Here is a 57,671-nt window from a genome sequence, read left to right as displayed (position 1 = left end):
GCCTAATATGTCTTATTCAATCAGCAAAAAAGACATTTTAGCTAATGCTAAAGAAAAAGATGAAAACTATATAATCGTTTCAAAGGTGGTGAAATAATGGATAGAAAATTTAAAAATCTAGGTAATTTTAACCAGGCTTTAAGTGAAGTATCAAACGACAAAAATAATGCTGTAAGTTTTGTTTACAAAACTCCAAACAAACTTACAAGTTTAAAAAATGAGCTTTTAAATGATGTAGTTATTACGATTAAAGATGTTTTTGCTACAGATAATGCTAAAACACGTGCTAGCTCACTGATTTTAGATAACTTTGAACCAAAATATAATGCTACTTGTGTGCAAAAATTATACGAAAGTGGTGCAATTGCAGTTGCGAAAGTCAACAATGATGAACTAGCTTTAGGTGGAACTGGAACTCATAGTGCTTATGGATTAGTTACTAACCCATTAGATAAAAATAGATATAGCGGTGGTTCTTCAAGTGGTTCAGTTGCTACTTTTACTAAAAATATTGGTTTAGCTTTAGCTAGCGATACAGGAGACTCAGTTAGATTACCTGGATGTTTTTGTGGAATTCCTGGTTTTAAACCTTCTTATGGAGCAATCAGTAGATACGGAATGTTTGCTTATTCATCTTCTTTAGATACAGTGGCTTACTTTGCTCACAATGTTAATGATTTAGTTTTAGCTTCTCAAGCTATGTTTGGCACTGATGAAAAAGATATGACATCAGTTGAAGTTAAAATCGATAATGTCCAAAAAACCAAGCCACATAAAATTATTGTTTTAGATGTTTTACATTTAGTTAAACCATATGTAAAAGAAGCTTTCTTAAAACTAACTGATAAATTAGTTGCTGAAGGTGTGCAAGTAGAATTTGTAAAACCAGATGAAAATGTTTTAAGGGCAATTAAACCAGTCTATCAAATTGTTAGTTTTTCTGAGGCTTCAGCTAATTTAGCTAACTTAAATGGAATAGCTTTTGGTAATAGACAAAATGGAGCTAGTTGAGAAGAATTAATGCTAAAAACCAGAAGTTTTGGATTTGGAAAAATGGTTCAAGAACGTTTATCACTTGGTAGTTACTTTTTATATTCAGAAAACCAAGCTGAATTATTTATTAAAGCTCAAAAAGCTCGTAGAGTAATTAAAAATTACTTAACTAACTTACACAAACAAGCAGATTTATTATTATTCCCAGCTTATGTAGGAATTGCTCCATTATTTAGTGATAAAAGTAAAAATGACTACATGGACTACATTTTAACAGGTTCAAATTTAGTAGGAAACCCATCTTTAACTTTACCTTTAGCTACATATGAAAATATGCCTTTTAGTATCGCTTTAGATTCAGAGCTTTATAGCGATGAAAAATTATTAGGTTATGGTGAATATTTTGAAGAAATTATTAGCCAATTAAAATAGGAGGATTATGAACAACTTTGAAACTATAATTGGAATTGAAATCCATTTAGAATTAAAAACTAAAACTAAAATGTTTTCACCTGCTCCTATTGATTTTAATGCTGAACCTAACACATGTGCTCACCAAATTGATTTAGGATACCCTGGCTGCTTACCACAAGTGAACAAACAAGCTGTTAAATTTGGTGTTGCTTTAGCTAAAGCCCTAAACATGCAAATTGATGATGAACTACACTTTGACCGTAAAAATTACTTCTATCCAGATTTACCAAAAGGCTACCAAATTACACAGTTTTACAGACCAATTGGACAAAACGGAACTATTGAAATCACTACACAAAATGGTGTAAAACAAATCGGAATTGAGCGTATTCATTTAGAAGAAGATACTGCTAGACAATATCATGCTGACAGTGGTACTAAGCTAGATTATAACCGTGCCGGTATTCCTCTAATTGAAATAGTAACTTATCCGGTTATTAAAAGCGCAGAAGAAGCTGCAGCTTATGTAGACGCGATTAGAAAAACTGCTTTATGTTTAGAAATTTCAGATGCTAAATTAGAACAAGGAAGTTTAAGAGCTGATATAAATATTTCACTAAGACCACTAGGTTACCAAGGTTTTGGTACTAAGGTTGAAATTAAAAATATGAACTCGCTTTCAAACATCAAAAGAGCAATTGAAAATGAAATTCAAATCCAAAGAGAAAAAATTCTAAAAGGTGAAGAAATTTTACAACAAACCAAGCGTTTTGATGATGTTACTAATTCAAACATAGTAATGAGAACTAAAACTGGTACAACAGATTATAAATACTTTCCAGAACCAAATATTCCGTTTATCAAACTTACTAAAGAATTTATTGATTCAGTTGAACTAAAGGAATTACCAGCTCAAAAATTAGCTAGATATCAAAGTCATAATATTCAAAATATTTATATTCAAAGTCTTTTAGATGATTTAGATTTAGCTAAGTATTTTGATTCAATTGAGTACGCTGATAAAGATAAACTTTCAAAAGTATTTTTTGCTGAAGTTGTTTCTTTAGCAAATGCTAGCGGTTTAAAAGCTTATGAATTAGGTATTAAACCAGATCATATTAAAGAAGCTATTGAACTATTAGACAGTGAAATAATTTCAGGTAAATCACTTAAAAAGCTAGTTCCTTTACTTGTTAAATTTGAAGGAAACATTGAAGAATTATTAGATAAACATAACTTAAAACAAATTACTGATCCAGCTTTAATAAAACAATTAGTAGATAAAATCATTAATGACAACCAAGCATTAATTAATGAATACCCAACTCGTCCTGATCGTGTAATTAAATTTATTTTAGGTGCAATTATGAAAGAAACTGGTGGTCAAGTAAATCCACAATTATCTAATGATATAACTGTTTCAACCTTAAAAGAGCGTTTTAACTAGAAAATAAGCCTATATGGCTTATTTTCTTTTAAAAAGAAAAATTGCGATTACGCAATTTAATCATAAATAGTTCGATCTGGATCTGCTTTACCAGTTCTTTTGAATTCTTCCAATAATTCAGCTCATTGCTGCTCATTTTCGCATTCAAGATATTGAATTAGTGTTGCATCACGAATAGGGTCATAAACAGGAGAAACATTAGCTTCAGGCGAAGTGTATTTTTTATATCACTCTTCAACAATTTTAAAATCATCAGCTACTTCATCTGGGTTTACATTAAAATTATATGTTTTAACTTTGTGTGTTCTAAAATCTAATGCAGCTGGATTTAAGTAATCTTCTTCATTTAAAAAGACAGCAACAATTGAATATTTATCATTTCCATTTAAATAAGCATAAGTTTGTGCTTGTTTACGATAACCTAAATCAACTCCGTCTCTTTCTCATAAGTCATATTTTTTAGCACCTGCCGTTTTAATTTCTAAAATACGACCATTTTCACGGTTTTCTTTTTCTACTTCTTCTTCAAGTTGGTAAATTTTACTTTCTAAGTCTAAATATTCTGGGTCATTTTGTGAACTTAGTTCATATAACTTAAGTTTTAGCTGGTGTAATTCATTCTTTTTCTCAAAGTATGAATTATTATTCATATACCCATCAGGAACACCTTGAAAAAACTTGTATTTATTTTTAAAGTAATCAAAACCTAAATCTTTTGATACATAGTTTTCAACAGTTATGTTTTTGTTAGATAAAGTTTTTCTCAATAAATCAAACACACGAGGTTCTAAAACATTACCAGCCTCGATATATTTACTAATCAAAACAGGTTGAGAAAGTCTTGTGATATGACAAAAAGCAGCGAATTCCGATTTAAAAGGATCACCTTTAAGCAATATGTTAGGAATGGTACTTCCACCTAATTTTTTATAAGTTTCAAACCTATTATTTGAATCTTGTAGTGCTTTAAATCATTCAGGAAGTAAAATTAATACTCTTTTTTCTTTGTCAATTATATAGTGAGTCTTATTGTAATATTTTCTTTTAGCCATTTTATTTTAATAAGTTTTTAATTACTGTTTGAGCAATAACATCAACATTTTGGAAGTTAGGATATCATTCTCTATCAATTAAAATATCTGCAGGCACTATATAATCAAAGCAAATGTTAACTAATTTATCAAAACTAGTTTCAGTAGAGTTATCATCAACACCTTTGATGAACTTTTCTGGATCTAGGAATTTTTCAATTCTTACTGAAGTTACTTTCACATCACCGTTATGAATTTTTTTCACTTTATCAGCAAGTATTTTTTGTCTAGATTTAAAGTAATCTAGCTCGTTTGGGAATCTTAAGTCATCAATGATGAATAAACTATCTTGATCTTTATTAGCTGAATCAATAATAATATTTTCAATTTTGTCAAACACTTTTGAACATCATAAATTATTATCGATATTTCTACCAACTTCACCCATAGCGATTCATAAAGGACGCACAACTTCTTTATTTTGACCATCTCATTTAATCTCTTCTAAAATTGGTTGAGTGATTTGTTTAATTGGCTCAGCAAAAGATAAAATATGCACATTATTGCTGTATTTTTTGCTTGTTTTTTCAACAATTTTATTACTTAAAAGACCTTTTCCGCTTCGTCTTTTTCCGTTAATTAATAAGATTATATGTTTATTCATTCTTTCTCCTTCTTAATGACTTTAATACCAATTTAAAATAAAAAATTGGCTCTCTTTATATACATTATAACAATAAAAAAATCAATTTAATAAATAATATTTGAACAATCATTTTATGCTAAAAAATGATTGTTTTTCTTTACACTAACTTTTGGAAAACAAATATTTCAAAAGGTTAACTTTTAAGCTTAAAACATTGGAAATATAGTGTTTTTGGTATTTTTAAAGCATTTATTATATTCCTATTTTTGTCCAGTTTTGATCTAAATTTTATTATCAATTTAATAATAATGTGTAAGGAGTTTAAAAAATGACAAAAACTAGGAAAATCATATTTGGAAGTTTGTTTGGTTTAGCTGGTATTTCAGCGACTACTGTGCCATTAATTTTTAAATATTCAGCTAACCAATCGCTCTTTAATTTCAATAAAACTAACAATAATTTTGAATCTTTTACTAATAAAACTAGTTTTAGTTTCGATAGCATCATTCAATCAATTAATGAAGCTAAAAATATTTTTAATGAAGGAAATAATAATTTAGTTGAAACTAAAAAAGAAACACAAAACATCCTAAACAACTTAAAAATTAACCAAATCAGTTTACTTAAGCAAAATGAAGAACTAACTGTAATTTCAAATGAAATTGAGAAAATAAGCATTGACCCAGTTTCGTATTTAAGCGAGTTAAGTTTAGCTGAACTTAATACCGAAACACTAGCGCAATACAAAGAAAAAATGACACTAAAACTTAATTACTTATTTGATTTATATCAAAACGCACACCATAATTTAGTTAAAGCTAATAGCGTTTTAGAAAACAAAACTCTTGATGGCTACATTGAAAAGTTAAAACTAATGTTAGTTAGTATTAAAAATTATCAAGAACAAAATTTAAATTTAGATTTAGATTCAGACCTAGCAGTAGAAACTTTAAGCAATAACATCAGCAACCTACAAACTGAGTTAGTTAACTTTAATAACATTGCTAATGTCATTAAATTAAGAACTTATAATGCAATTTTGTTTTACAAAAACTACAATAATATCTTTGCTCATAATTTGAGTCTAAAAATTGAATTTATTGAGCAATATCTTCAACAAGCTAATGTTATTGATAAAACATATAATCAGCTCATCGATGGCTTAAATCAAACTAATGAAAGATATAATCAAATAATTAGTAGTTCAATTATTGATAATAATGCTAAAATGCAGTTTATTAATTCTATGTTTAATCTTTATAATCAAAAATACCATTTAGTTTATAACCAAGTGTTAAAAGTATTAAATCATATGCTTAATTTACCCAATTTACCAGCTGCAACAAAAGCTATAATTAATGAAAAGCTTAATATTATTAACAATAACTCCAAAACCCAAGTTAATGCGCAATTAAGTTATAGGTTATTTAACCAAACTATTGAAAAAACCAGCGATTTAATCCTGATTATCTTAAGTTTTTATAATCAAGTTATTACTTCAAATATTGATTTAAATGCCAATCAAATACTTGCAATTAATAATATTAATGAATTAACAAACTTAAATGAGCAAATTGAGGTAGTTAATAGTAATTTAATTCAAACCCAAAACCAAATAGCTAGCATTAGAAATGAATTAGCTGAAATTAATAATCAATTAGAAACAACAAAAGCTGAAAGCAATTTAATTATTAATAAAACTAGTGAAGAGTTTTTAACTAACGAAATTAAAATTAGTTCTCTAGTTGCTAGAAAGCTGGAATTATCAGATAATTTGTCACATTTATTAATTGATGAAAAAAGGCATAAAAATGAAAAGATTACTTTAAACAAGCAGTTTAAGGAAAAAGAATCAAAATCAATTCAATCTTTTAAAGACAATCAAAACAAAAACTTTATTCTAAAATCACTATTTTGACAAATTAGTTATTTACTAATTAATTTTAATTACCAAAATAACTTAATTAGTTCCTATGAGGTTGAAATTGGTAAATTAGTTGGGTTAAATTTCAACAGCAATAATACTAGTATTTCAGATATTTCTCAAGATGTTGAAAAACTAGACTATAAAACTAAGTTAAATAATGAAATTATTAATCAGTTAAATCTACAAAAAGCTGAAAATGATAAACATAGAAAACTATTAGAAAACCAAATCTCTGGTTTTGAAGTAGAAAAAGAATATTTAAGGTCTAAAATTAGGTCGTTAAATCAAGAAATTGAAGCAGAAAATCAGTTAATAAAAGCTTATAATGCAAAAATTGATGAACTTAATACAAATATAGGAACACTAAATAATAGAATCGACCAATATAATAGCAAAATCAGAACTTTAGAAACAGATATACAAAATTATGAAGTTGAAATTGCAAATCTCAACAATCAAATTAGTGATTTAAATACTGATAAAAACAACTTGTTTGCAAAACTTAATAAAAGTTCTGAATTAAATAGTAATTTAAGGTTAGATAATGCAGCCTTAAAAGACAAAATTATTGATATAGAAAAGTTAAATATTACTCTTGTAGCACTTAATAAAAAATTTAACAACGACATTAATAATCTAAATAACGAAAATAGTAAACTACAAGCCACAATTGATGAAATGCACAAAAAACATCAAGATGAAATTAAAAAACTAAATGAAAAAGCAGAAAACTTATCAAAAGAAAAACAAGATTTAATAAATGATATAGAAACCAGTATAGCAGTACAATTAACATTTGGAAATATTATTCAAAATGCTCATAATATAATTCAAAAAGCATTGACACTTTTAGAAAGTATTAAAGAAATTTATTACTCAAATGATGAAAAAATTGTAGTTCCAACTAAAACTGAAAGCCTTTCAGGTGGTTATGGTATTAAAACTGTTAATGACTATGATGGTTTACTTCAAAACATTAATAAATATTACGATAAAAATAAAGCTTCAATTAATTCAATTAATGAGAACTTAAAAAATGAAGTTTATGCCAAAATTAAAGACACTATAACAGTTTTAAAATCATTTAAAATTGATGAAAATTTAAAGCGCAAAATAGATGAATTAAACAATAATATTCCGTAATTAAATTTCATTGAACAAAAACATCTAAATTCAACAATTAACACAAAAAGCAAGAAAAAACGCAACTAAAAATAGTATAATTTTGAATAATATTACACATTAATTATTAGGAGAAAAATTATGTATTCAAAGGTTAAAGGTACAAAGGACTACAACGTTGTTGATTATTTAGTTAAAGATTATGTTTTTAACATTTTTAATCAAACAATTTTAAAGTTCAACTACCGTTTAATTGAAACACCAATTATTGAAAACTCAAACTTATTTAAGCGTTCTGTAGGTGAAGGTAGCGACATTGTTAATAAAGAAATGTATGAATTCAAAGACAAAGGTGATCGTGAAATTTGCCTTCGTCCAGAAGGTACTGCTGGATTTGTTAGAGCATTAGTTGAAAACAAATGATACGCATCAGAAAATAAAAAATATGCATATGTTGGGCCATATTTTAGATACGAGCAACCTCAAAAAGGTCGCTATCGTCAATTTTGACAAGCTGGTGTTGAATTTATCGGTGATAAAAATTACTTAAAAGATGCTGAAGTTATTTATATGGCACAAGTTATCTTAAATCATTTAGAAGTTGAAACAGAATTAAAAATTAATTCAATTGGTGATTTAGAAACTAGAAAAAGATATGAAGAAGCTTTGGTTAATTACTTAAAACCATATAAATCACAATTATCATTAGTTTCACAAGAAAGATTAACAAACGGTCACGCTTTAAGAATTTTAGATGATAAGTTAGATTCAAAATTACCATTCATGGCTAATGCACCTAAAATAAGTGATTATTTATCTGATGCATCTAAAAAATATTTAGAACAATTAATTGGTAAATTAAATGATTATGGTGTTGAATATACACTTTCAAATGAACTAGTTAGAGGTCTTGATTACTATGATGAAGTTGTTTTTGAATTTGTTGCAACAGACAAAAATGCTGGTAGTCAGTCAACTTTAATTGGAGGTGGAAGATATTCAAACCTAATTGAACAAATTGGTGGACCGAAACTATCAAGTATCGGTTTTGGTTTTGGTGTTGATCGTATTATGACAATTATTTATGATAAATTTGTCAAAGAAAACAATCTGGATGATTATGTAAGTAGTTGTACTATTTATTTAGCAGCTAGCGAAAACGATGAAAACCTTGATTTTATGCATAATTTAGCTAATAATTATTTAAGAGTATTTTTTGACCAAGTAAAAAATGAATACGAGTTAATTAAATCTAAAAAAGTTTTTGAAAAAGCTCAAAAATACAATGCTTCAATTCTAATTTATGATGATAAAAATGTAAGCAATAAAATGCTAGTGGCAAAATCACTAGTAAATGGTGAAAAATGTACATTCACTAAAAACGAAGAAGGAATTATTGATTTAATTAGATTTATTGCAGATCAGGAAGTATCTGACATTAGCGTTGATCAAATTGAAGAACTATTAGAGGGAGAATTCGGTTATGAATAAGCAAATTTATAACAATGAATTAAGATTAAAAGACGTTGGAAAACAAGTAACTTTATACGGTTGAGTTGCTAATAAACGTCGTATGGGTGAAATTAGTTTTGTTGATTTAAGAGACAAAAAAGGGATTACACAATTAAAATTTGAAAGTGATGTTCACTTTACTAAGGAAAGTGTTTTAGAAGTAAAAGGTTTAGTTGTTGAAAGAAAAGATAAAAATCCAGCTATTGAAACTGGTGATATCGAAGTAGTAGTTCAAGAATATAAAGTTTTCTCTGAATCTAAAGACCAATTACCATTTCAAATTAGAGATGATATCGATACAAAAGAAGAAATTAGATTAACAAACAGATTTTTAGACCTACGTCGTCCTAAATTACAACATGATATTGCTCTAAGAAATAAATTTATTTTTGCTTTAAGAGAATTTTTACAAAGTGAAGATTTTACTGAAATCGAAACTCCTATTTTAAGTAAAGCAACACCAGAAGGTGCTAGAGACTTTATTGTTCCAACTAGAAATCGTGATAAGTTTTATGCACTACCTCAAAGTCCACAATTATTTAAGCAATTATTAATGGTTGGTGGTTTTGAAAGATATTATCAAATTGCTAGATGTTTTAGGGATGAAGATTCAAGAAAAGATAGACAACCAGAATTTACCCAGTTAGATATTGAAGTAAGTTTCATGGATGTGGCATTTTTACAAGATAAAATTGAGCAACTATTTAAATATGCAATGAAAAAAGTAATGGGTGTAGAAATTACTACTCCATTTAAGAGATTAAAATTCGATGAATGTATCAGAGACTATGGTACTGATAAACCAGATTTAAGATTTGATTTAAAAATTCAAGATATTAATGATTTTTGTAATGAAACTGACTTTAACATTATCAAATTAGCACCATCAAAAAGAATGTTGCATTTTACTGAAGAAATTACTAAAAAAGAATTCAAAACACTTGAAGAAATTGCCAAGAAAAATAAAGTTAAAGCATTATTTTACTTTGTTGTAAATAATAAGGAAATTGTTCACTCAAACTTTGCTGCAAAAACTCCAGAAGCTGTTACAAAATTATTAAAACAATTCAATAATGAAAGTGGTACATACTTAATTTGTGCTGATAAATACGAAAATGCCTCACAAGCTTTAGGGGCTTTACGTGTTGAATTAAATTCATGATATAAATGAGCTAGAGATGAATATAATTTCTCTTGAATCGTTGATTGACCAATGTTTGAGTATGACGAAGAATCAGACACTTGAGCTGCTGCTCATCACCCATTTACTCAATTTGACCATAAATTAGAAGATTTAGATAAATTGCCAAAAGACCAAATTAAAGCTAGAAGCTATGATTTAGTTCTAAATGGATTTGAACTTGGAAGTGGTTCAGCTAGAATTTCAAATAATGAAGAACAAAAGAAAATGTTTGATTTAATTGGTATGAGTAAAGAAACTCAAGATAATCGTTTTGGCTTTTTCTTAAAAGCTTTTGAATATGGTGTTCCACCACACTGTGGAATTGGTTTAGGAATTGACAGAATTATTATGATTTTAACTAATAACAAATCAATTCGTGATGTTATTGTATTCCCTAAAAATTCAAAAGGTGAAGATATGTTTACAAATGCACCAAGTAGCGTAGAACCACAACAATTAGATGAATTATTCTTGCAATTAAAAGATGAAGATTAATTATATAAAGCACCATACATTTATCTGTGTGGTGCTTTTTTGAATAAAAAAACGCCAAGTTTAATGGCGTTATGGGTTATATATTATTGTAATTTGATATAAACATGAAAACCACCTCATGAATATTTATTTGATGAATCATTAGGTGATGCCGAACTTCGTAAAGCACTAATGAAGTAACCACCAGGGTTAGCACCCACAAATCATAATTTATATAATGTAGGATTGTTTGTTCTTTGTAAAATTACACCAATACCGGTATCGCTTGGTATATTTAAATCGTTACTTCCTATACGACCTAGACCTTTTCCGAATATTCCTGTTTGTTGGTTATATATACCGTTCTGATTTGCGACACCTAAATTCATATCATCTATAAAACCATTTACAAAATATAGCTTACTATTTGAATTATTTAATGTGAAAAACAGCAATATGTTTGCAGTTGATGAATATGTAACATTTTTATCAGGTAATAAAATATCACTTTTGCCTTTAAGCAAGTTTATGTTAAAAACTAATGGTTTTGCAACGCTTGGTAAATATGTACCATTAATATTTTTAAGTATATTTTGATCATTATTTAATGAAACAAATCGAACTTCACCTGCAATCGGTACATTAGGATATCTACCATCTGTATTAAATCTATATTTTGATGAATAAATAGATGTACCAGCTTGAATTTTTTCTGATTCAGTAAGATTAGAGCTTTGAATTAAAGCTCCTAATTCATTGACATATTTATTTCATTCAACTCTATTTGAAGTAGCATTTGCATTTGAAATAATAGTTGACAATTTTTTCAAGAATTTTTCTTCATTTTCAGTTCTTGGTCCAGACACATTAAATGTATTATAGTTTCTAACACCTGGATTATTTTCCCTTACATAATTAGGGTTAGCTTTTCAAGCAGGTTTAGGCGGAGTTACCGGTTCAGGCTTAGGTTTAGGTTTTGGATCTGGTTTAGGTGGAGTAACAGTTCCTCCTGAACCTCCAGAACTACTTGACCCACCTGATCCACTTGAACTTCCTGAACCTCCAGAACTACTTGATCCACCTGATCCACTTGAACTTCCTGAACCTCCAGAACTACTTGACCCACTACCTGATGAACCACCAGAAGAAGGTTGAGTAGGTGTTTCAGGTGTAGGTGTAACTGGAGTTGTTGAAGTGTTATCAGTAGTTGAAGAACTACTTTCGCCATCAGTTGCAGGTGTTGTTGGTTCTTCAGGAGTCACGCTTGGATTTTCGTTTCCTTCAGTAGTATTTCCACTTGTTTCTTTATTGGTGTCAGGTTTAGGCTTTGGCTTTGGCTTAGGTTTCGGTTTATTTGTTGCTGTATCTGTACATGAAGCTGATATCACTGTTAATGTACTTAACGGCAAGATAGTCAAAGCAGGTAAAATTATTTTACCAAGTTTATTTTTAAATTTTATTATAACCTCGGCATCTAGTGAAATATAAATTCAAAAAAGATGCTTTTTAATTTATATATATGATAATTATAAACTTTTTTTGCACATAGCTAAAAAAAGTGAGCTTTTAAAATTGGTAAAAATTTCATACTTAATAGCTTATTTACCCTAAAAAATTAGAAAACAAAATACTAAATTAATGTTTGGTAAATAATTAATTTTGGAAGAAATCAAAGTTAAAACTGTAATTTAAATTTATAGTTTCTTGCCCATTTGGATTTTCAGGGCTTTGATTTAAGACTGTCAATTCTATTGTGTAATCAATATCACATTTTAATTTTTTAAGATTATCTGAGTATGTTGAAATATTGATGTTGTACATTTTATTGAATGTAATTTCTAATCTTTTGATAGTGTAAAAATTTCTATTTGATTTTTTTAAGAAATTAGTATTTTCATTTGTATTTAAATATTCCTGTAATGGTGAACCATTAAAAAATAGTTTAAATCTTGTATTAGGCGTATAACTATTTCTATCATCATTATATTCGATAGGTAACTGTCTAATTGGTGCTCAAGAACCTAAATTACCACCAGTTAAAATAAATGATAATTTTTGTCCAGTTATTTCTAGTGATTGTTTATTTTCGGCTTGGTTATAAATACTTTCAACTAGTTTGATAGTTCTATTATTTGAATCAGCATTTGCTAACATTAAAAATGAGTTTTTAAGTTTAGATTCACTGTCTTTAAGTTTTTCAAAATTACTTAATTTAATAGTTCTTTGATTAGATTATTGATCTAAATTTTGATTATTTTCAGATGCGACTTTTATAACTAAATATAAATTACCATTATAATCATCAGCATAAACGTTTTCTACTAAAATTTCACGGTTTTGGTTGTATACATTTCTAAAATTTTGATCTATTGAAACAATGTTTGCAAGATTATTAATTCTTTTTGAAGTAATAAATTCACTTCAGATTTGACTAGCATACATTTGTTTTGTCGCTTCTAAATATTCATTATTTATATTTAATTTATTTTGCAAGATAAAGTTATACATTTTATCTTGATTAATATGTAAACTAAAATTGGTTGATTTATGTCAGGTAATTGAGATATTTTGGCTGATTTTTCTACCATTTTCGTATCCGTTAACAACTAATGTACCATTAAAATTTAAGGTGTTATCTCTATTATTATTAATTGATAAGTTATTAATAATTAGTTTATTTTGTTTTACTAGTTCAAGAATATTAAATTCATAATAATCAGAATTTGAAAACTGTAATGTTTCAAAATACTTAAGCAGTTGTGATCCAGTTGAATTTAAATAGTCTTGGTTAGTTAGCCTATTTTCATAAATATAACTATCATTAAAGTTAAAACTTACCGATTCAAGTCTAGTATTTAGTCTTTTAAAGTTAGTAATATTTACTAGTTGATCAATAAAATCAACACCTTTATATGATCCAGATACTTTAAATGATAATTTACCTTCTAAATCATTTAGTTGATAAATTGAAATGTTTGTAATATTTCAAATATCATTACTTTTAGGCACTAACAATTTAGCGTTTTCACTAGCTAACTGGTTTGGATTAAATTGATATAAATTTGCTAAAGTTGCTAAATTATCAAGATTTAAGTTATTAATAGTCTCAGCTTTTGGTAAATGAATTCGTTCGTTTTCCTTAAACTCACTATAAGTTTTAGAAACATTTTCACTTCTTAAATTGTTTTCTGTATTTGATAAATTAAATACTAATACAACACTGCTTTTGTGTTGGGTTAATGAAACTAGATTAAACTTAATTGGTGGATTAACAGTATACTGATAGTTATTAATATTTAAAGCTTCAGAAACTGTAAGTTCCCTTTTGAAATTGATTTGTAATTTTTTGGCTAATTCATTTAGTTCATTTTGGGCAGCTTCTAAATTATTATTTTCATCATTTATGATGGGTTCATCATTGTTTTGATTGTTATTATTTGTATCAGATGAATTATTGTCAGCTTCACTCGGTTCTGAGGTTGTTTTAGGATTTTCTTTATCCATATCATCATCAATCTTTTGATTTTCTACATTAGTATCTTTGTCTTTGTTTGAAACATCTATTGTTTGATCTTTTGTATCTTCATTTGTTTTATTATCTAAAACACTAGCACAAGAAACTGGAACTGTAAGTGTTGAAATAATTGGAATAAAAGTTAGTTTTTTAATCATATTTACCTAAATATTGTTATTTAATATTTTGAAGTTTACATTAAAATTCATTTTTTATGCTCAATAATTTGATTTATGTATAAAAAATACTAAAACCTTGTATTTTCTAGGTTTTAGTATTATAAGTGCTTTAATCAAGTAAAGACATTTGTTTTGAATATTTTTTAACCTTTTTATTAACTTTGGTTTGAATACCACTGGTATTTCTTTCTCAAAAAACCCCTTGTGAATATCCTTGAATATTTTTATCATTTTCTGCTTTTTCTAACCTTACTTCACTTCAAACGCAGTAAAGTGGATTTTGCTCAATTCCGATAAATTTACGATTAAGTTTTTTAGCGACTACACTAGTAGTTCCTGAACCTAGGAATGGGTCTAAAACTACATCATTTTCATTTGAACTGGCTAAAATAATTTTTGCCACTAATTTTTCAGGCTTTTGAGTTGGATGAGCAGTGTTTTCTGGCATTGATCAGTATGGTATTGAAATATCATTTCATAAATTTGATGGATAAGTATGTCTAAAATTACCTTCTTCAGTTTGAATTCAGTCTTTTGGTTTTCCATCTATACGATATGGAGCGATAACTTTTTTACAAGTTTTAACGCTATTAACATTAAAATGATATTTTTGACCAACTGAAGCAAATCAAATATCTTCCATACCGTTTTTTCAATTATTCATTGAGCCACGACCTTTTTCTCTTTGCCAAGTAATACGATTTTGAATCACAAAAAATTCACTTAAAACTTTTGAAATAATAATACTACTTTGTCAATCACAACATACATAAATTGAAGCTTCATCTTTTAAGACTCTTCTAACTTTTTGCATTCAGTTTCTAGTGTATTCTTCATAACTTTCTTCTTTTTTCTTACTAAAAGTATTTCCGTGATAATTTTTAGTTAAGTTATACGGTGGATCTACAATAAGTAGATCTACACACTTATCTGGCAATTTATCTAAAACTAAAAATGTATCATCATTTATAGTTTTATTTAGAACCGAATCTAAAGTAGTGATATTTTGAGCTTTAATACATTTATCTAAGTATTTTTTACCTTCATTTATGTCTAAATCAATAGTTTTATTTTTAGCAGATTTCTTTTTTGTCATATTACCTCTAATGTAATAATAATTTTAGCAAAAAACAGCATTTTTAAGCATTAAATTACTAGTGTAAGTGTTAAAAAGTTTAATTTATTTGGTTTTTGATATAATCAATTCATGAGAATTAGATTTGATAAAACTGCACAAGAAAAGTTGGACAAATTTGAATATTATATTAAGCAATTTCCATATCATTTAAATGAATCTGATGTATTAGAAATAGGTTCAGGTACAGGTGATATGCTATTGCAATTAGCAAAAGAAAATCCAACTATTAAGTACATTGCTTTTGAAAAATTCCCAACTGTTGCAAAGCAAATTATGAAAAAAATAGTTGAAAATAATTTAACTAATTTATTCATAATTACAGGAGATGCAATTGATTTACCAACCTTATTTACTGGTAAAATCAATCAATTATGACTTACTTTTAGTGATCCATGACCTAAAAAGAGACATGAAAAAAGAAGATTAACTTACAAGACATTTTTAGACTTATATAAAGGTATTTTAGCTGAAAATGGACAGTTATGATTTAAGACAGATAATGATAAATTATATGAATACAGCCTTGAATCATTTGAAAATAACGGTTGAAACATTGTTGATCAAACTACTGATTTACATAATAGTAAATATCAAGCAAATAACAGGCTAACTAAATACGAGACCAAATTTAAAGAATTAGGTAAAAATATCAACTTCTTAATTGCAGAAGTTAAAAAGTAATTTTTATTGCTCAAAAAGCAATATTTTTTAAACTTTTTAGTTATTTTTCAGACATATAAAATTGTTTAAAAATAAAATATTGAATTTTTACTTTTATGATAAAATTAATAAGCAATAAATTAATAAAGATTTAATTGCAGAAAGAAGAAATTCGTTTCTCACCTGATGGTCAATAACCTTGGGTTTAGCTACAATTAAATGTATCACTAATTCTGATACCTTTTTTAGTAGGGAAGCGTAAAAAATCGAAAGATTTCATTTATTAAGGAGTTTATGCAACCAAATCACAATAAAAGGAAACCAACACCAGAGCACTACGTTAACGGTAATATCCCATACAAAAAGATATTTCTTGTAGGTCTTGATGGTGAAAAACTAGGTGTTAAGGACACTAGAGAAGCACTTGAATTAGCTAAAAATGCAGGGAAGGATTTAGTGCTAATTAGCATTAACCCTAAACCGATTGCTCGTATCTTAGATTATGGAAAATTTAAATATGACCGTAAGAAAAAAGATAAAGAGTTAAAAGAAAAACAAACCAATATTCAAAATAGAGAAGTTCGTTTAACACCGATGATTGGTGAAAATGACTTACTAACTAAATCTCGTAAGGCACGTGAGTTTTTACTTAAAGGAGACAGAATTAAAGTTTCACTTAAGTTAAGAGGTCGTGAAATTGGTAGACAAGATTTAGGAATTACCACACTTAATCATTTTTATGCTACTCTAGAAGATATCTCTGATAAATCTACTGAACCAAAACTAGTTAACGATCGTTTCTTAGACATGAATCTCCAACCTAATAAACAAAAAATCGCTAAATACTTAAAAGAAAAAAGTCAAGAGACTAAAGAAGGAGAATTAAATGCCAAAAATGAAGACTAAAAGTGCGTTAAAAAAACGTATTAAAGTTACTGGAACTGGTAAAATCATGAGAGAACAAGCATTCCGTTCTCACTTAGCGCAAAACAAAACTACTAAACAAAAACGTCAATCTCGTAAATCTGTTCAAATGTCAAGAAGTGACTTAAAAAGATTTAAAGCATTGATTTAATCTTGTTAATTATTTAGATTTCACAAGATAAAATAATAAATTTTAAGAAAGGAAACAAGATAAATGGCAAGAGTTAAAGGCGGAACAGTTACAAGAGCAAGACGTAAAAGATGAATTAAATTAGCAAAAGGATACTTTGGACACAAATCAATTGGGTACAAAGTTGCTAAACAACAAGTAGTTAAAGGTTGAACATACGCATTTAGAGACCGTAAACAAGTAAAAAGAAACTTTAGAAAATTATGAATCGCTCGTATTAACGCAGCTACAAGAGCTGAAGGTTTAAGCTATTCAAAATTTATTAATGGACTTAAAAAAGCTAATGTTTCAATCAATCGTAAAATGCTTTCAGAATTAGCAATTAACGAACCAAAAACATTTGCAATGTTAATTGAACTTGCAAAAAACGCTTAATAATTGCGTTTTCGTTAATTATTCACCAAATATTGGGCTTTCTTCTCCCAATATTTTTTTATGCACATTTGAAAACAAAAAACTAGAAGCGCTTATCTTCTAGTTTTTAGAGAAACTTTCAAAAATTTCCTCTAGTTCATTATTTGTAATATATTCTTGTTGTTCTTCGTCTTCATCAAAAATTAAATAATCATTTAAATGCCTTGAAACTATGATAGCGCCACCTTGGTTTTGATAACTATAAGTGATCCTTTTTTTATCTAAAAGATTACCTACCACAGTTTCCATTACTTTTCCACCTTTTCCGGTTACAAAGGTTATGTGATCTACTTTATGGTTTTGATAGTCAAACAAAGCATTTTCTACTATAATAGTAGCTTCTTCGGTTTGATAGCCGTGTAAATCGATTACTCTGTTCATTTTCTTACCTTAATACCAGCATTTTTCATTAGATTTAAGGCAAATTGATGGTAAGTTTTACTATCGTGATTTGGTGCATCGAAAGTAGCAGTTGCGTCTTCATAAACTATTAACTTTACATCTGCATTAATTTTTTGTAAAAAAGTTGAAAGAGATAAAGCTAGTTGTAAAACACAAATATCAGTACAACAACCAACCAATTCAATTTGATTGTATTTTAGTAGCAATTTGTGATCTAATTCTCAAAAAGCATTAGTTGTATTTTTCAATATTTTTTCAGTTGCATATGGTGCTAATTCTTCAACTACTTCAGCTTCTGGTGAATTTGTTAAACAGTGAACTGGATAATTTTTCATTTCTAAATCATTAACACTATGAGAATCACAAATGAAAATATTATTATCTGAGCTTTCAACAATATCTTTAATCACTGGAATAATTTTAGTTACATTATTACTTGCTAATGGACCAAATTTACTAAAACCATTAAGCATATCAACAACTAATACAAGTCTTTTTGTTTCCATTTAAGCTTCTTTTTGGCAGTTAGGACAATAACTAGTCCCACGACCATTCTCCTTAAAATCTAGTTTAACTTTTGCAACATTTACTTTATAGCAAGTTTGACAAATTAAACCACCTCTACCATAAACTTTTAGTTTATTTTGAAACTTACCATCAATCCCATTAACTGATGTGTAAGTATTTACGCTACTTCCACCTAACTCAATACTTTTATCCATAATTTGTTGTGCTGTAGTTAAAATTTCAGCTAACTTTTCCTTACTGATTTTAGAACATTTAGTCATAGGATAAACTTTACAAGCATGCAGTGTTTCATCCACATAAATATTTCCAATTCCTAACACTAGTGATTGATCGAGTAAAGCGCTTTTGATGCTAATGTTTTTTCTTTGTAATTTAGCATAAAGCTTATCTACATTAACAAAAGCAGGAAGTTCGGCTAAATTTTTAATTTCTGAAACACTTCTAGTATCGCTTGGATCTATAATTTCAAATCCACCAAACATTCTAGCATCATTGTAAGCCATTATGTAACCATTATCTAATGTAAAAAACACATAATTATGTGGTAAATTTGCTTGAGTTTCATCTCCTGCTTTATAAACATAAAACTTACCTGACATTCTTAAATGACATAACATTCTGTGGTTTTCAGAAAGATAGAAAATTATGAATTTACCTACATTTTCAATTTTTTCAATGGTTTTATTTTTTACAAATTCTTGAAATTCTTGGTAAGTAGCATTTTTGATAAATTTAGTATTTAAAAGAACAACATTGGTGATTTTAACACCTTCTACTAAGTTAGAAAGTGACTTTCTAACGACTGTAACTTCTGGATATTCAGGCATATAATAATTTTACCAAAATAGTTTTTTAGTATGGTTTTTAATTTAGTAAAATAAAATTATTATTCCAAATTATTAGAGGTAAAATGAGTAAGTTAGTTTTTAAATTTGATAATATTGAATACTTTTATACCAAAGACCAATTAGATGTTTTTAGTGACTTTAGTAAGTATACTATGTGTTATCACAATGATGGTGATTCATGTGGTAATTTAGATTCAGCGATATCAAAATATTGCAACCTAAAATATATAAACTCAATTAATACAGACAAAAACAACAATAATTTATGAAATTGAGATATTTGTACTGAATGGTTTAAGTTTAATTTCAAGGCTATTTATCTAGAAAACGATCAACAAAACAACAAAGAACTTGAAAACAATGATCCAAAAGAAATCAAATTTGTTTTTGATTTGATATCAACAGAAAAAAATGGCGACAAATTAATTATGGAGTATATAAGTGGTTGTTATAATAAAGAATTTAATGAGTTCATAAAATTTTTATTTGACGATTATTCATTTTATGTTGATACAAATAATAAAAATGATGAAAATATTGAATATATTAAAAATATTGCAAACAAAATAGATAAAAAAGTTAGAAAAATGATTATGAGTTTTTCTTATTTTGAGCTACTTAATAAAGTTAATACCGATTTAAATAATTTCAACTCAAAAATGGATCAGTTTTTGGAAACTGATGATTTAAAATTGCTAAATGATGAAAAATGAGTGGTTGAATTTAATACATTTGTACAAATGCAAAATACTACTAGCAAACTGTATACAATGGTTCAAAATTGTTATCAAATGCTTGGTCTAGATCAATTAAATTTATCAATACAAGCTAAAAATAAACACATTAGTAAAATAACTGATATTTATAAAGTTAAAAACGATTACAAAAATAGTATCAAATCAATTGCTGCTTTTGTTGTTGGGTCTTTATTTTCAATTGTTGGTATTTTACAATTTGTTTCATGAGTGCATGATAAATACTACGAAGCAACTGAAAATAGAATACTTTGAACAATAGCGTATTCTGGTATTAATACTTTATGAATTTTAATAACTGTTTCTATTTTCTTTGGAGTTGCTGCTAAATTTTTCATTGAAAAAAGATTAAAAAAAACAAGATTAAAAATACTTTCATCGATCAATAATTATGATGAATCTAACCAAAACTATGATGTTTTAGTCAGAAACTGAGAAACCTTTAAGGATAGACTAGAAAATTACAAAAAAGGTTGAATTAAGAAAAGTGATACCAAGATGGAATAAATTTGTAATTTCATTATTTGAAATAAACCCCATTTTCCTGAATTTAAAAAAGGAAGTGGGGGTTTCTTTTTTTAAAACTACAAATTGCAAGAAAAAAAATAAACATATTAGTTAAAACAAAGACTTTGAATTACATTTGTAAGTTCAACCGAAACCAAAGTTATTAAATCTAGGCATAAAAAAATAGCACGCTTGATTTACGTGCTGGGAAATGAGAACTATTTTTTCTCTTTGTGGTTTGTATGTGAATTACATTTTGAGCAGTGTTTTTTAAGCTCTACTTTTTCTGGATGGTTTTTTTTGTTTTTCTTAGAAATGTAATTTTCCATTTTGCATTCTGTACATGCTAATGTATAACCTTCTCTTGCCATTTGAGCTCCTTTATATATTGTTAACAATTCTATGTTATATTATACAATAAAATTTTTATTTCTATAATCGAAATAATTGAATTTATAGGCTTTTTGGTTTATATACTTAACTAGTTTTTGTTAAGTAATAAAGCTATTTCTTCCTTGTATGGAGGTTGGTCATCAATGTATGGTGTTTCTAAAATAATTGGGATATTATCAAAGTCTTTATCGTGGACAAATTTCTTTAGTGTTTCAGTTCCGATAAAACCAGCTCCGATATTAGCGTGACGATCTTTGTGTGAAGCAACATCATTTTTTGAATCGTTTAGGTGAATAACTTTTACGTGTTTAAGTAAATCAAAGTCTCTTAATTTTTGTTTAAATTGTTCATATTCTTGTAAATCAAAACCAGCATCTCATAAGTGGCAAGTATCTAAACAAACTGCGATTCTATCGCTATCAATTCATTTTAATAAGTATGTTATTTGTTCAAAATCAACACCTATTTCTGTACCTTTACCTGCCATAGTTTCAATACAAATTACTATATTTTCAGTTTCTTCAATTACTTTTTTTAATGAATCAACTAAAGTATCTAAAGCTTCTTGTTCAGTATGGGTTGTATACGCTCCAGGATGTAAAACTAAATATTTACATCCAATGTAGTTCATACGATTGATTTCTGCGATAAGAAAATCTACTCCAAAAGCTTGTTTATCTGGGTTAGCTAAATTAATAATATATGGAGCATGCACTACTATATCTTCTTTAGGTATTAAATGCATTCATTTTTGTTCGTATTCTTCTAGTTGATATTGATTAACATCAATTCTAGCTGTATTTTGTGGAGCACCTAAATAAATCATCATAGTATTAGCGCCGTTTTGTACTGAAACTTCAGCAGCTTCGGCTAAATACCCTGGTTTTTTAAATGGAACATGAGAACCTAATTTAATCATTTTTATCCTTTTTAGAATCATGATTATCATGAGACTTTGTTTTTTCTTTTGTTTCTTTTTCTTCGTCTTTATCTACTTTATGGGATTTATGAGATTTGTTTTGTTTTTCTTCTAAATCCTCATTACTATCATCTTTGCTAGATTTTTCAGCCTTTTCAGCCTTATCTTCTTTTGTTTCCTTTTTAGAAGCATCTTTTTCTTTTTCAGTTTCTGATTCTGTTTCAGACTGTGCTTTTTCAGCAGCCTCTTTAGCTTCTTGCATTTGCGCTTCTAAAAGTTCTTGAGCTAATTTGTCATCTTTTTTAGTTCTTTTAACTTTTTTAGCTTGTTCTTGCATTTCAGTTAAAAATGATCCAGCAATAACCCCTGATGGGATGGCGATAATTGCAATAGCTAAAAGGGCAATAAAGCTTACTATTACCCTTGAAATTGGAGCATGTGGTACAAAATCTCCATATCCAATTGTAGTTAAAGTAATAGTAGTAAAGTAAAAGGCTTCACCAAAGTCGTTTACATAACCGTTTGAAAGTGCGTTAAATGATGATGTATCAGTTTCGTTTAACACTTTAACTGCATTAGCTACATCATTTTGTCCAATGTCTAATAGCTTATTATTTCAGTCTTGAGAATCAGGCACTAGCTTTTTAAGCTCAATAAACGGTTTAAAAGCTGGTTGATCAGCGTAATTAGGACTAACGCTAGCTAACCATCCTTTTTCTAAATCTCTTAAATAATTTAGTTCTTGGTTTCAAATAATCATTGCAAATAGTAAGATTAAAACCACAATAATAAAGAAAACTGATGTAAGTAGTTTTCTTTGTTTTTCAAACACACCAGTAATAGCAGCAAACGGTTTAAATAAGGTAAGTACCATAAATAAACGCACAATTCTAGCTAATCCAAGTGATTCAAAAGTAATAAAGACACGCTGAGTTGATGAATTTACATCAGCGATAATGAATTTTAAGACATGCATTGACGCAAAAATACAAGCTAAAATCACAAGTCCAGTAAAGGAGAAAATATATTTGAGCATTGCCTTAAAAAGATTCATTTTCAGGTAATTATAATTATGCCTATAGGTAAAAGCATGTCCAGCATAATCGATAATGAAAATAAAAATGGTCATTAAAGTTGATCATTTAATAAAAGTTTCATAAATATTTCTAAAATATGCATCTGGCACAGTAAATAATGTACCAAACGAAATAAAACACGCAAAAGCAACTATAAAAGCATATGTGCCTCTAGCTATTTTTACGTGTCTTGATCATTTAGTTAATGAGTTTTCAATTTCTAAATTAGATCAAAAAATAATAGTTAGAAACTTCATCGTTGCTTTATGATATTTGGATTCTAATATGTATTTTAATACTTTCATAATTAAATTATATACAGCCTATTTAGTTTTTTGTATAAAAATAGTAGCAAAATTAGTAAAGTCGGAAAATAAAACTGCCGAAGCAGTTTTTTAGTTTGTTAAGAAATAATTTTTGGATCAATTACTTTAAATTGAGGTTTGTTATCGATTGAATCGATAGTTATCATTTTATAGATTTCGTATCCAATATATGCGTAATCGATAAAAATTTTGGCTTTATAATTACGGATAATATCATAAACACTTGTATATCCCATGTCGGTAACTCTTAAAGTAGTGTAGCCTAAGATAGAAAGTGAAATAAAGGCTTCATGACTTGAACATACTACGTTGGTAATGCCATTTCCTTTAGTGTATTTATAAAACTCAAAAATTTCTTTTTCTTTTTCAGCCTTACGTTTACTAAAAACGTATCTTTCAGTCTCAATGTTTAATTCACGGCAAGCTTTTTCAAAACCACTATAACGAGCATTAATTGTATCTTCAGATAATTTACGATCTTCTAAGAATAACATTTTGTTATTATTTAGGTTTAATACATCATAAAATCTTCTAGTTAAGTTGTAAAAAGCATTAACTTCATCGATTTGAATGCAATTTAAGCCTGTTACTTGATGTCCATAAACAATAACTTTAGTTTCTGTAATAGATTTTAAAAAGTCAAATAACTCTTTATTGTATTCTTGAATAAATACTACGATTGCACTTGGTTTTCAAGATAAAATATATCTAATGGTTTCACAGTAGCTTTCGTAATCTTCTTCGGTGTAGGTTTGAATAATTTTTCTTCCTTGTGTACTTGCTTGACCGATAATTCCACTAACTATTTGTGAATAAGTAGTGTGTGCTCAAACAGGTAAAATTACATAGATAAAATCATTTTTGCCTTTAATAGATCTTGCACCGTGATTTGGAATATAGCCAGAATCTTTAACTATTTCATTGATTATCTTTTTAGTTTTTCTACTTACATATCCATTTCTGTAAAAACGAGAAATAGTAGAAATAGAAACTCCAGCTGCCCTAGCTATATCTTTGTAAGTTAATTGTTTTTGTTTATATTTATGCATTGCGTTATAACTTCCGCCTGCATAATCATCATTCATATCTTTATGATCTTGATCAACATTGTTTTGATCTTCGCCTTCTAGCATTGGATCTAAGTCAGCTGCGCTAACTTCATCTAATTGTTCAAGATCGTAGTTCAAACTGTTTAATAAGCTCATATAAAAATTATAACAAATCTGCAAAAAAAAAAAAAAAAAAGCGACCAAAAACATCGACTAAAAATAGTACTATTTAGGCACTAAAATTAACTTAGTAGTTTTTACTCCAAAAGTATAAAAAAATAAAAAGTGTATTTTTACACTAAAAAACAGTTAAAAAAGTAATTTATTAGATTGCTACTATATAATAAGGGCTTTAGCTAGCTTATAAAATAAAATTCTTAAATTTTTCTAAAAATTTTTGTAATTTTGAAGAGATTTTTGCCTGTTTTCTACAATATCATAGTTTCCGAAAATGATATAAATAAGCAAAATTTAGAGTGTAAAAATTAATTTTTTGAAAAAAATTATTTAAGCAAATTAAAAATTTTTGATGTGATTTGGCTTAAATTTAACCAAAAAATTAACCACAAAAACCTAAAAGTATAAAAAACTCACATAATGTGAGTTTAAATCATTATGTGAAGGGAGGGTTATATCTCAAGCAGTGTTAGCTCATAGCTAACTCATTCTTGTTTTTCAACAAGCATCTTTATTATTATAATATAAAAGTTTTGTAATCCAAGTAAAAATTTATAAATATTTTATATGCACTTCAAAATCTAATTACAATTTTGCTATTTTCTTGTTTTATACAAAAAACCCCACTTCTGTTTTAAATTCCAGAAGGTGGGGTTTAGTTTATATAAATTGTTATTTAGAATTATTTTTTAGATCTTCTAACTTACTAATGTGATATTTAATGTATGTTATTAGTTGATCAAAACCACCAGGAGTTTCTTTTAGAAAATACTTAAATGGGTTATCTTGATAATTTGGATGGTTTTTCTTAAAACTACCAAATCCAGTTTTGCTTTCGATTTCATAACTAATAACAATGAAATTAATACTATCTTTTAGTTTAATGAGATCATTAATGCGATGTCTTTTATTATCGCTTATTTCATTTTTTTTGATTGTAAATAGAGCGCCTTCTTTAGTCTCTACAGTGATATATTTTTGACCTGTGCGAGTAACTTTACCGAAAGCTACATCTTTAGCTTTATACATATTTTAATTATATAAAAATATAGGTAAAAATTTACCTGATATAATTAAATATAGCTTTTTTACATTAAAATAAGAACTTTTAATACTATAAAACCAGTGTTTTCGTCTATAAAACACCTACTTTGAAGCTTTTATACTGAAAAAATCAGAATTTTCGGCATAAATTGTGTTGTTTTAGGCTTTATATATTATAATATTAAGGATAAATTATTCAGAATAAATTAATAGTTTAATTATTTTATGAGCATTTCACATTGGTGAAATTAATTTTTTATATATATAATATAATGTTTAATAAATCACTTTGGTTTATAAAACAAGGAGAAACATGAAACGTTTACAATGTGTATACCAACCACTTAAAAGCAAAAGTTATCCATGAATGCTAAAACACCCAAAAGTTAAAGATCCTCTTGGGCAATTTAAAACACGTAAAGACGCTATGTCTTGATTCTTAAACTTAGGATACGATGCTGCTGTTTGATTCCAAAACAACAAAAAAGTTTGAGGTGGTTTAGTAATCGGTGAGAAAAACCCAGAAACAGGTGAATTTGAATACGAACTTAACGTTGATAAATTCGATGGTGGTTTAAATTACGATGATACACTAAATGAATTAGCTATTAACCCAGAAGGTACAAGAAACAAAAAACAAGCTGAAAAAGATTTTGAACAAGTTGTTGATTTCAAAATTTTAAATGATCATACTACTTACTTCCCAACTGATGATGAATGAGTACGTGAAACACCAAAATCTAAAAAACAAGTAGAAATTGATACTCTACGTGCTAAATTAGAACAACTATCTGGTGAAATGAAATCTCAATCAGAAGAAGATAAACAAAAAATTGAAGAGTTAATAGCTCAACTAAATGACACAAACGCTGACAAAGAATCATTAGCTAAACAAATGGAACTATTATTAATAGCTCAACAAGAACTAAAAAGAAAACAAAAAGAACTAGAAGTAGTTAAAGAAGAAGTTCCTGTTGAAGTTGTTAAGGAAGTTGAAACAATCAAGGAAGTTGTAAAAGAAGTTCCAGTTGAAGTTATCAAAGAAGTAGAAACAATTAAAGAGGTTGTTAAAGAAGTTCCGGTTGAAGTAATTAGAGAAGTACCAATCGAAATTATTAAGGAAGTTGTAAGAGAAGTACCGGTTGAGGTTGTTAAGGAAGTAGTAAGAGAAGTTGAAACTTCTGTAGCTTCAAATGGTGTTGTTAAATATGCTTACATTGGTGAATTAAGTCATTTAAAACAAACTCAAGCTTTAGCTTTATACGCTAAAAAATTAGAATATGGTGTAAATTCATTACCTGAAGGACAAACATTTGTTTCAGTTGATGAATTTGAAGCTGTTCAAGCAACTTTAGGACACACATTAAGTAGAACTCAAATGTTAGATGAAACTCTTCCATTAGATTCAGAAGAAAGAAAATTACTAAAATTAATTAGCTACTCACTTTCAAAATCAGTTGCTACATTAGCAGAACGTGTATTAGGTTCAGAAGAATTAGCATCTACACCAGCTAACGCTGTTTATGTAAAAGACGAAACAGGTTCAAAAGTTAGATTATCTCAATTCGCTTCATATGTATTATTTAATGGATTACAAGTAGGATTTGTTCCTCAATCAGAATACACATATGCACTATACTCAAACAGAGCAAGTTCAAGTGATACATTCTTAGTATTTGAATGACCAGTTGCAACAACACAACAAGTAGCTCCAGTAGCTCAAGAAGTTCACGCTTTAGAAGTTGTTGGAACTAAAGGTGAATACCAAGTACCAGAAGGATCAAAACTAATTAGTAACAAAGTTTTAGGTCTCTCATTATTTACTGTTTTCGCAGTTATTGCTGCATTATTAGCACTAGTTATTCTATTTGCAAATAACATTATCTAATTAATTATTGTTAACTTAAATCAACCATTTTGGTTGATTTTTTTATCAAAATTGTGCTTGATTTGGGTTATACTTAAAGGTTTTGTAAAACTGATGTAAGCGATTATAATTAAACTCTTCAATAGTTGAAATTTTGCTATTTAGTAGCTTCACTATTAAACTTTTTTCAATCGATTCTCCTAGCAAATCCAACACTAAAATATCGTAGTACAATGATAGCAAAACTTCATTAGTAGTACTTTTGAGGTTAATTAGTCGCTTTATGGTATAAAGTTTTGTTTTATCGTTATCAAATAAACTATTTACGCTTAGCTTAAGTACATTATTAGTACAAATTTTGATAGTAAAAATATGCTTATAACCATTAGTTGAAGCTAAAATATATGCAATTTTTACATTACGAGTTTCAACTTTAAGCTTTAGCAGCTTATAGCTATACTTTGAATTAGGTATTGATTTTACGATTCTAATTATTTCTTTACGAACTAAACTATGCGAACATTTGTCTTTTATAATCCAGAAGTTATCGTAGATTTTTAAGAACATATCACTTATGTTGGGTGAGATTTCTACTAAGTGTTTTAGCGTCATCTTGTCAAAATTATTAATTTCTTTATGCATACAGTTTATTATTAAACTTTAGACCGATATTAGACTAAAACTAAATAAAAAATGCACAGCTGTGCATTTTATTGTGAAATTGACTCATCATTTTTAATAACATCAACTGCCACGATTTCATCATTTTCTTTTAGGTTAATGATTTTAACACCTTTAGCGTTTCTTGATGTTTCGCTAATTTGACTAATTTTAGTTCTAATTGTAATTGATGAAGAAGTAATAACTAGTAATTCATCAGTGGTATTTACATAACGAGCAAAAACTAAATTACCAGCTTTTTCATTATTAATTCCAGTAGTTCCTTTTGCTCCACGTTTTGTGGTTCTATATTCATCAGCATTAGTTATTTTTCCATAACCTTTGCTTCCTAGTGATAAGATTAATTCTCCATCACGACTTGATGAACATGAAATAACTTTTTGGCCTTCAGTTAGGGTAATAGCTTTTACACCCATTGCCACACGACCTCTTGGTGGAACATCGTAAGCTTTGAATTTAACAATGTTTTTAACATTATTTGCTATTAAAATATCATCTTCATCTGAAATAATAAAGGCTCTAACTAATTCATCACCATCTGCTAGTTTGAAAGCGTTTAGACCATTACTTCTAATGTTTTCAAAACTTGATAAAGTAGTTTTCTTAATAATTCCGTTTTTAGTTACAGTTGCTAAATATAGTGTGTCGCTGTATTCATTTACATCTAGCATTGAAATAATTTTTTCACCTTCTTCAGCATTTAATGAAGGAACGATATTGATAAATGGTAAACCTTTAGATTGTTTTGAACCTTCTGTTATTTGGTGAGCTCGAATCTTATAAGCACGACCAAAATTACTAAATAAGATTAAGTCAGTATGTGTAGTGGTTTGAATGATGTTTGAAATATCATCATCGTTGTATGTTTTCATTGATTTAGAACCCATACCACCACGGTTTTGTACTGTGTAGTCTTCTAAATTCATACGTTTAACATAACCGTTAACACTTGAAGTAACTACAATTGGACGCTCTACGATTAAGTCTTCATCTGAAATTTCACTAATTCCAGATTCATCAATTTTAGTTCTACGCTTGTCATTAAATTTATCTTTAATAACTTGCATTTCTTCAATAATTGTATCGATTAATTTTTCTTCAGAAGCTAAAATGCTTTGGATATATTCAATTTCAGCTTTTAGCTGTAAAATTTCTTCTTCCATTTTTTGAATACTTAAGCCTGTAAGTCTTCTTAAGTTCATATCCAAAATGGCTTTGGTTTGTTTTTCTGATAAGGTAAATCTTTGGACTAAACGATCTTGAGCTTCCTGGTCTGTTTTTGATGATTTAATAATTTTAATTACTTCATCAATATTGCTTACAGCAATTTTTAAACCATCTAAAATATGAGCTCTTTCTAAAGCTTTATTTAAATCAAATTGTAATCTTCTACGAACAACTTCTTTTTGGTGATCTAAAAAGACATTTAATAATTCTTTTAAGTTTAATAATTTAGGTTCACCGTTAACTAAAGCAACCATATTTACATTAAAGTTAGTTTGTAAATATGATTTTTGGTATAGCTTGTTAAGTAAGATGTGAGGGTTAACACCTTTTTTAACTTCAATAACAATTCTAATACCTTCTCTATTTGATTCATCACGTAAATCTGCAATTCCTTCAACAGCTTTTTCTTTATGTAATTCAGCAATTTTTTGAATTAAAGAAGTTTTTCTAATCGCATAAGGAATTTCAGTTACAATAATACGAACTTTACCGTTTTTTAATTCTTCTATGTCGCAATTTGAACGCACTGGAATTTTACCTTTTCCAGTTTCATAAGCATCTAAAATACCTTTAGTACCTAAAATTGTAGCACCAGTTGGAAAGTCTGGTCCTTTAATGTACTGCATTAATTCTCTAATAGTGATTTCAGGATTTTTAGCTAAAGCAATAGCTGCATCGATTGCTTCACCGATATTGTGAGGTGGAATTTCAGTTGCCATACCAACAGCAATACCTGTAGCTCCAGAAACTAGTAAATTAGGATATCTAGCTGGTAAAATTGAAGGTTCAACTTCACTAGCGTCATAGTTATCAACAAAATCAACAGTATCTTTTTTAATACCATCTAACATTTCTGCAGCTAATTTTTCTAATCTAGCTTCAGTATAACGCATTGCAGCTGCTTCATCACCATCGATTGAACCAAAGTTCCCATGGCCATCAACCAATGGATAACGCATAGAGAAATCTTGTGCCATACGAACCATAGCTTCATAAACTGATGAATCACCATGTGGGTGGTATTTCCCTAAAACATCCCCAACAATACGAGCACTTTTACGGTGTTGACTTCCTGGGTTTAACCCTAATTCTAGCATTCCGTATAAAATACGTCTATGAACTGGTTTTAATCCATCACGAGCATCTGGTAAAGCACGAGACACAATAACACTCATTGAGTATTCTAAAAAGGCAGTTCTCATTTCGTTTTCAATAACTACTGGTTCTAAACGGTCGGTTTTAGTATCAATGATTGCAGGTTTAACTAAATAACCTTCGTCATTTTGAGGGATAACTTCATCATCTTCTTCGACAACCTTAGGTTGAGTAGTTTTTTTCTTGAAAACGATTTGATTATCATAGTCATAATCGTATTCTTTGTTTTCTTCCATCGCGGCTTGTTGCTCGTTATTTTTTGTTTGGTTTTCTTTATTTTCGTCAAATAGTATGCTCATAGAAAGTTCCTTTATCTAATTTAATAAATGTAATTTATTAAATTATACTCCTTTTTAGTTTTTTCATAATAATGGAAACTGGTCTTATTTAACTATATTTTAGGCATAAACAAAAAAATGACCATTTTTGGTCATTAATTTTCTTCTTTTTGGTCTTTTGGTGTTAATTTTTCAAGCTTTTCGTTTAGTAAACGAAGTTGTTCTAAAATTAGTTCATCAGTTTTTGGTTTTGGAGTTTCTGGAGCTTTTTTAGAATTTAAATAGTCTGTATGATAACTTTTTGCATAAAAATAAGTTACTAAAATGACAAATAATACTACACTTACTATAATAAAGGTTAAAAGTGCAGCTAAAAATTTACCATATAAAAACCCACTAGCTTGTAGTTGTGCAATGTCTTTAAATCCTAAAGCAATTGCAATTGGGTTCATAATAATATCATTAGCTAGTGATTTAACCACTTCATTAAAAATTGTTCCAAGTAATAAACCAACTGCTAATAGTAAGATATTTCCTTTTTTGAAGAAACCACCAGCTTCTTTGACTGATTTTTTAAAACGTTTCATAGTTCTCCTTGTGCATTTAATATTATATTTTAAAATGAAAAAATATGCCGAAACATATTTTTTAAGTTTTATAAAGTTGTTAATTTTGTACCTGTGAAAAACATAATAGCTAATGCTAAAAATAAGACAGCTAAAATTAAAGGTGCGTTAAATTTAGCTCTTTCTCACGCAGGAACAAACATTCCAGTATTTTGATATTTAATGTGTTGTCTTCTTGGGTTTTCTTTAATGTATTGGTCTAGTTGCTCTTGTTTAAATTCTTCTAATTTTTTTCTTGAATAGAAAAAATAAACAGCAAAAGCAGCTAGTGTTAAGACTAAAAAGATACAACCTAATAAAATTAACACTCATTGTTCAGCGTGTAAAAAGTTATCTGTATTGTAAAATGGGTTATTACTTGGTGTAAATAGCATGTTATTCCTTAATTATATTCTACTAATTTTTCATTAAATGTATAGCAACGACCTTCTTTAGCTTGTTTTTTACCGTTTAACATAGTAGCATCAGCGGAAAAATTAATATTGATATTTAAAATGCTTTGACCTACTCCGTAGTAATCAACTGGAGTGTTTTGTGCTTCGAATTCAGTGATTTTGTCAGCTGTAATACCGCTTGAGACAATAATTTTGTAGTTAGTTGCACCGGCATTATCAAGTGCTTTTCTTAAGTTTTTGATTTGAGTTGGGTTAACACCGTAATGAGGTTCTTGATTATCAAACATACGGTCAACCATATTAGCTGAAGTATCGATTCTAACCCCTCAAACCTTATCTTTTAAAGCATTATAAACTTTTAATGATTCACCTATTACATCATTGTGATAATCAACTAGTGCAATAATATTATGATTTGGAAATAGCTCACTATAAGCTTGAGTTGCTGCAACCGTATCTCCGTCAAAACCTTGAATTAAGGCGTGTGGCATACTTGCAAATGGTTTTTGGTTTAGGTTATTTAATTGTTGTTTTTGTTGAGCAATTGTAGAAGTTAAGGTAATTCCACCTAAAGCTACTGCTTTTCCATCTACTTCTTGGTTTAAGTAATGATCGGCTCGATCACCCATAAAAATTACTTGTTTATTTTTAGCAGCTTCAACACAATTTCTAGCGTTAGTTGCAATTGAACTATAACGGTTTAGAATTCCATCGATCATACCTTCTCAAATTCCAAATTCAGTTCAGTTTCCTTCTAACTCAAGCACCACTTCTTTTTGATTAATAATTGAGCCATCTGGTAAGTATTTGATCTTATACTTTGAAGTGTCAGTTTCGGCTTCTAAAAGTGCTAAAACTTCACTCATTCCAGCTAATACGACATTATCTTTACGTTGGAAAAATTGCAATGTGATGATGTTATTTGCTAATTTTGTTTGATAAATTTTCTTAGTATTAAGAAAATAACTAGCAATATAATCAGTGCGATTTATTTTAGCCAAATGACCCTCCTTTTTAAATTTAGTGATAAAATTATACCATTTTTCGTTTTAGTTTTATGCAACTAGTTTTCAGTGTGAAAAAAAGACAATTAAATCTTGTCTTTTTACACCTATTTTTCAGTAGTTTCTTGTTTGCTTGGTTCTTGTTCTTCTTTGTTTTGATTTTCTTTCAGTTGCTGTTCAAATTGAGCAACTTCTTCTTGAGCATCTATTGGAACTAAAAAGCTTTTTTTCCGTTTTTTAGCTTCAAGTTTAAGCTTTTGAATAATGTTTCTGGTACTTGGGTGAATAAAGAAAATTCTTTCAGGTGGGTTTTGCCCAGGTTTACGAATAAAGAACATTTTTCTAACTAAAGCACCAACCATAGGCGCACTAATAAAAGCTAAAACAACTATCATTATGTCTAAGAAAATTTTAACTCATTCTGGAGCACCTTTTTGATTAACATCAAATGGGTTATCAAAACTTATCATTGGATAAATTATAATCCCTCTTTGAAGCTCTGTTCCACCAAATTCCTTGAATTTATAACCAAAAATGTAAGTTGGAATAATCATAATAAACAAATATCCAACCGGAAAAACCATCAAAGTTCAAATGGTTCTATTTGAAACTGAAATCCGTCTTTTTTCTCAAAACAAAGTACTAATACCTAAAATTGGACCTACAGCATGCATTAATAAAGTTTTGATTTTTTCATCTAAAAAAGTATGTGTGAAAATACTTGGAACAATCGTTACACCAGTTCAATAAGCTGAAGCAACTAAAATAATATAAATAATTGAAGCAAAATATAATCTTTGTGCTTTTTGAGATTTATTTATAAGTGGGTAAATTACTAAAATTACTGACATAAAAGTATTTGACATAAAAGTAAATCAGTATGTACTTCCACCTCAAAATAATCTAGTTGCGTTAGGATAAATTAAATTTTTAGCAGCATCAGTTAACCCTGAATTTTCAATACTAGTTCTAATTTCATCAAAAGCGATTTTAGCTCGCACTGACACAAAATATCATTCTAAAAATGTCGTAGTTAAAATACTTACGATTAAAAACAAACCAATCAAAAAGGTAGCTCAATCTTGAGCTGTGAATGATTTTGATTTATCAATGATGAATTTAAGTGTATTTTTCATAGTCTATATTATAAATTTTAGAGTTAAGGTTACGATAATAGATAAAATCAGTACACAAACTATAAGCAAGTATCAAATAGTACCCATAAATACAATTTCGCTTTTTAGTTTGTTGTACAGTTTTCGATTTGCTGCTAAATCTTTATTGGCAATTTTAGCACTTGAGAGTTCAGCGTGTAATTTTGTTATTTTGCTAAGGTATTGCTCAATGGTTTTTCTTCTAAGTAGTAAAAATTTATTCTTTTTACGCTTAATTACTTCTTGCTCAATGTCTCGGATAAAAACTGCTCGAAAAATAGCTGGATCAATAGTTTGTGGTTTAGTTTTTTTCATTAATATAAACCAAGAATTGCAATTTGAACATTCTTTGGACGAACGTCAAGTAGGTTTTTTACACCAGTTTCAATTATTTCAACAAGTGATTTAACGATTGCATTAATATCTAATTTGTCTGATTTTTTAACTTTAATGTCAACAAAAATCTGAACATTGCAATCGTTATCTTCTAAATGCAATCTTGTTGGAGTAGCTAATTTAACATTTTTAGTTTTAGTTATTGCGTATTCAACAACATTTAAAATAGCGTTTTGGTCAACAAAATATGTTTGACTATTGTTGTAATTAACATTTAAGTATTTCATTATTTATTTGATTTACCTACGTATTTACCTGTTTCAGTAGATACTAAGATTACATCACCTTCTTTGATGAACATTGGTGTTTCTAATTCATATCCAGTTTCAACAACAACTTTCTTTTGTGGGTTGTTTGCTGTATTTCCTTTAACTGCATCAGGAGCTTCAGTAACTTTTAGTTCAATATTAGCTGATAATTCAATATCTAAAACTTCATTTTCAAATGAACGGATTTGTACATCTGTTCCTTCTTTTAAGAAGTTTAGTTCTCATTCAACTTTTGATAATGGAATTTCAATTTGTACAAATGTTTCATTATCCATTAAAATAATATTTTCACCATCATTGTATAGGTAGTTCATTTTTTTCTTTTCAATCATTGCAGGTTTAACTTTATCTCCACCTGTGTATGATTTGATTGTAGTTGAACCAGTTCTTAAGTTTTTAACTTTAGCTTTAACGTTAGCTTGACCACGTCCTTGTTTTGAATGTTGTGCGTCTAAAACAACATAAATTTCACCTTCGTCTTGGAATGTAATCCCAGGCTTAAATTCATTAACATTAATCATGTTTACTCCTTTTTTTATAATGTTAAATTTATACTAGTATTATACTATATTAATGCTATTTTTTTGCTCGAAAATACGCTTTAGCATAACTAAAATCAAAATGTGTAATATTATCAAGTTTTTAGTGTAAAAAATGAATTTTTTACTCTTTTTTAACTAAAAAAATGGCGTTTATATTAAAATTATAATAATATGCAATATTACCTAAAAGATAACAAGGAAGCTTACAAGTTTTTAAGAAACAAAAGTATCAATAAATTCGCTCGAAACAGCTTGTTACTCGTTATTGGAGTGACTTTTTTAGTGCTATCTTTTATTAATAATTTTGACCAATTTGGTATTCAATTATTTTTAGGATTATTTGGTGTTGGTTTAATTGCTGTTTCATTTGTTTTTAAATATTATGCAAGTTGATATTTTGACTTAAACTGAAGCTATAATCGAATTACTTTTGAAAAACTAAAAGAAATCAATTCAGTTTATAACTGAATTTGAATCAGTAGTATAGCAACTCTATATTATGAACTAAAATATATGTTACCAAGGCTTAAAGTGATAGTGCAAGAGCATTCAGAACTTGATTTTTCATATTTTAATGTGCCACTTTATTTATCAATTTTTAAAGATAATAAATGATATGCCAAACTAGATCGAATGTTTAGAATTTCAATCCAAGAAATTGCAATTGCTGGACTATTAATGGCACTATTTATGATTACAATTTGAATTACTAAATTTACAGTAGCTAGGGTATTTAATGTGTCATTTGAATACTTATTTGTAATCTGTTTTGCCTATTTATTTAGATACTTTAAGTCAATGCTATTAGCCTTTTTAGCTGATGCTTTATCTCTTTTTATTTCTGGAACAATTGGAACTTGATATTGAACTTATGCGATTGTGCCTGTATTTATTGCTTTACTTGCTAGTTTATTTTTTGATTTTGTTGAGAAAAACAAAAAATGAGCTGTGATTGTTTCAATTATTATTTTAGTAGTTGCTTTTAGTACACTTGCTGGAATATTTATCTGACAAATTAACTTTAACCTAAACAAAAATGGAATGTTAAGAATTAGCGAAACCTTTGGTTTTAGAGCAGTTCCAGTTTATGTTGGATATATTCTCTTTGGATTAGCGATTGCCACTTTAATCTTTATAATTGCACTTTCAGTTATCTTTTTAACCAAAAAACCAGATAATGACAAAATACTGTACTTTATTACCTCTTTCGCCTTAATTACTAGTGTTTTAGTCATCGCTAGATGGGTTTGAGGTCCTTATGCATTTGTTAAATACTGATCTTACATCGGTAGATATGATGTTTCAGTTAACTTGCTTGATAAATATGTTTTAATCATGATTCCAATCATCATTAGATCATTAATTGTTATTCCGCTTTACACATACATTTTAATGATAATGTTAGTTCCGTTAAGACACTTGAGAAAAAACTACATGCAAGAAAATGCACTAATTAAATGATAAGCTTCGGCTTATCTTTTGTTTTTTAGACTAAAAAATTCACATTTATAACAATGTAGTTTGATAGCTTAAAAAAATAATTAAATTATATTATAATTTAATAACTAAGAGGAGAATTATGACTAACACTACTAAAGTAAATCACAAAGAAAATAAGCACAAAAGTCGGCAAAGAAGTCGTGTTGAAAACATTCAAGTTTTATACAAATATGAACTATTACAAGAAAAAATCGATATTAACGATGTTTATCTAGAATTTCCTTACATGGATAAAGAGCAGTTAATTCATTTAGCTACTATTGCTAAAAATTATGATTTTTTAACTAAAACTATTAATGCTTTTATCAACACTAACTGACAATGAACGAGATTAAGTCCAATTATTCGAGCTATCTTAATTAACGCTTCGCAAGAGTTTTTTACAATATCTCCACGTATTGTTATTGATGAAGCTGTCAGAATAACTAAAATTTATTTCCCACTAAATCCTGATAAAACCGCAAAACCTACTACAGTAGATAAACAATATGCGTTTGTTAATGGGTTATTGCAAAACTACTACAAATTTTTAGTAACTTGTGAAGCTTTATCAGATGTAGATGATAAATAAAATGCATAGATACAAAAACATTAAAATCAACTTTGATATTTTAAACCACCAAGATATTGTATTTAAAACATCTGATAGTTGAATCAAACAAATCAATTATTGTCTTGACATTTTTGCAAGCCAGTCTTTAATTCAACCTTTTACTTTAGATAAAGTTTTACTATCTGATAATAGTGTTTTTACTAAAAACAAAGTTGCAATTGAACAGTTAGCTCGTAACTTTGTTTATCGACTTAAGTTAGTAAACAATCAACATGTTGGAATGTTGATTAACTTTTTTAGCTACCTACTTTATCAATTAGCTTACAAACAACACCAACACAAAGTAAAAACTTTATTTTTACATTCAAACTTTTATTCAAAAGAAAATGAATTAGCATTAAATAGCATTAAGCGTAAACATTATTATCATTTTTTAGATCAGTATAAAAATCTACCTAATTACAATGATTATCTTATTCAACTTTTAAGAAAGGTTTTATAATGAACAACAAAGAGATCAGAGCTTTATTTCCGATGGCAAATCAAGTTGTGTATCTTGATTCAGCTGCTTTAGTTTTAAAACCTCAAACTGCAATTGATGCAATGGTAGATTTTTATACTAATAAATCAATTTCTTCTCGAACTAGTGATACTAAAATCGGTTATTTAGTTAACCAAAAAATTAATCAAGTTAGACAAAAAGTAGCAGATTTACTAGATGCAGATTCTTCTGAAATTATTTTTACCAGTGGTACAACTGAGTCAATCAACAACTTTGCTTATATGTTTTCGCAAACATTAACTCAAGGTGATATTGTGCTTTTAAGCGCTTACAATCATAGTTCCAATATGATTGTTTGAATTGAATTATCCAAAAAGTATGGTTTTACTGTCGAAATAGTCGAAAACTTATACGAAAACATTCGCAAAGGAGTTAAATTAGTTTCTTTAAGTCAAGAAACTAATAATTTTAATGCGAACTTTAACATTGAAAAAATAGCCCAAAAAGCTCACGAAGTCGGAGCATTTGTTTTTAATGATGCAGCTCAAGCTATTTCACATGATAAGGTTTCACTTAAAGTTGTAGATGGGATAGCTTTTAGTTCAAATAAATTTTACGGACCTACTGGAATAGGGGTTTTAGCTATTAAAAAAGAATTTTTGATCAAACTAAAACCAGCTAAATTTGGTGGTGGAACTGTTGTGGATGTACCAAAAGACCATAACAACTGAACAATGCGTAATACAATTAGTGCTTTTGAACCTGGAACTCCTGACTTAGCTGGTTTTTTTATGTTTGATGCAGCGTTAGATTTTTTTAATAGCATTGGATATCAAAAAACTCAAGCTATTTTAGATGAATTAGCAAACTACTTATATGATAGATTAACTGAAGTTGAAGGTTTAAAAATTCATACTAAAAGAGGTGATTATATTACTTTAGTTACTTTCGAAAAATATGGAACACAAGATGTAGCAACTTATTTAGGATCTAAAGATATTTATACTATTTCAGGAATTTTTTGTGCTCCATATTTAAGAAATATTTACGAAAATCATTCTTACTTACGTATTTCACTTGGAATTTACAATAATTACGAAGACATAGATAAGTTAATTGAAGCTTTAGAACAAGGAGATTATTATGAAGCAATTTTCTAATTTTGATGCTAATGAAGCTCGTAATCTCTTAATGGATTATTATTTAAGTCCAAACAATAAAAAAGTATTATCAGAAGATCAAAAAGCTGAATATCAAGTGTTAAAAGTTTCAAATAACCACAATCAACAAATTAAATGTGCTTCTACCACTTGTAATGATTTATTGTATTTAAATCTAAAATTAGAAGACAATAAAATTACCGATTGCAGCTTTGATGGATACGGTTGTGCTGTATTTTTAGCTGCTACTGATATTTTTATTTCTCAAATTAAAAATAAAACTTTAACGGAAGCTAAACAGTTAGCTTGAGATTTTGAAGCTTTTATTAATCAAACTATTGATGATGAAACAAAACTAGCTAATCTTGGTGATTTATGAATTTTTTATAATCTAAAAAAACAACCAAATCGACTAGTTTGTGCATCTATTTGTCCAAACCTATTTAAAAATGACTAAAAAACCAATTATTTTTCACATTGATTTTGATTGCTACTTTGTCAGTGCAATGCGTACAATTGATCCAAGCCTCAAAAATAAACCAGTGGCTATTTCTCGAAACACTTCTCATGCTGTTGCTATTTCAATTAGCTATGAATTAAAAAAACTAGGTTGCAGAACTGGTATGAAAGCTTATGAAATCAAAAACATAGCACCAAATGCTATTTTTGTACCAGCTCAATATGAAGTTTTTTCTGCTTTATCAAACCAAATCTTTCACTACTTAAAAACAACCTACACACAACTAATTGAAGTATCCTCAATCGACGAAGTGTATTTAGATGTAACTGATAAAGTAAAAGACTTAAACCAAGCATTAAAATTAGCTAAACAAATTCAACTAAATGTACTAAAAAAATTCGATATTCCTATTTCGATTGGAATATCTCATAATAAGTTTTTAGCTAAAATGACAACCAACATAAATAAACCTTTTGGTTTAGGTTTAACAACCGAAGCAGATGTAGAAAGAAACTTTTATAGTTTAGATATTAGCGAGTATCATGGAATTGGTAGAAGTTTAACTCCCAAACTAAAAGAAATAGGTATTAATACTATTGGTGATTTTGCCAAAATTGAACCAGATTCACCTACAATTAGAGAATTATTAGGTAGAATCAATGTCCCTTTAATTAATCAACTAAATCCATATCGTTATGAAAGATTATCAGGAGTTGTTGCTGATGTTAAAGGAATAGGTAATGAAATTACCTTTGAAAACTATGATTTAGATGATATGGAAATTATCCAAACTCTAAAAAATCTAACTAAAAAGGTTGTCCAACGCTTACAAGATAATAATCAAGTTTGTAAAACAGTTACATTAACAATTAGATTTAGAACCAAAAAATGAGTTCAAAAACAAGTTTCACTTAACAAATTTACTGATGATTATAAAGAAATACTATGAGTTGCAATGCGACTATACCAAAAGTATTACATTGAAAGCGATATTATTGGTATTGGTGTGAGAGTTTCAGATTTGCAAAGCATCTTTTACTCATATAATTCTTTAGATTTAACTAAAGAACAAGAAAAATTAAATCCAATTAATAATTTAGTTGGTAAAATAAACGAAACATTCGGTAAACGTGTTGCTTACACTTTAAAAGACTATGATAAAGTAGTTCGTAAACAAAAAATGCACAAACTAGATAATTTAGTTGGTGCTGTATTTAGAAAATAATAAGGAGTATTATGAAAATAGCTATTTACGGAGGTAGTTTTGACCCAATTCACATTGGGCACATTCAAACAGCTAAATCAGTTATTAAAGAATTAAATTTAGATAAACTAATTTTTCTTCCAGCAAATCTATCGCCATTTAAAACAAAAAAATCAATCACTAAAAATGAAGATCGCTTAAATATGATTAATTTAGTTTTAGAAGATAAAATGGAAGTAAGTGATTTTGAATTAAAACGTGGTGGAGTTTCTTACACTATTGAGGCAGTTAAGTATTTTAAACATAAGTATCCTAATGATGAGTTATATTTAATTATTGGTTCAGATAATTTACCTAAATTAAATAAGTGAAAAGAAATTGAACAAATAGCTAATTTAGTTAAAATAGCAGTTGTTAGACGTGAAGGAATTATTAACAAGAAAAACCTTAAAAAATATAACGGTATCTTGTTAAAAAACAAGGTAATTGAAGCAAGTTCAACTTCATTTAAAAAAGGATACTTTGAAGTGGTTGATGATAAAGTAGCCGATTACATTCAAGCTCGTGGCTTATATTTAGATCAAATTGTTCATAACTGTTTAACTGCTAAGCGTGCTAAACATTCAATTGCGTGTGGAAGTTTTGCTGCTGAACTAGCAAAAGCTCACAAAATGGATGCCAAACAAGCCTATACAGCAGGAATTTTACATGATATAGCCAAAGAGTGAGATGAAAAAAACTCAAGAGAATTTATTGCTGAATATTTACCAGAACTAAAAGATGTTCCAAAACATATGCTGCACCAAATTTGTGGTATGTTATGAGCTAAGTACGGTTATAAATTAGCTGATGAAGCGATTTTAAGAGCTATTTCAGTTCATACCACAATGGATTTACAAATGAATGCCCTAGATAAAATTTTATTTATAGCTGATAAAATCTGTGAAGGAAGAAAATTTCCAGGAATTCAAAAACTAAGAGCGTTGTGTTTTAAAGATTTAGAGGCTGGATTTAAAGAAGTTGTAAAATTAAACTACCAAGTAAATATTGATAAAGGAGTTGTTTTTACAGATCAAGCCTTAGCGATCTATAAAAAGATATTAGACTAATGGAAGAAAGATTACAAAAAATATTAGCTAAAGCAGGTGTTGGTTCTCGCCGTTTTTGTGAAGAATTAATAGCAAATGGTAAAGTTAAAGTTAATGGTGTAGTAGCGACTCTTGGAACTAAAGCTACTTTTGATGATAAAATTTTAATCAATAACAAACCAATCAAAACTGAAGAACCAAAAGTTTATTATGTATTAAATAAACCACCTAAAACTGTTTGTACTTTAAAAGACAACTTTAACCGTACAAAAGTAACCGACTTAATTGATACTCCTTATAAAATTTTTCCAGTAGGTAGATTAGATTATGATACTACTGGAGTGTTACTTTTAACTAATGATGGTGATTTAGCTTATAAACTAACTCACCCAAAATACCAAGTAATTAGAAATTATCGTGCCAGATTAAATGAACCTTTATCAAAAGCTGAACTTAAAATTCTAAATGGTGAAGTTAAAGTTAATGATGTAATTAGCAAACAAAATGTAATACCAGTACCAGATACTCCAAAATCGTATTTTGTCGTATTAACTGTTGGAACTTATCATCATGTTAAAAAACTTTTTGAAACTGTTAATAAAAAAGTTTTAGATCTTAAACGTGTTGAATATGGTGGCGTTACTGTTAAAGGTATTCCGCTAGGTGAATATCGTGCTTTAAATGCCAAAGAACTGAAGATTTTAAGATTAATTACCAAAGACAAATAAAAACAAGTAGCCTATCTACTTGTCTTTTTTTATACTAAAAAAATTTGAATAAAATATTTACTAAGTACAGTCAAGATTAAAAAAATAACTGTTTTAGTTTCTAAAACATCTTTATTTATTATTTTTGAGAAAAGAAAAATTGCATCAAGTGATGCAATTTCATAATATCTTAAATTTTTAAGTACAAATGTTTATTTTTGTCTTGTATTATTATACTCTTATATTCTCGAATTTGTAATTTTTTAATGGTAATAATTATCGATTGAATACATAAATCACCTAGTTAAAACCTTTAGAAATATTCTCATAAAATATAGTTATGAAGATGAGTAAGAAGTTTAAGAGAACGATGAAATTATTTGGAGTATCACTAATTTCAATTAGTGCTCCTTTAATTACATCAAGCTGTACTGAAGAATTAAATAAGTTGTTAGATTTAGATACACTTACAAAAGCTAAAAAAGCTATTTCAAATGAAGAAACTAAGAAAGATGAAAAACCGAAAACTGAAATAGAAACTAAACCTACAACACCTGAAAGCACAACTAGTGAGGAAAGTAGTGCTAATCCAAATAACAATAACGCAACAGAACAACCAAGTGAAAATGGAACACCAGCAACCACTCCGGCAAACGGTGAAGCTACTGAAACAAGTAGTCCAAATGCTAGTGATAAACCAACATCACCTACTAGTGAAACTACAACACCAGCAAATACTGCTACACCTGAAACAGCAGCTCCTGCTGAGTCTGAAGTTGAAAAATCTAAAAATGCATTAAAAACACTTTTAGGTACAAGAGAAAAAACATTAGCAGAATTCGAAACTCCTACACATGATGTTTTAAGAAAAAAAGTTGAAAAAGACTTTAATGATGCACAAGCAGTTTATGATAATGCTCAATCAACTAAAAAACAATTAGACTCTGCAAAAACTGCATTAGAAACTAAAATTAATGATTCAAAATCTGTTTTAACTCTACGTAAAAAAGTTATTGATTTTGCTTCAAAAGTAAATGAAGGTTCTAAGTTGCTTGAAATTAATAATAGTGATGCAGTGGCTGATGAAAATTATAAAGCATTATTAAATGAAATTAACAGTCCTTTTAGTGAGCAATACGGTCCACAAGTTCATTTTGATAATAAAAAAAGAACATTCAGTGTTCAAACAGGAAACAGAGAATATAAAAATATTTTTAAAGATATTGCTTCAAAATTCGGTAATGAACATGCAGATATCAGTGTTACAAGTGAAAAGATTAAATCTGGAAGAAATAATCCAATTCCGCATTTAGGAATAACATTTGACAAAGCAAAAAGAGAAGCAGTTGTTACTGTGTATTTGGTTGGAGTAGATGCTAGAGGAAGGGTTATTGACGGAACTCAATCTGGACCACTAGAATATAAAATTAAAGTTCCAGATAAGTATTTTTCAGCAATAACAAGAGTTGAAACACCAACAGAAGGTTCTACATCTTCAAATAGTGGAACTGGAACAACTCACAATCCAGAAGCTAGTGGAACACCAAACGCTTCTTCTCCTCAGGGTGGTTCATCTGCTGGTGGAACATCAAATACAGCTGGATCAGAATCTGCTAATATGACCAATCCGCCTTCTAGAACTAATGCTCCAGAAACAGTTTCGCCTGAAAGACCACAAAGCGATTCACCTGCACACTCATCATCAAATGGAAATGGGTCTACTGGAATGACAGAGGGTACTGAAAAACCTAAAGCATCTATGGATACAATGTCTGGAAATAGTGTTGGTGAGTCAGCTACAAGTAATCCGAGCGCATCAAATGGTGGATCAAATAATATGACAGATAAAGAAGGTCATGCGCAACCAAATGATTCAAGTTCTGGAAGAACTGATTCAACTATGAACGCTAATGCAGGAGGCGAAAGAAATCATGCAGCGCCATCTGCAGGTAGTGGAACAGAAGCGGCTGATACACCACATGCTGAACCTTTAAGATCTAGTGGTGAAACAGAAACTGATGAGAGAAAAGATGCATTCATGCTTATAGAAGCATATAGTAATGATGATTTTAATGCTTGATACAATAGTGATAAAGCCTATAAGAAATATGCTAAGCCTGCTGGGGGGGGGCAAACAACCTAAAGACCCTAACTTTGAAAATGAAAATCAAGGAATGCCAGTAATTGAGTTACAACTTTATGATAATAAATACTGAAGACTACAAGGTTCAGGAAACTATAAACCTGATAATAAAAATATTGGTATTACACTAAAAAATGAAAAATTAAATGAAAAAATTAAATTCGATTTACCAACTAAATTAACGGAGTCAAATAGTGGCAAGAGAAAAAGAAAAATATTAAGTGGTGTTGTATTTGATAAAGCAGAAAAAACTTGAACTATTCATTACTCATTTAGTGATGCACCAGAGAAAAAATATACTCAAAAAATTAAACTAGTTTCAGCATAAAAACTATAAAAACAACAGAAATTATTTATAAAATCACTTTTTATAAATAATTTTTATTTTAAAATATTAGAACTATGAATAATACTAACAAAAAACAGTTTGAAGCTATTGTTATTGGTGGTGGACACGCAGGTGTTGAAGCTACTTTTGCATTAGCAAATAAAGGTCATAAAGTTGCTCTTGTTTCGTTTGATTTAAGTAGATTAGCGATGATGCCATGTAACCCATCAATTGGTGGACCAGCAAAAGGAATTATTACCAGAGAAATTGATGCTTTAGGTGGAGTTCAAGGATATTTTTCTGATTTAGCAATGATTCAAATTAAAGTATTAAATGAATCAAAAGGTCCTGCAGTTAGAGCTTTAAGAGCTCAAATTGATAAAGATAAGTATTCAGAAATTATTCAAAAAGCTTTAAGTGAACATAAAAACGTTACTTTAATCGAAGGGGTAGCAGAAGAAATTATTGTCGAAAATTGAGTATTTAAGGCGTTAAAATTAGAAAATGGTGATTTACTTGAAGCTAAAGTGTTGGTTATTACAACTGGAACTTACATGAATTCAAGGATTTTACGTGGTAGTGATATCACAATTAGTGGACCTGATAATCAAAAAACTACACCAAAATTATCTCAATCATTAACTAAATTAGGTTTTGAATTACAGAGATTAAAAACCGGAACACCTGCTAGAGTGTTCGCGGATTCAATTGATTTTTCAAAGGTTGAAAAAGAAGAATTAGGCGATTGCGCTTTATCATTCTCAAGTAGATCAAACGTAAAATTAGATCGTCAAATTTCTTGTTACTTAACTTATACAAACGAAGAAACACATAAAATTATTGAACAAAATATCAACCGTTCTGCAATGTATGGTGGATTAATCGAGGGAATAGGTCCTAGATATTGTCCAAGCGTTGAAGATAAAGTTATGCGTTTTAGGGATAAAATTAGACATCAAGTGTTTTTTGAACCTGAAACAGCAGATGGAAGTATTATTTATGTTAATGGTATGTCAACTAGCATGCCTGTTGATGTTCAAGACAAAATGTTAAGAACAATTCCAGGACTTGAAAATTGTAGAGTTCAAAAATGAGGTTATGCAATCGAATATGATGCACTAAACCCATTACAAATTTCACCTTCACTAGAATCTAAAGTTGTTAAAAACATTTTCACAGGTGGCCAAATTAATGGAACTAGTGGTTATGAAGAAGCTGCTGCTCAAGGTTTAATCGCAGGTATTAATGCTGGATTAAAATTAGAAAACAAAGAGCCATTAATTCTAATGCGTGATGAAGCATACATTGGTGTTTTAATTGATGATTTAGTAACCAAAGGTACTAAAGAACCTTATAGAATGCTAACTTCTAGAGCTGAATATAGATTATTATTAAGAAACGATAATCCAGATTTACGTTTATCAAAACATGGTTATGAAGTTGGTTTACTAACAAAAGAACAATATTCATCAGTTCTAAACAAATATAAAATCATTGAAGATAAAATTGCTCAATTAGAAAACGAATACATATCTTCAAAAGATCCAATCGCTATTAAATATGCTATTGTTGGTGGAACTAGTATGGTAAAAGTAGTTGCAAGACCTGAAGTTAATGTAGCTGAAATTATGCCTGATTTTCCTTATGTTAATGAATTAACAACTATTGTTAGATTAGATGGGTATATCAAAAAACAACAATCACAAGCCCAAAAAGTTCTCAAACTAGATACTATGAGAATTCCTGAAGACTTAAATTATGATGATGTTTTAAACATTGCTAGTGAAGCAAAACAAAAACTAAAAGCAATAAACCCTAGAACCATAGGACAAGCTTCTAGAATTAGTGGTATTAACCCAGCTGACGTACAAATGCTAATGTTTCACATTGAAACTAAACGTAAAGAAAAATAATTTATGAAATTAAATATTATAGCTGTTGGTTCATTATCAAAAGAATATCAAGTTCTGTATGATGATTATGCAAAAAAGATTGGTTATTTTGCTAAATTAAACTTAATTGAAATTAAAGAACAAAAAGTAGATAATATTGAACTTAAAAAGCAAAAAGAAACAAAACTGATTTTAGAAAAAATTCCTAAAAATTCCAAAGTGTTTTATCTTTCCTTACAAGGAAAACAATACGATTCAGAATCATTTAAAGACTTATATGTAGATACTGATAATGTAACTTTTATAATTGGTGGATCTAATGGAGTTGATGAAAGTCAATTTGAAAACAAAATTAACTTTTCAAAAATGACTTTTCCACACCAATTATTTAGAGTTATGTTAGTTGAACAAATTTACCGTGGTTTTGCCATTAAAAATAACATTACTTATCACAAATAATCTAGCTTAAATGCTAGATTTTTTAACTTGCGTTAAAGATTCAAGCAACTGCATTATATGTTCCTAACTCTACGATACAAGGAACAGAATGAATATTATTTTGTTGTAGTAATAACATCAATTCATCATTTGAAATTACTCAATAATCATCTAATAACTGATCTAAATTAATGTAATACTGATAAGTTTTATTATGCACATTAGTTGTTAACAAAACTTGTTCTTTAACACTTAAAAGATTTGGGTTTATGTTTTTTAGCAACATTTGTTCATTTTGAAAAACAATGGTTGCATTTTCATTTTTAGGAACTTGATAGTGTAATGCATAATCAACCACAACAAGTGTTCCAATTGCACAAAATAGTCCAACAAAATAGCGAAACTTAAAATATTTTTGAAAGTATTTGGTTAATGTTGATTTCACTACCTACCTCCACTAAATATCTTTTGTTATGACTGATTTCTATTACTATTGTGTTTAAAACAACATCTGTTAACTTTTCTTTAACCAGTAGATATATTACTGGATCTAAATTTTCAAATACTTCATCTAAAATAATGATTTTATAGTCATTTAAGATGATTTTTAAAAGTTTAATAAGTTGTAATTGTCCTTTTGATAAATTACTAATTAAAGTATTGTGAAATACTTGTAAATTAGCCTTGCTTAAAATAGCATTAAAACCATATTGCTTGATTTTGCTATCAAATTCGTCTATATTAGCAATTGATAAATACTCCAAAACACTGATTTTTAAGTCTACTTCATTATTATCTAAATACAAAATTTGCTTTTTAAGGTTAGTGTTTTGATAAATGTCTAATTTAGTATTTAACTCATTCACAATCAAACCACTTTTAGGTTGAATTATTCCACTTATTAGCTTGCAAAAAGTACTTTTGCCAGCTCCATTTTCACCTACTAAATGTAAATTTTGGAATATCTTAAAGTCTTTAATTACAAATTTAAAATTATTTTCATCACCTGTTTCATAAACTAAATCTTGTATTTTTAGTTCTCTAAAATTATGTGGCTCATTTACATAATAATGCTTATCAAAACTAAAAATGTTTAGCATTCGGTTATCGATTCGATGTTGTTCATAAGCTTGAGCCATTGGGATTAAAGATTTAATTGGTTTAGTAAACAAACTCGCTGCAGTCATAAAGAAGATTAGATCTATAATTTCCATTTTAGCATTTCAAATTTGTATCGAACCAATTACAAAAAAGATATAAGAAAAAAACTGTTCAATAAAATCACCTAACTGACTAATTGCATTATTGTGATTGGTATATTTAAAACTATAATTAACATGATCTTTATATTCACTAACCCATTTATTAAAGTAATTTGTTCTTAAAACTACATCATTATTATCTTTAATAATATTAATTAAGTTATCAAAGGTTTGATCCAAACTTAATTGCTGATCTAAAACTTTCCCAGAATGGTCTTTTTGAAAAAGCATCATATATAGTGAAATAAATAAGATTATTCCAACATAAATAGATAAGCCGATTAAAAGTAATACATTAATTTGTGAAATTAAATAACCAGCAAAACCGATTGTAATAATATTAAAACCTAATAGCAACCTAAAAACAGTTTTATGTAGTAAAAACCGATATAATGCTAGCAGCCTATTTTTAATTTCCAAAGTTGATAAGTGTTTTAAAACATAAATATTTTTATATTCCATATATTCAAGAACAGTTTTTAAATCACTGGAGACCCAATAAGTTATGTACTTATTTAAGTAGTTGTTATATAAAATTTTAAAAACAAAATTTAAAAAGCTAACCCATAAAAATAATAGTCCTGTAATAATTAAGTGATCAACTAACTTAAATGGAATGACATTACTTAAGATAAATTTAGAAATAAAAGGAACAGAAGCTACAGCTAATAATTCAACCAAAAGTGTTATAAAATATAAGACTTTTGGTCAAAAGTATGATTGTAATTTAAAACGAATTTTATTTTGTTCGTTCATATAAAAAGATGATTTAATCTCTTGAATCGGACTAAAATTAACTAAAATACCATCAAACTTTTTCTGTAATTCTTCTTTATCAAGTAAAACTTTTCCAAGTTTTGGATTGTATGCAACAAATCCAGTAGCTTTATGTTTTTCCAACAAAACAATATGTTTATTAGCTCCATCTTTAATTACAATTCCAAACGGATATTCACCTTTTTCAATCATTAACAAGCTATTAAAATTAACTTGATAGTAGTCAATTTTAATATTGTGTTTTTGAGCTAACTTTTTAAAAGTAGCTAAATTCGTTCCTTGTTTAGAAATAGCAACACTTTGTTTTAAGGTTTCATATTCAATATCTTTACCTAAATATGCACGACTATAATGTCTAAAAACATGTATCATACAATCGTTTTGATCAATTTGTGTTTCATAGTTCATACATCTAGTTATTAAGATTAAGACAACTTTTAAACTAAAACTAAACTAAAATAATACAAATATATTAAAATCAAGCCGAATTTAATATAATTAAATTACTCAACTTTAATAAGGAGACAAAATGAAAAAAGTTGTTGCATTAGCCAGTGATCACGCTGGATTTGCTCTTAAAGAAAAGTTATGTGATTACGTTCGTTCACTTGGTTATGATACTGTAGATCTAGGACCTACTACTGATGAAAAATCAATCAGTTACGCTGAACAAGGAAAAACATTAGCTGAATATGTTGATTCACGTAAACCTGATTTTGGGATTGGAGTTTGTGGAACTGGTTTAGGTATTTCATATGCTCTAAACAGACATAAAGGAATTAGAGCAGCTAGAGTTACTTCAGTTGAAGATGCTCACTTTGCTAAATTACATAATAATGCAAATGTTTTAGTATTTGGTGGTCGTCAAGTTAGTTTTGAAGAAGCTAAAAAAATGGTCGATGAATATTTAAAAACCGATTTTGAAGGTGGAAGACACCAAGCGAGAATTAATGAATTAGACCAAAATTAATATTGTCCGCAATATTAATTTTTTAATCTATCTAAATATTTAATAAAATTTAAATATGAACCGTAAATTTATACGTTGAAAAAGTTTTATCCTACTATTTATACAAGTAGCTTTTTTAGTCCTTTTATTGACAGGGATTCCACTTCTAATATTACTTGCTGGTCAGGTCTATGCTTTATTATTATCACTAATTATATATGTGGCAAATATTGTCATTTTATTTGTGTTGCATTATCAAATTAGGCCAACATTTACCAAGCAATCATATATGTATTTAATATTATTACTGCCACTTATTGGTCATATTATTTTCATTACTTTTGGACTAATTTTCGTTAATAAACGAGAATTAAAAATTAAAGATGATCCAAAATACAATATTAATACTTATATCGAAAATGGTACTTTAAAACCATTTAAGCTGAAAAAACCAAGCTTTAATAGTGTGGAAAACTTCGAACATGGAAAAGAGATGCCAGCTAATGTACATCTATTTCATGAAGGGTATTGGTTTTATGAAGATGTTATTGATAAATTAAGAAAAGCAACAAAAAGCATTTTGATTGTCTCATATATTATCAAAAATGGTGAAGTTACTCGTGAAATCCTAAACATTATTAAACAAAAAGCTAAAGAAGGCTTACAAATTATGTGGTTAATTGATGACTTTGGTTTAATGCCTAACCAAAGAAGAGTGATTAATAAGCTTAAAAAATATGGTGTAAAAATTAGAATAGTCGGAAAAATTTACTACCCATTTATTAATGGTGCTTCATTTTACAACCGTAATCACCAAAAATTCATTATTATTGATAGTACTTATGTTTATTCAGGTGGAAATAATATTTCAGATGAGTATGCTTCTTTATCTAAAAAATACGGTCATTGAATTGATTTAAATTACTTTGTATCTGGACCTCATGTTAATGTTTATATTTTACATTTTATCAAGCTTTGAAACATCATAGCTCACACTGATGTAGATCCAATGGAATTTTTAAATCTTGAGTTCAATAATAAAGAAACTTATAATGAACAAGCATTATTAGTTAACGATTCACCTTCATTAAATTACTCAACTATTGAACAACACTTAATTAAATTAATTTCTAACGCAAAGGAAAGCATTTTACTTTCTACCCCTTATTTTGCTGTTTCTAAAACCTTTGAAACTACACTGATTTTAGCTTTAAAAAGTGGTGTAAAAGTTACAGTATATATTCCTGGTTTACCTGATAAAAAATTAGTTTATAAAGTTACTGTCAATGAACTAAGAAAATTAATGGATTATGGGTTAGAAGTTATGGTCTACGAAGGTCACTTTTTACACACCAAAGCTGGACTAATTGACGGTAGAATCGGTTGAATTGGTTCAAATAACCTTGATGCTAGAAGTTTTTATTCTCAATACGAATCAATGGATTTAGTAAGTGGAAGTGTAATAAAAGACTTACAAAATATTTTTACTGACTACCATAATAAATGTACGAATTTACGCAATATTCCAGAATTAAACAAAAAACACAACTGATTAGGAAAATTCCTAATTGACTGTACAAAACCTTTAATTTAAAATGAATCCTATCACAGCTAGGATTCATTTTTTACTATTTATGTAGTAAATTCAGTGTTTTAGTTAAGTGTAAACTTTTGTGTAGCAAAAAAGCCTTTAGTACTTTTAAATTTAGTGTGCTTAAACTATTAAGTGAAACTAGTTAGAAGAGATTAAAGTTAATCCCACTTCTATTTTCGAATTTTAGATTTAACAAACTATCAAGCAGCAAATATTTTTGATACAGATTTTATCATCTGAAAAAACTTAAATAATTGCAATTTTTATAAACAGAAAATTATAAGCTTAGACAAAAATAAAACACTAATGTGGTAAAATTAAAATAGGTTATAAATCATAGATTTATATATTTTTTAGTTTTTGGAGGAATATGAAGTTATCAATAATTTCTGTTGTAGGTAATTCACCAAGAGATATCGAATGATATCTAACTGATTTAAAAGAGCAGGATACAAATGATTTTGAAGTAATTTTATGTATCAATAAAAATTCAGTTTCTAAAGAAATCTATAACATCATTCAAAAGTTTATGCCATTTTTTGACAAGAGATTACAAGTGGTATACAACACAAAAATTAACAACTTTCAGCATAACTTACTAAGCGGCTTTAGATTCGCTAAAGGTGATTATGTAACCGTAATTAATTCAGATGTTACACTTAAAAAATGATATGTAAGTAAAACTATTGAAGCTGCTGAAAGACACAATGTTGATATTTTAGAATTTAAACCTAGAATCGTTGGTTCAATTCGTTTTAAACCTGCAGCCAGATTAAAACATGATTTTGAATATGAAATTCAAAATTCACCAGAAGTTATTGCTTATTCATTCCCATTCATTTTTAACAAGGTGTTTAAAAAACAGCTAGTTAAGAAAATGATTGACGTTGTTCCTTTATACACAAATGATTCGAAAATGTGTTTATTTATCAACTATCTATTACTAATTAATGCTAAAAAATACAAATACCTAGATTATCGTATTTGAAGAGAATATTTTGGTTCAGATATTTGATTCAATTCAAAACATTTCAATGATACCTTCAATTACCTTGAGGATTTAGTCGTAAAAAACAATTGCAAACTAATTCAAGAACTAAAATATGCAAGATATTACTTCATTAAATTGCTTTTAAGCGGTTTCCTTTTTGAAAGTACATTTTTATCGAAAAACTTCAAATACTTTGGAAAAAAAGACATTATTGAAAAACGTAGTGAATTATTAAAACAAAAACAAATTGAATTAGTTATGAAAATTGAAAATTCAAGTGATTTTGCTGCTTTTTTAGATACTAATTTTTACATGTTAAAAAACAATGACGAAGTTCATAGTTTAAAAACTCCAATTGAGAAACTAATAAAACACGGCTTCTTGCACGAAATTCAATAATATGCTATATAAAAACACAAGCGTAATGAGACGTTTTTTAGCTAATGTAGCTGATTTTGCTATTTTAGCTGGCAGCATTTGATTACTTTTCTACATTGTAGTATTTAAGAATAAAATACTCACGGACAAAAACATTGCTGTTGTTTTTTATACTCCAATTATACTTTGGCTAGTTTGATTAAATTTCTATTTGGTTATTTATCCGATTTGAACCAAAGGGCAAACCTTAATGTATCAACTGTTTCAAATTATGATCATTGATACACAAACTAAACAATTTAGTTATTTGGCAATTCTAAAACGTAATTACTTATTAGCTTTTTATTTGGATTTTATTTTGCTTCTTGCTTTAGTTTTAATTTACCCAAGTGACATTATTGCTTTTGATGCACAAGGAGCTGCAATTCATTTAACCGATAATCAAAACATTCGTTATTTAATTGCTAGTAAATTTATTTATGTTTTTATGACAGTGCTAGCGTTTATTGTGGCTGTAACGCCTTTTGTTATGATTTTTAACAAGAAAAAACTATCACTAATTGACCTAGTTAGTCATACTAGAGTAGTTTATAAAAACATTAGAGTGCTAAATATTGCTGAAGAAATCGTTTTTTATCCGTTTAAAAGTAATCTTAAAAATTATTACTATACCTTCAAAAATAAACAAAATCAAATTACAAATATGTTTGACAAGTAAAGAAAGTGGTACATATGCTTCTAAAGAAGATTGATTTATTAAGTGACTTAAATCCTAATCAACGGTTAGCGGTTGAATATTTTGATACAAATTTACGTGTGATTGCAGGTCCAGGAACTGGAAAAACTAAGGTTATCACACGTAAAATTGCAATGCTTGTTAACGATTTAAATGTAAACCCAGAAAGCATTTTAGCTTTAACTTTTACTAATCGAGCATGCAATGAGATGAAACAAAGGGTTATTAGAAATACTCATCCGCATAAAAACAAGCACATCAAAATACAAACTTTCCACTCATTCTGTTTAAATGTCTTACGTATTTACTACAAAAATATTGGTTATAAAAATAACTTTTCAATTATCGATGATAAAGTAAAAAACAAAATGTTAGGTGAAATTTACGATAACCTAAAAATTCAGCGTCAAGAAATCGAACTAAAAGACGTTGCTTACAAAATTTCATGAGCTAAAACTTATGATTTAGATCCAGCTTATTTAGCTCAAAGATTAAACATTCCAATTGATAGTCATTTAATTAAAATTTATACTAGCTACCAAAATGAACTATACATCAACCAAGCAATGGACTGAGACGATTTAATCACACAAACTAACCGTTTATTCAAAGAAAACCCTGAAATTGCCACTAAATATGGTTCAAAATTCAAATACATTTTAATTGATGAGTTTCAAGATACAACTGATAAAGAATTTGAAATTATTAAATCAATCTTACAAGAGGATACTCACTTTACCATTGTTGGAGACCCAGACCAAACTATTTATCAATGAAGAGGTGCAAATATTCACCTAATTTTAAACTTTGATAAAGAATTTCCAAATTCAAAAACTGTTATCTTAAACCAAAACTACCGTTCAACCCCAAACATTTTAAATGCTGCAACCAAATTTATCAAAAACAATACCATCAGATACAGTAAAGAGTTATTTACTGAAAATCCTAATGGAAGTGAAATTGAGTTTTACTACGGTTTTAGCCCAGAAGCTGAAGCTCGATGAGTTGTTCAAAAAATTAACCAACTTAAAAAAGAAAAGACACAATTAAAAAATATTGCAGTTATGTACCGTTCTAAATATTATTCTAGATCACTTGAAGAAGCGTTACTGCAAAATAATATTAACCATAAAGTATTACACGGAACTAAATTCTTTGATCGTGAAGAAATTAAGACTGCAATTGCTTTCTTATCGGTTTTAGTTGAAAAGCGTGATTTAGCTTTAGAGCAAGTTATTAACATTCCTTCTCGTCAAATTGGTCCAGTGACCTTAAATAAAATCAAGGAATTTGGTCGGATTCAAAAACAAAAAGATTTATATAGAACTTTATTTGAAGACTATCGTGAACTACCAATTGGCACAGACAAAATTCAAAAGTACATTTTCCCATTTTTACAAAAAATTATTATGTACCAAAATGCACTTAAAAAATACAGCATCAGCACTGTATTAGATAAGTTTTTAGAAGAAATTGGATACTACAAATTTATTAATGGAAATGAAAACCTGCGTGGAACTGCTATTGACAACGTTAAAGAGCTAATTAACTCAATTAAAAGTTGAGAACAAGATGATGCTAATAAAAACAAAACAGCTAAAGATTACTTAGATATGGTAGCTGCTTTTACATTAGATGATGATGGTTATGATGACTCAAACTATGTTTCACTTATGACAGCTCACGCATCTAAAGGTTTAGAATTTGATAACGTTTTTATTATTGGGCTTAGTGAGGATATTTTCCCATCGAAAAAATCATTATATAGTCCACTTTATGTTGATGAAGATATGAATACACGTATTATTTCAGCTTTAGAAGAAGAACGTCGTTTAATGTATGTGGCTATTACACGTGCTAAAAAACAATTATTTATTTCCGATTCACGTGGAAAATTAATCGGAACAGATAACAACAAGGTGCCTTCAAGATTTATTGAAGAAATGGGTATTGACCTTGAAAGTACTATTTTATTAAATGATTTTAGCGTAAACAATGTTGATGATGAAGATGCTTTAAGAGCTAACTACGTCCCTGGTGATATAATCAGCCACATTATTTTTGGTGAAGGAAAAGTTTTAGAAGTTTTACAAAACGAAATTATTGTTTACTTTGTTAAAGATAAATCAACCAAAACGCTAAATAAAAATCACACTTCAATTCAAATTATTTCAAATAAATAACTATGACAGATATTATCATTATTTCATCGTTAGTAGCGGCTTTTATTTTAGCTGCACTAATCTTTTCGATTTTACTTTACTATCACTATGTGCGTTCAAGCAGTGGAACAATTTTAGTAAAAATTGACTACAATAACAAGCGTGTGATGCGTTTAAATAGTAAAAATAGGTTCTTATCATCAATTTTTGATGCCAAAAAAGCAAACTTTAATCCTAATCGCTATATCCAATATGCTGGTTTTATAGAGTTTTTTGCACCAGAGTTTGTTTTAAAACTAGAACGCTATTTTGATAATGACTATAATATTCACCCTGAATTTTATAGTGAATTTGAATCAAATAGCAAATTTTGGCATCGCTTAAGTTTTGGGGATAAATTATTTTACTGATATGATCAGCGTAAAAAAATGAAGTTTACTTATGAAATCACAATCAAACATACAGTAAACCAAATTTTTATCGCTGAGATTAAGTGAAATAAATATCCATATGAAGTTTTCTTTGATAACTACAAAACTAAAAAAGATAAAACTATTTATAAAGAATTTCGAAATAATGATAATTTAACTGTGATAGCTTTTTCACTTCGTCCTTTTTACTTTGATCAAAAAGTTAGTGCTTTACAACTTGTGGCATTACTTGAATATTGTGGTATTAACCCACGAAAAGCAAACTTTTTCTATGATGAAGGTATGGTTTGGTTTGTTACAAAAAAACTTTCAAATCGCAACTACGCTAAAGCTCGAAGTAAAATAATTTACATAAACAAAAGTTCAGTTAGCTTAAGATATGTTTTATGTGGAACAATTTTTAATTACAGTCCAGTTAAAACTCAAGAAGATAACGAACTACTTTTAACTAGCATCAAGTACTCACTTTATCATATTCATAATAATTTTAGTAAAGAAGAGAATTGACTAAAATACCTTGATATTCCAGTTAATATTTCATATCAAGATGATTTTAAGGACTTTAAAAATAGGCTTGAAACTTTCTTATCGCAACTAAACGAATATTCACGCTTTAATATTGATCTAACTTATATTATTAAATATTTTGATGAAAAACCAAGTAAACTAAAAATCATTAAAATGGTTAATAAAGATAATAACGAATGAAGCTGAAACAAATTTTTTGAAAAAGTTCCTTATTTAAGTTATATCTATGAAAATGCAAGTATTACAAATTTACCTAAAATACTACAAGAAAATAATTTTGCTAATGAATTTGATATTAAAAGTTCAATCATTAAAGTTTCTCAAGAAGTGTATTTAAAACAAACTATTAATTTAGCTTCTAATGCTTTTCCGGTCTTTTTAATTTATGCTTATAAAGGTTTATTTGACTATAAATTACTAACTCAAAAGATCGAAAATGATTATCAAAAAGGTATTGCTACTGCTTTATATATTGAACATATTGATACTAGAACAATCAATC

The 57,671-nt window shown here is 28.1% G+C and carries 55 protein-coding genes (2 of these 55 cut by a window edge); 30 read left to right on the top strand and 25 right to left on the bottom strand.

What is annotated here, in order from left to right:
• The 3 genes in view from ACJA23_RS02630 to gatB are tightly spaced (at most 7 nt apart) and all read left to right on the top strand, a layout consistent with a single transcriptional unit that may run on beyond the window.
• Nucleotides 1-97, top strand: the 3' portion of a protein-coding gene (locus tag ACJA23_RS02630; protein WP_406613744.1) for an aspartyl/glutamyl-tRNA amidotransferase subunit C. 206 nt of this gene lie to the left of the window's left edge; only the last 97 of its 303 coding nucleotides appear in the window; the start codon falls outside the window, past its left edge; its stop codon occupies nt 95-97.
• A complete protein-coding gene (locus ACJA23_RS02625) occupies nt 97-1,425 on the top strand; it encodes an amidase family protein (protein WP_406613741.1) in 1,329 nt (442 codons plus the stop codon). Before ACJA23_RS02630 ends, ACJA23_RS02625 begins: the two co-directional genes overlap by 1 nt.
• Nucleotides 1,426-1,432: 7 nt before the next feature.
• Entirely contained in the window at nt 1,433-2,854 is a 1,422-nt protein-coding gene (gene gatB / locus ACJA23_RS02620) for an Asp-tRNA(Asn)/Glu-tRNA(Gln) amidotransferase subunit GatB (protein WP_406613739.1), read from the top strand.
• Between the two features lie 56 nt (nt 2,855-2,910).
• Here gatB and ACJA23_RS02615 read toward each other — a convergent pair whose 3' ends face one another.
• Together ACJA23_RS02615 and ACJA23_RS02610 are read right to left on the bottom strand one after the other, a co-directional pair.
• Nucleotides 2,911-3,906: an MAGa7180 family putative nuclease gene (locus ACJA23_RS02615; protein WP_406613737.1), complete on the bottom strand. Its 996-nt coding sequence runs from the start codon at nt 3,904-3,906 to the stop codon at nt 2,911-2,913.
• Between the two features lies 1 nt (nt 3,907).
• Nucleotides 3,908-4,549, bottom strand: coding sequence for a hypothetical protein (locus ACJA23_RS02610; RefSeq protein ID WP_406613735.1), 642 nt, complete (start codon nt 4,547-4,549; stop codon nt 3,908-3,910).
• A gap of 310 nt (nt 4,550-4,859) precedes the next feature.
• Here ACJA23_RS02610 and ACJA23_RS02605 point away from each other — a divergent pair, with 310 nt between their 5' ends.
• The 3 genes from ACJA23_RS02605 to aspS all read left to right on the top strand — a co-directional run bounded on the left by ACJA23_RS02605 (nt 4,860) and on the right by aspS (nt 10,770).
• Nucleotides 4,860-7,601 (top strand): hypothetical protein, encoded by a 2,742-nt coding sequence (locus ACJA23_RS02605; RefSeq protein ID WP_406613733.1) that lies wholly within the window; start codon nt 4,860-4,862, stop codon nt 7,599-7,601.
• 120 nt (nt 7,602-7,721) lie between these two features.
• Entirely contained in the window at nt 7,722-9,071 is a 1,350-nt protein-coding gene (gene hisS, locus ACJA23_RS02600) for a histidine--tRNA ligase (RefSeq protein WP_406613731.1), read from the top strand.
• Nucleotides 9,064-10,770 carry an aspartate--tRNA ligase gene (gene aspS, locus ACJA23_RS02595; protein ID WP_406613729.1) on the top strand — a complete coding sequence of 569 codons (1,707 nt, stop codon included), beginning with the start codon at nt 9,064-9,066 and terminating at the stop codon, nt 10,768-10,770. Before hisS ends, aspS begins: the two co-directional genes overlap by 8 nt.
• Nucleotides 10,771-10,853: 83 nt before the next feature.
• On the opposite strand, the gene ACJA23_RS02590 is transcribed toward aspS, so the two are convergent.
• The 4 genes from ACJA23_RS02590 to ACJA23_RS02575 all read right to left on the bottom strand — a co-directional run bounded on the left by ACJA23_RS02590 (nt 10,854) and on the right by ACJA23_RS02575 (nt 15,538).
• Nucleotides 10,854-12,167 (bottom strand): hypothetical protein, encoded by a 1,314-nt coding sequence (locus ACJA23_RS02590; protein ID WP_406613727.1) that lies wholly within the window; start codon nt 12,165-12,167, stop codon nt 10,854-10,856.
• 235 nt (nt 12,168-12,402) lie between these two features.
• A complete protein-coding gene (locus ACJA23_RS02585) occupies nt 12,403-12,903 on the bottom strand; it encodes a hypothetical protein (RefSeq protein WP_406613725.1) in 501 nt (166 codons plus the stop codon).
• Nucleotides 12,904-12,981: 78 nt separating this feature from the next.
• Entirely contained in the window at nt 12,982-14,421 is a 1,440-nt protein-coding gene (locus tag ACJA23_RS02580) for a hypothetical protein (protein ID WP_406613723.1), read from the bottom strand.
• Nucleotides 14,422-14,551: 130 nt separating this feature from the next.
• Complete coding sequence (locus ACJA23_RS02575) at nt 14,552-15,538, bottom strand: DNA-methyltransferase (protein WP_406613721.1); 987 nt, start codon at nt 15,536-15,538, stop codon at nt 14,552-14,554.
• Between the two features lie 111 nt (nt 15,539-15,649).
• Between ACJA23_RS02575 and trmB the strand changes: the two genes are divergently transcribed.
• The 4 genes from trmB to rplT all read left to right on the top strand — a co-directional run bounded on the left by trmB (nt 15,650) and on the right by rplT (nt 17,729).
• The gene (trmB, locus tag ACJA23_RS02570; protein ID WP_406613719.1) at nt 15,650-16,261 is read left to right on the top strand and encodes a tRNA (guanosine(46)-N7)-methyltransferase TrmB; all 612 of its coding nucleotides are present in this window, start codon (nt 15,650-15,652) and stop codon (nt 16,259-16,261) included.
• Nucleotides 16,262-16,534: 273 nt separating this feature from the next.
• Nucleotides 16,535-17,146, top strand: coding sequence for a translation initiation factor IF-3 (infC, locus tag ACJA23_RS02565; RefSeq protein WP_406613717.1), 612 nt, complete (start codon nt 16,535-16,537; stop codon nt 17,144-17,146).
• Nucleotides 17,136-17,315 carry a 50S ribosomal protein L35 gene (gene rpmI, locus ACJA23_RS02560; RefSeq protein WP_406613715.1) on the top strand — a complete coding sequence of 60 codons (180 nt, stop codon included), beginning with the start codon at nt 17,136-17,138 and terminating at the stop codon, nt 17,313-17,315. Before infC ends, rpmI begins: the two co-directional genes overlap by 11 nt.
• A 63-nt stretch (nt 17,316-17,378) precedes the next feature.
• Nucleotides 17,379-17,729 carry a 50S ribosomal protein L20 gene (gene rplT, locus ACJA23_RS02555; RefSeq protein ID WP_406613713.1) on the top strand — a complete coding sequence of 117 codons (351 nt, stop codon included), beginning with the start codon at nt 17,379-17,381 and terminating at the stop codon, nt 17,727-17,729.
• Between the two features lie 99 nt (nt 17,730-17,828).
• On the opposite strand, the gene ACJA23_RS02550 is transcribed toward rplT, so the two are convergent.
• From ACJA23_RS02550 to mutM, 3 genes are read right to left on the bottom strand one after another with little or no spacing between them, the layout of a single operon-like run.
• Nucleotides 17,829-18,149: a Smr/MutS family protein gene (locus ACJA23_RS02550; protein WP_406613711.1), complete on the bottom strand. Its 321-nt coding sequence runs from the start codon at nt 18,147-18,149 to the stop codon at nt 17,829-17,831.
• Nucleotides 18,137-18,676: a cysteine hydrolase family protein gene (locus tag ACJA23_RS02545; RefSeq protein WP_406613709.1), complete on the bottom strand. Its 540-nt coding sequence runs from the start codon at nt 18,674-18,676 to the stop codon at nt 18,137-18,139. The genes ACJA23_RS02550 and ACJA23_RS02545 overlap by 13 nt, the downstream gene beginning before the upstream one ends.
• The gene (mutM, locus tag ACJA23_RS02540) at nt 18,677-19,525 is read right to left on the bottom strand and encodes a bifunctional DNA-formamidopyrimidine glycosylase/DNA-(apurinic or apyrimidinic site) lyase (RefSeq protein ID WP_406613707.1); all 849 of its coding nucleotides are present in this window, start codon (nt 19,523-19,525) and stop codon (nt 18,677-18,679) included.
• 83 nt (nt 19,526-19,608) lie between these two features.
• Here mutM and ACJA23_RS02535 point away from each other — a divergent pair, with 83 nt between their 5' ends.
• A complete protein-coding gene (locus tag ACJA23_RS02535; protein ID WP_406613705.1) occupies nt 19,609-20,808 on the top strand; it encodes a hypothetical protein in 1,200 nt (399 codons plus the stop codon).
• Nucleotides 20,809-21,026: 218 nt separating this feature from the next.
• On the opposite strand, the gene rpmG is transcribed toward ACJA23_RS02535, so the two are convergent.
• From rpmG to ACJA23_RS02510, 5 genes are all read right to left on the bottom strand, one after another.
• Nucleotides 21,027-21,179, bottom strand: a complete 153-nt coding sequence (gene rpmG / locus ACJA23_RS02530; RefSeq protein WP_406613703.1) for a 50S ribosomal protein L33 — start codon at nt 21,177-21,179, stop codon at nt 21,027-21,029.
• A 110-nt stretch (nt 21,180-21,289) separates the two neighbouring features.
• Entirely contained in the window at nt 21,290-22,120 is an 831-nt protein-coding gene (locus ACJA23_RS02525; RefSeq protein ID WP_406613701.1) for a deoxyribonuclease IV, read from the bottom strand.
• Nucleotides 22,113-23,501, bottom strand: coding sequence for an ion channel (locus tag ACJA23_RS02520; RefSeq protein ID WP_406613699.1), 1,389 nt, complete (start codon nt 23,499-23,501; stop codon nt 22,113-22,115). The genes ACJA23_RS02525 and ACJA23_RS02520 overlap by 8 nt, the downstream gene beginning before the upstream one ends.
• A gap of 98 nt (nt 23,502-23,599) precedes the next feature.
• Nucleotides 23,600-24,727, bottom strand: coding sequence for a LacI family DNA-binding transcriptional regulator (locus tag ACJA23_RS02515; RefSeq protein ID WP_406613697.1), 1,128 nt, complete (start codon nt 24,725-24,727; stop codon nt 23,600-23,602).
• 693 nt (nt 24,728-25,420) lie between these two features.
• Nucleotides 25,421-25,777, bottom strand: coding sequence for a hypothetical protein (locus ACJA23_RS02510; RefSeq protein ID WP_406613695.1), 357 nt, complete (start codon nt 25,775-25,777; stop codon nt 25,421-25,423).
• Between the two features lie 328 nt (nt 25,778-26,105).
• Between ACJA23_RS02510 and ACJA23_RS02505 the strand changes: the two genes are divergently transcribed.
• Nucleotides 26,106-27,680, top strand: a complete 1,575-nt coding sequence (locus tag ACJA23_RS02505; protein ID WP_406613693.1) for an MAG3090 family protein — start codon at nt 26,106-26,108, stop codon at nt 27,678-27,680.
• A 42-nt stretch (nt 27,681-27,722) separates the two neighbouring features.
• On the opposite strand, the gene ACJA23_RS02500 is transcribed toward ACJA23_RS02505, so the two are convergent.
• From ACJA23_RS02500 to efp, 9 genes are all read right to left on the bottom strand, one after another.
• A complete protein-coding gene (locus ACJA23_RS02500; RefSeq protein ID WP_406613691.1) occupies nt 27,723-28,301 on the bottom strand; it encodes a hypothetical protein in 579 nt (192 codons plus the stop codon).
• A gap of 68 nt (nt 28,302-28,369) precedes the next feature.
• Nucleotides 28,370-30,820: a DNA gyrase subunit A gene (gyrA, locus tag ACJA23_RS02495; RefSeq protein WP_406614758.1), complete on the bottom strand. Its 2,451-nt coding sequence runs from the start codon at nt 30,818-30,820 to the stop codon at nt 28,370-28,372.
• Between the two features lie 335 nt (nt 30,821-31,155).
• Complete coding sequence (locus ACJA23_RS02490; RefSeq protein WP_406613689.1) at nt 31,156-31,587, bottom strand: MscL family protein; 432 nt, start codon at nt 31,585-31,587, stop codon at nt 31,156-31,158.
• A 68-nt stretch (nt 31,588-31,655) separates the two neighbouring features.
• Nucleotides 31,656-32,000 (bottom strand): hypothetical protein, encoded by a 345-nt coding sequence (locus tag ACJA23_RS02485; protein WP_406613687.1) that lies wholly within the window; start codon nt 31,998-32,000, stop codon nt 31,656-31,658.
• Nucleotides 32,001-32,008: 8 nt separating this feature from the next.
• Nucleotides 32,009-33,022 (bottom strand): nicotinate phosphoribosyltransferase, encoded by a 1,014-nt coding sequence (locus tag ACJA23_RS02480; RefSeq protein ID WP_406613685.1) that lies wholly within the window; start codon nt 33,020-33,022, stop codon nt 32,009-32,011.
• A gap of 110 nt (nt 33,023-33,132) precedes the next feature.
• A complete protein-coding gene (locus ACJA23_RS02475) occupies nt 33,133-34,161 on the bottom strand; it encodes an MAGa3780 family membrane protein (RefSeq protein WP_406613683.1) in 1,029 nt (342 codons plus the stop codon).
• A 3-nt stretch (nt 34,162-34,164) separates the two neighbouring features.
• Nucleotides 34,165-34,494: a hypothetical protein gene (locus ACJA23_RS02470; protein WP_406613681.1), complete on the bottom strand. Its 330-nt coding sequence runs from the start codon at nt 34,492-34,494 to the stop codon at nt 34,165-34,167.
• The gene (locus tag ACJA23_RS02465) at nt 34,494-34,802 is read right to left on the bottom strand and encodes an MMB_0454 family protein (protein ID WP_406613679.1); all 309 of its coding nucleotides are present in this window, start codon (nt 34,800-34,802) and stop codon (nt 34,494-34,496) included. Before ACJA23_RS02465 ends, ACJA23_RS02470 begins: the two co-directional genes overlap by 1 nt.
• Nucleotides 34,802-35,365 (bottom strand): elongation factor P, encoded by a 564-nt coding sequence (gene efp / locus ACJA23_RS02460; protein WP_406613677.1) that lies wholly within the window; start codon nt 35,363-35,365, stop codon nt 34,802-34,804. The genes ACJA23_RS02465 and efp overlap by 1 nt, the downstream gene beginning before the upstream one ends.
• A gap of 192 nt (nt 35,366-35,557) precedes the next feature.
• Between efp and ACJA23_RS02455 the strand changes: the two genes are divergently transcribed.
• The 12 genes from ACJA23_RS02455 to ACJA23_RS02400 all read left to right on the top strand — a co-directional run bounded on the left by ACJA23_RS02455 (nt 35,558) and on the right by ACJA23_RS02400 (nt 47,382).
• Nucleotides 35,558-36,850, top strand: coding sequence for a hypothetical protein (locus ACJA23_RS02455; protein ID WP_406613675.1), 1,293 nt, complete (start codon nt 35,558-35,560; stop codon nt 36,848-36,850).
• A 115-nt stretch (nt 36,851-36,965) separates the two neighbouring features.
• Nucleotides 36,966-37,457: a transcription antitermination factor NusB gene (locus tag ACJA23_RS02450; RefSeq protein ID WP_406613673.1), complete on the top strand. Its 492-nt coding sequence runs from the start codon at nt 36,966-36,968 to the stop codon at nt 37,455-37,457.
• 1 nt (nt 37,458) lies between these two features.
• Entirely contained in the window at nt 37,459-37,941 is a 483-nt protein-coding gene (locus ACJA23_RS02445; protein ID WP_406613671.1) for a hypothetical protein, read from the top strand.
• Complete coding sequence (locus tag ACJA23_RS02440) at nt 37,941-39,101, top strand: aminotransferase class V-fold PLP-dependent enzyme (protein ID WP_406613669.1); 1,161 nt, start codon at nt 37,941-37,943, stop codon at nt 39,099-39,101. Before ACJA23_RS02445 ends, ACJA23_RS02440 begins: the two co-directional genes overlap by 1 nt.
• The gene (locus tag ACJA23_RS02435) at nt 39,085-39,558 is read left to right on the top strand and encodes an iron-sulfur cluster assembly scaffold protein (RefSeq protein WP_406613667.1); all 474 of its coding nucleotides are present in this window, start codon (nt 39,085-39,087) and stop codon (nt 39,556-39,558) included. The genes ACJA23_RS02440 and ACJA23_RS02435 overlap by 17 nt, the downstream gene beginning before the upstream one ends.
• Nucleotides 39,551-40,786 carry a Y-family DNA polymerase gene (locus tag ACJA23_RS02430; protein WP_406613665.1) on the top strand — a complete coding sequence of 412 codons (1,236 nt, stop codon included), beginning with the start codon at nt 39,551-39,553 and terminating at the stop codon, nt 40,784-40,786. Before ACJA23_RS02435 ends, ACJA23_RS02430 begins: the two co-directional genes overlap by 8 nt.
• Nucleotides 40,787-40,797: 11 nt before the next feature.
• Entirely contained in the window at nt 40,798-41,874 is a 1,077-nt protein-coding gene (locus ACJA23_RS02425) for a nicotinate-nucleotide adenylyltransferase (protein WP_406613663.1), read from the top strand.
• Nucleotides 41,874-42,581 (top strand): pseudouridine synthase, encoded by a 708-nt coding sequence (locus ACJA23_RS02420; RefSeq protein WP_406613661.1) that lies wholly within the window; start codon nt 41,874-41,876, stop codon nt 42,579-42,581. Before ACJA23_RS02425 ends, ACJA23_RS02420 begins: the two co-directional genes overlap by 1 nt.
• Nucleotides 42,582-42,930: 349 nt before the next feature.
• Nucleotides 42,931-44,703, top strand: coding sequence for a hypothetical protein (locus ACJA23_RS02415; RefSeq protein ID WP_406613659.1), 1,773 nt, complete (start codon nt 42,931-42,933; stop codon nt 44,701-44,703).
• A complete protein-coding gene (locus tag ACJA23_RS02410; RefSeq protein WP_406613657.1) occupies nt 44,669-45,031 on the top strand; it encodes a hypothetical protein in 363 nt (120 codons plus the stop codon). The genes ACJA23_RS02415 and ACJA23_RS02410 overlap by 35 nt, the downstream gene beginning before the upstream one ends.
• A gap of 74 nt (nt 45,032-45,105) precedes the next feature.
• Nucleotides 45,106-46,944 (top strand): tRNA uridine-5-carboxymethylaminomethyl(34) synthesis enzyme MnmG, encoded by a 1,839-nt coding sequence (gene mnmG / locus ACJA23_RS02405; protein ID WP_406613655.1) that lies wholly within the window; start codon nt 45,106-45,108, stop codon nt 46,942-46,944.
• Nucleotides 46,945-46,947: 3 nt separating this feature from the next.
• On the top strand, nt 46,948-47,382 hold the full coding sequence (locus tag ACJA23_RS02400) for a 23S rRNA (pseudouridine(1915)-N(3))-methyltransferase RlmH (protein WP_406613653.1): 435 nt from the start codon (nt 46,948-46,950) through the stop codon (nt 47,380-47,382).
• A 22-nt stretch (nt 47,383-47,404) separates the two neighbouring features.
• On the opposite strand, the gene ACJA23_RS02395 is transcribed toward ACJA23_RS02400, so the two are convergent.
• Both ACJA23_RS02395 and ACJA23_RS02390 read right to left on the bottom strand, forming a co-directional pair.
• Nucleotides 47,405-47,806 carry a hypothetical protein gene (locus ACJA23_RS02395; RefSeq protein WP_406613651.1) on the bottom strand — a complete coding sequence of 134 codons (402 nt, stop codon included), beginning with the start codon at nt 47,804-47,806 and terminating at the stop codon, nt 47,405-47,407.
• Nucleotides 47,766-49,808: an ATP-binding cassette domain-containing protein gene (locus tag ACJA23_RS02390; protein WP_406613649.1), complete on the bottom strand. Its 2,043-nt coding sequence runs from the start codon at nt 49,806-49,808 to the stop codon at nt 47,766-47,768. Before ACJA23_RS02390 ends, ACJA23_RS02395 begins: the two co-directional genes overlap by 41 nt.
• A 121-nt stretch (nt 49,809-49,929) precedes the next feature.
• Here ACJA23_RS02390 and ACJA23_RS02385 point away from each other — a divergent pair, with 121 nt between their 5' ends.
• The 6 genes from ACJA23_RS02385 to ACJA23_RS02360 form a co-directional block, all read left to right on the top strand.
• Nucleotides 49,930-50,370, top strand: coding sequence for an RpiB/LacA/LacB family sugar-phosphate isomerase (locus tag ACJA23_RS02385; protein ID WP_406613647.1), 441 nt, complete (start codon nt 49,930-49,932; stop codon nt 50,368-50,370).
• A gap of 268 nt (nt 50,371-50,638) precedes the next feature.
• On the top strand, nt 50,639-51,943 hold the full coding sequence (locus tag ACJA23_RS02380) for a phospholipase D-like domain-containing protein (RefSeq protein ID WP_406613645.1): 1,305 nt from the start codon (nt 50,639-50,641) through the stop codon (nt 51,941-51,943).
• Nucleotides 51,944-52,313: 370 nt separating this feature from the next.
• Nucleotides 52,314-53,333, top strand: coding sequence for a glycosyltransferase (locus ACJA23_RS02375; RefSeq protein ID WP_406613643.1), 1,020 nt, complete (start codon nt 52,314-52,316; stop codon nt 53,331-53,333).
• Between the two features lie 25 nt (nt 53,334-53,358).
• Entirely contained in the window at nt 53,359-54,030 is a 672-nt protein-coding gene (locus tag ACJA23_RS02370; RefSeq protein WP_406613641.1) for an RDD family protein, read from the top strand.
• A 14-nt stretch (nt 54,031-54,044) separates the two neighbouring features.
• Nucleotides 54,045-56,231: an ATP-dependent helicase gene (locus tag ACJA23_RS02365; RefSeq protein ID WP_406613639.1), complete on the top strand. Its 2,187-nt coding sequence runs from the start codon at nt 54,045-54,047 to the stop codon at nt 56,229-56,231.
• A gap of 2 nt (nt 56,232-56,233) precedes the next feature.
• Nucleotides 56,234-57,671 carry the 5' portion of an MHO_4530 family protein gene (locus ACJA23_RS02360; protein WP_406613637.1) on the top strand. The gene runs 233 nt beyond the window's last position, so only the first 1,438 of its 1,671 coding nucleotides appear in the window; the start codon lies at nt 56,234-56,236; the stop codon falls past the right edge of the window.

The sequence above is a fragment of the Mycoplasma corogypsi genome (assembly GCF_045276875.1).
GTDB lineage: Bacteria > Bacillota_I > Bacilli_A > Mycoplasmatales > Metamycoplasmataceae > Mycoplasmopsis > Mycoplasmopsis corogypsi.
Note: the sequence above shows the minus strand (reverse complement) of the source record. Positions and strands in the feature narration are given on the sequence as shown.